The organism is Pseudoalteromonas sp. 31A1, assembly GCF_011378815.1.
Classification (GTDB): Bacteria; Pseudomonadota; Gammaproteobacteria; order Enterobacterales; family Alteromonadaceae; genus Pseudoalteromonas; species Pseudoalteromonas arctica.
Genome location: NZ_WTKY01000014.1, coordinates 1 through 57,671 on the forward strand (window position 1 = coordinate 1; position 57,671 = coordinate 57,671).

Genomic DNA, 57,671 nt, shown 5'->3' on the forward strand with positions numbered 1-57,671 from the left:
GGAGATTCGAGCGGGGGTCAATGTTTTATTTCAGCTTTTTGACAATTAAATGAATTTAGTATGAAAGCTATACAAATAAAGGGCTGCAGAGCTTTTTCTGCCTATTAAACAACCAACATATGAGCAGTTAAACTATCTGCATAGATAAAACTACAATATTAGGTCCTGTTAGGCTAAGCCAACTACATTTTTTAGTTGGCGTTTAATAAAGTATTACGTATGCCGTTAATTAAAAACTATAATTAAAGCCTGCGTAATAGCGTCGTCCTGAATAGCTTGAGTTAAGTAATCGTGCATCTGTATCATCACCTAAACGCGTTACCGATTCCGACTTAGTTAAATTAATAACAGCAGCTGTTAAGCTTAGCCCTTCATACAAATTAACCGATGCATTAACATCAACCTGTTCGTATGGATCTTGATATACATTTAACCCACTATTAATGCCTAATACTGTCTCCCCTCGTTTGTTATATGAAGCGCGCACATTAAAAGCGTCACCTTCATAATAAACAGAGGTGTTGTACTGATACTTTGCACTGCCTATTAATGCCGACTGACCAAACTCTTCACCATTTACTGTTACATCTGCTTTATTGGTTTTGTTATAGGTGTAGTTTGCATAAAAACCAAAGCCATTATCAAACGCATGCTGGATAAATACTTCCGCGCCTTTAGATACTGCATCGGTACCATTGCCTACAGTACTGTACGGAGCTATATTAATGGTTCCTGCATCTACTATATTATTTTTACCGGCAAAGTTTTGCTCTACATCAATTATTAGTGGCACAACAAAGTTATCTACTTTCTTATGAAAAAGTGCCAATCCAACCGCAGAACCCTTTGCATAATAATACTCAATAGATAAATCAGCTTGCACCGATTCAAATGGCTTCAAGTTTTTATTACCACCACTACCGCTAAAACCTGGCTGTTCATTAAATTCAGCTCTATCATTTGCCCATTCATCCGATACAAACGTAATACGCTGCTGCGCACCTAAATCGCTGTAATCAGGACGAGACATTACTTTTGCTATTGCCCCACGAATAACTAAATCGTCAGTTGCATCCCACGCTATATTAAAGCTTGGTAGTATTTGAGTGTCTTCGTTTTGCTGAGTGACTAATTGATAGTCTTCTACAAAGCGTGCATCACCAGTTACTGGCTCGCCTGTTTCATCATTTGTGTGATCTAATTGGTAGGTATATAAGTCGGTAGATGAAGTAAATGTTTTTGTTTGCACAACACGCACGCCAAAATTACCTCTTACTTCACTAAATTCAAAATCGCCTTGTATATAAAAAGCAGATATCTTCTCTTCAATGTCGTAAACAAAGTTATCTTCAATGCGTGTATAAGGTACATAGTTAGCAGTGACCATATCGCGGTATTTGTCCCAGTCGATACTTGGCATTTGGTTTATATCAAAACCCCCTACTATATTACTCTCACTTGTAAATACATTTTGAGCTAATGGCATTCCACCATTCCATTGGTAGCTATCAAAACGAGTAATACCTTGCTCGCTTGCTTCGCCCGCAGCAATATCAAAATTAGGATCTAAAAAGAAGGTATTACCAGTTTCACGATGAAGCGTGGAGTTACGGTATTTAACACCGGTTCTAATTGTTTTTAAAAAGCCCCAATCAACATAAAAATCCACATCAGCTTGGTAATAATCTTCTTCTAACTCACTGCGTACAAAACTTGAGTTTGAAGAGCCCGCATCACGACCGCCTCCAATTCCATTTTGCAAGTTAGCTAGTATATTTGGGTCAATATTAAGTGACACATTATTTTGGTTGAGTGACCAGCCTGCCATTTGAGCAGCATTTTGAATAGCAGTGGCGTTTTCGCCCGCGTTTGAGCTTTTATATGCAGCTTCCCAGCTTTCTTCCGGCCCCCCTTCTGATTTTGTATTACCCACGACAAAGCGCGCTTTAAAATTATCGCCTTCATAAGTTAAATTAAAATCAAAGGTATCGGAGGTGGATTCTTCACGTACATAACTGCCGCGCATCCATGGAAACTGCATATCACTTTCAATACCGCTTGCCATCGCATCGTATTGCATACCTGTAACAATAGCGCCCGACTCATCAAGATTTACATCAGTTAAAAAATCAGAATTTAAAGACCACTCAGGTATATCAATCACAGATTCAGTTCTGTCTTGGCCGAGTGTAAAGCCAAAGTAATTAAATCCAAGCTCTAAACGATTTGTTGGTCGCCACTGTGTACTAACTTGAATTCCTTCGCGCTCACGTTTTTCGTTAAGAACTGAGCCTCGCACAACTTGTGGAAACCAAACACCATCGTAACTGTTGCCGTTTGCATCATTAATAGTATCCCAACCATTATTGTTATTAACTGCGTTACCATTTATATCTGTAGGTTGTCCACCGCCAGTGTAGCGCCATACATTTGCATCAGTTCCTCCCGAAAGTGTCCTGTTTGTTCGTTCCTGATAGGTATAGCCAACTAATACACCAAAGTTTTCGTTGTCGTTTTTCCATGAATATAAACCCGTAAACTGCGGTTCGTACTCTTTTGTAACATCAGCGTAAGTACTCTCTACATTAAATACACCTGAGTTTGCATCCATACTCAAAGGCTTTCGGCTATGCATTAATACAGTACCACCAACCCCTCCTTCATCTAAGCGTGCCTCTGGCGATTTATAAACCTCTACACTTTCAATCATCGAAGACGGTAACAAAGCATAATCAAACGAACGCGAAGGCTCTCCCGGAGAAGACGCAATAAAATTACCATTAAGCTGTGTAAAAGTTAGCGCCGACGACAAACCACGAATACTGACTGATGAACCTTCTCCGCCGTCACGCTCAATTACCACACCAGGAACACGCTGAAGAGAGTCCGCAACGTTTTTATCAGGGAACTTCCCAATGTCTTCCGCTGTAATTGCATCAACCACTGAGCCAGACATGCGTTTTACATCTAAGTTTTCGGCCATACTTGAACGGATGCCACGTACCTCTATTACTTCCATATCTTTTGTGTGCTGCGAGTTTTCGTTTTCTTGCGCTGCAAAAGCACACGTAGAACCCAAAGCAGAAAAAATTGATACATAAAGTGATGACTTACAAAACGTTGAAAAAGGGAAAGGGTATATACTTGCTACTATCATGTGAGAGGCTGTTCCATTTAAATCTGCTCATAAAACTAAAGCGAGAAGTTAGTCCTTTTACGCAAATTATTCACGTAATGGCAAAAATTGTTCCCAATTCTACACAGCCAAACTTAACCGTTTGTTAACCAACAATATAAAATCGAGTGAATCCTCTTTTAACTGTATTTATACCTATTAAATGAAAGCTAAAATCCAGCCCACACATCAAAGCCGCTCTCAATTAATAAACTAAGAGCGGCTTTGTTGTATTTAATAGCTTAATAAAATAATTACGGTGCATAAATCATCATAGAGTGTATAGAAAAAACAAAGGGGGATAATTAGATGTGGTAGTCAGCAGCTTACATTTTAAAAAGCAAAGCTGCCGAATGATATTTGAAAGAAGTAACAATTGCTAAATAGCGCTTGGTTAATCAAGCGTAGCAATAACCTCTGAAAGCTCGAGTAATGTAGGCTTTCCACCATAATAATTGGTATCTATATGATAGCTATTACCCACCCAGAAAGGTGCTTTAGTTGAGTTATGTCCATGTATTGAAAAGTCGACTCCATGACTTTTAACTACCTTATTTTGTTTAACTACTTCGCGATCCCACAATAGAGATTGCACAATCACCGATTTATCATCAGGGTAATTTTCCCAATCCCACGATTGTGCAAATGTATGAGACAACCCAACTTTATAACCGCGATATTCAAGTACTATTGAAAGAGGTTTAGTTAGTAACTCATCGCACATAACATTGAGCTTTTCACTCGATACCGACTTGTGCCAATTGCCACCATTGTCAGTCCATAATTTAAAAGCCGCTTCATCATTACTTAATAATGATTCCAACATTAAATGCTCATGATTACCTAATATCATACATGCCCTAATGGCTTGTAAGTATGTGAATAAGTCATATGTTTTATCCCCGCGATCAACAAAATCGCCTAGGCAAAACAAAGTATCTCTTTCAGGGGTAAAATTTACGTTATTAAGTGCGTTTTTTAAGGCCGGTAAATCACCATCAAGATCGCCAATTACAAACACTCGGCACTCATCATTAATAAATATTGCTTGTTTTGAAGATACAGCCTGAATAGCGTTAATACCTATATGCAAAATAGACTCCTATAGAATGCAATCTAAAACTTAGATTAATACTTGAGTTTATAAAGCCTTAAGGTAACACAATATAATTGATAATTAATGAAGGTAATAAAATTTGATTGAAACTAAAAATGCATGACAGCGGACTTTAACTACAAGCTAAATAAGTAATGTAGATAGTTTTTAGCCAATAGTAAAAAGCGGCTTAGCAAAATACCTGAACAAGTTATAAGTTCGTTAGCAGCACAAACTTATCAGCCAGCTCATCTAAACTTTCACGCTTATTAGGATCGGGCTTTATACAGTCAATAGGGCAAACACTTACACAAGTAGGTTTATCATAATGCCCTACACACTCAGTACATTTACTTGCATCTATTTGGTATATTTTAGCGCCCATATAGATAGCCTCATTAGGGCACTCTGGGTCACACATATCGCAGTTAATGCATTTACTATTTATGAGTAGAGCCACTTTTTAGCCTTTTCAATTAAAGTTCATATAAAACAAAAAATGAAAAAATAGAACATTTACTGCTTTATTTTAAATTATATGATTAACAGCGTTAAATTATGCATTTTATTGACTTTTTCTTTGTTGATCTTTATCAATAAAAACTTCTGGCTTCTCTAATGAAATTCTAAAGCGTCGCTGTTAATATTGCCTACATCCTAAACAATAAAGTAGTTCTGATGGCAGCTAGTTATTCTCTCGATGATTTACGTTACTTTTGCACCATAGTAAAATTAGGTAGCTTTAAAAAAGCATCAACAAGCCTTGATATGTCACTATCAACTTTGAGCCGTAGAATACGTTTATTAGAGCAGACTCTGCAATTAACACTCCTAAATCGAGATGCCCATCGAGTTACACTTACGCATACTGGCGAGTTATATTACGATCGCTATCGTAAACTGTTTGATGAAGTAGAGTGTATAGAGCAAGCACTTTGTGATGAGAAAAACCAACCTAAAGGGAAAATTAGGATCTGTGCACCCATTTACATGGGTAAACATTTTTTAAGTGCTATTTTTTGTGATTTTTTACTGCAGTATCCCGATATTCAACTAGATTTACGCTTTTCAAATAACCTTATTGATATTGAAAAAGAAGGGATTGATATAGCGTTTAGAGTAAGAAATCCTGCCATTGATAATTGGGTTATTAGAGAACTAAAGCTTACTCATAATGTATTGTGTGCTCATCCTGACTATGATTATCAATCCATCACTCATCCTGAGCAATTAGAAGAGCAACCAAAAGTTACGTGCGTTGGGTTGGTACCGTGGCAATTAAAAAATCAGCAAACGAGTGAAGAGTACAGTTTTAATCCAAACACACATGTTCGATTAGAAGTTGATGAAATTCAAATGATGAAACAAGCAGTTGAGTCTGGTGTGGGTATTAGCTACATCCCTGATTATATAGCATTACCACTTATTAAAGCAGGAAAGCTTAAACACATTCTTCATGATTGGCAAAGCAAAGGGCAGCCATTTTCTATGCTTTATCGCGACAGAAAACAAATCCCTTATCGAGTGCGATTACTTATAGAGCATACACTGCAACACTTCACTAAAATGTAGCAGTGTAGGCTTTTCACAGCAAAGTAATTAAGCTAATTCATCTTTTAAAAACTAAGCCTTAGTACAATTACACCTAAAAATGCCGTTGTTAATCCTATAACTTCTTGGCGTGTAAAAGACTCTTTTAGAATTATGCGTGAGTACAGCAAAATAATTAAAATGTTCATTCCTGAAATTGCCGACACAAGCCCTGTATTACCAATTGCAAAAGCCGATATTATTGCAACCATGCCTGCTACATTTGTTAAACCAATAAGTAACCCGCATGAGAATGTTTTACCGGCAGACCAATACGCTTGAGAGCTGCCTTGCTCTGCTAGCATTTTTTTACGCTTTACTAACCAACTAACGGCAAAAAGAAAGCTACCAAACCCAAACATAGACGTTAAAGTTGCAAACGTATCCGCCTCAAGAAGCGTTGATTGCTTACCCATTAAATCATTAAATGCAAAGGACAGTGCCGCCAGTAATCCCCATTGCGCGCCTTGTAAGTTACTTAATGAGATATCGCTGGAGTAGCGAATAATATAAAGGCCGCCAAAAATAATAAAAAAGCCGATTAATTGAATAACAGTTAAGGTTTCTTGCCATAATAAAAAGGCAAATAAAAGCACAAATAAAGGCGTTAACCCCGACAGAATACTAATTAAAGACGCTTTCCCAACCGAAAACCCTTTGTGTAAAAACCCATTAGCCGCAAAAGATCCAAAACCTAAAGCGAGTCCAACAGTAATGTCAGCCCAGCCGTACCATGTGTGCTCAAACACCACAGTACCTAGCGCACTAATTATAAATCCCACAAAAAAAACACCGAATAATAATAGATTACGATTAATCTTTTTTTGTGACGTCCATTGGTACATTATTCCTCGCGCACCAAAAAAAACAGTGGCGAGTAATGCAAAAATTATCCACATATAAGTGAGACCCTTTATAATTTACTTTGATAAACCCGAATAAAAAGTGGTTATTTAACATTGTTGAATGGAGTAACTATTACATAAAGGTTCAGCAGTAAAGCACGTAGCCACTACAAGAGCGTTACCCGATACCTAGCTTCTACTCTATAAAATAAGCAGCTTAGGCTTCACATAATAAAATACTAGCCACACAATTACACTTTAATAAACAACAACACCAGTATATTTAATCTATAAATATTATAAATAGGCATAAGTGGCACTATAGATCCCATAAATAGCACTTAACTATTTAGTCGCTTAGCTTCAATCAAATAGTGAGCAACTAACACACAGAAATAACAACAATTTAGTGAAAAAAACGAATTTATAAGAACATAAAAAAAACAGTTTTAAACTGTCATTTTATCGCCAATATATTTTTAACCTAAAACTCAATTGACTTTATTTTTAAACTCAATATGATTGATTTAAACAAAGAGGATAATATGTTTACTTTAATCACATATCTGCTAAAAACAAATACCACCTTCGGAATTTAAGCCGAGTGTAACCCTTACACTCGGCAGTTACACTGTACCTTTATATATTTAAATTCGATTTAGTTTTTGTGGGGATTAGTCCGTGCTTTCTTTTCTGTTCGAGCGTAAAAAATCTTTCCTGTCTAAAAATGACTTCACAGACGCAGCGGTACTATTACAACCGTTAAAGCTTGCGTATTTACTACAAGAAGTCGAGTATTCACAGCGGCCTTGGTCAAAATTCAATCCGCATGTAAAAATTAATAGCACGGTGGTTATTAAAAATATAACCACCGGTTTTAAGCGCCGTATAACTTTAGTGCCTCCAAACCAACGAAGGCACTTTATTAATGACGTATCATTTCACTCTCCTCTTGGGGTCGCTCTTTTAGGGCATAAAATAAATCATATTATTGAATATAAAGAAGCTGGGGAATCCCACCTTTGGGAAATAATAGCCATTAATATTAAGGAGGAAATATAGAGTAAATTATTTCAATTTTTATTTATTAATTTTATATATTTAATTGGAGTTATTTGTAATGAGTAAAGAAAAACCTAAAAAACATGCAAGCAAAACATTAAAACAAAAACGTAAAGAGCGAAGAGATAAGCTAAAGCAGCTTGAAAAATAATTAATATTATTTTAAATAAAGTCGCAAACTCGGGGTTTTTATAACCCCGAGTTTTTTGAAAAAACTATATTCAGCTGTAGCTAAACAGCTTGTTTAAATGGATTACGAGTATCTTGGTGTTCCTCAAGATTACGCATTAAAATAGCATGCGCTAAGTTAATGTCTTCATCTAGCAGTATTTTTACAATGTGACCGGAGCCTTTAGCATCGCTAATACTTTCGCCCTTTTTGTTTTCCATATATTCAAGCTTAAAAGTAAAGTTACCTTGTGGTGTCATAAGCTCTAAAGAGTGGCCTGTACAAAATTTATTTTTAACGTCTATTTCAACTAATCCATTTTCGCAGCGCTCAAGTACTTCTCCCACAAATTGCTGCTTAGTTGATACCGAATGGCCGTATTCATAATTTTGATAATCTTGATGGGCATGGCGTTTTAAAAAGCCTTCGGTATAACCACGATGTGCTAGATTTTCGAGTGTTTTAAATAAGTTAGTATCAAATGGTTTACCCGAAGCTGCGTCGTCTATTGCTCTGCGATAAACTTGTGCTGTGCGCGCTACATAATAAAATGACTTAGTACGCCCTTCTATTTTTAAACTATGTACACCCATTTTTGTTAACTGCTCTACGTATTGCACAGCGCGTAAATCTTTTGAGTTCATAATATACGTGCCGTGTTCATCCTCAAACGCAGGCATATACTCACCAGGGCGACCTTGTTCCTCTAGCATAAATACATCGTTACTTGGCGCGCCTTCACCCAGTGTAGGAATAACCTGTTTGGGGTCAATTTTATGCACCATTTCGCCAGTTTCGTTCTCAACACCAGGTTTTACATCGTAATCCCAGCGACATGCATTAGTACATGTGCCTTGATTTGGATCGCGCTTATTTATGTAACCAGAGAGCAAACAACGCCCCGAATACGCCATACACAGTGCGCCATGTACAAACACTTCAAGTTGGGTGTCTGGGCAGAGTGTGCGTATTTCAGTTATTTCTTCGAGCGACAGCTCCCGCGATAAAATAACGCGTTCAATTCCCTGCTTTGCCCAAAATTGTACACTCGCGTAATTTACCGCATTCGCCTGTACCGATAAGTGGATCGGCATGGCAGGCCATTTTTCACGAACAAGCATAATTAAACCAGGGTCTGACATAATTAGCGCATCGGGTTTCATCGCAATAACCGGTTCTATATCACGTAAATACGATTTAACTTTAGCGTTGTGCGGTGCAATATTAGACACCACATAAAACTTTTTATTTTGCACATGCGCTTCACTAATTCCTACTTGCAGAGTATCTAGGTCAAACTCATTATTACGTACACGCAAACTATAGCGAGGCTGCCCTGCATAAACCGCATCTGCGCCATAAGCAAACGCGTAGCGCATGTTTTTTAAACTGCCTGCGGGGCATAATAATTCAGGAATAAAAGGCATTGAAGAAATAACGGGTGACATGTGCGCTCCATACATCAAACTGGGTTTAAGCCAGTTGCATAAGTAGTTAACCTAAACTCTGAAAAATAAATCTATCCCAAGCAGAATTCAGATTAGTCATTAACAAATAAGTAAACAGAAGCGCGGCAGTATAAATGCGGTCAATAATTTGCGTTTGATCGAGATCACAAAACGGCAACCAAACTGGTTTTTAATAAAATTAGGATTTTTCACTTAAAACGCGTATAATTCGCGCCCGTTAATATTCACACTTTTACTTAAAATTATTGGAGCATAAAGATGGCTTTAGAACGTACTTTTTCAATCGTAAAACCTGATGCAGTTGCTAAAAACCACATTGGCGCTATCTACAACCGTTTCGAATCTGCTGGCCTTAAAATCGTTGCAGCTAAAATGGTTCACCTTTCACAAGAGAAAGCTGAAGGTTTCTACGCTGAACATAGCGAACGTCCTTTCTTCGGTGCTTTAGTATCTTTCATGACATCTGGTCCAGTAATGGTTACAGTTCTTGAAGGCGAAAACGCTGTTCTTAAAAACCGTGAAATCATGGGTGCTACTAACCCTGCTGAAGCACTAGCTGGTACTTTACGTGCAGACTACGCTGATAGCATCGACGAAAATGCTGTTCACGGTTCTGACGCTGTTGAATCTGCTGCTCGCGAAATCGCGTACTTCTTCGCTGACGAAGAGCTTTGTTCACGTACTCGTTAATTCGAATTCGTTAACATATTGAAAAGGGCTTTCGGGCCCTTTTTTAGTCATTACGTAAAGTATTAATCAGAAACTCATGATGTTTTACTTAATGATTAAAGTGAGTGAATTGTGTACAATTCGTCCTCGTAAATTTTATCTCCACCGTCACCGATTGAGGTTGTTTCATGACCGAGCAAAAAAAGATTAACTTATTAGATTTAAACCGAGAAGCAATGCGCGAGCTATTTGCATCGTTCGGTGAAAAGCCGTTTCGTAGTGACCAGGTGATGAAATGGATTTATCATTTTGGCGTAGATAACTTCGACGATATGAGCAACGTAAACAAAAAGCTTAAAGAAAAACTTAAAGCTGAGTGCGAAATTGTAGCGCCAGAAATCACTGTGCGCCAACAAGCAAGCGACGGTACTATTAAGTATGCACTTATTCTGGAAGGCGGCCAAGAAGTAGAAGCCGTTTGGATCCCTGAAAAAGAGCGCGCTACGTTATGTGTATCATCACAAGTGGGTTGTGCTCTTGAATGTACTTTTTGTTCTACTGCTCAACAAGGCTTTAACCGTAACTTAAAAGTATCTGAAATTATTGGTCAAGTTTGGCGTGTAGCTAAAGATATAGGCCTTGATGGTCATAGCGAAAAGCGCCCAGTAACTAACGTTGTAATGATGGGTATGGGCGAGCCTTTACTTAATCTTAAAAACGTAGTGCCAGCAATGGAACTAATGATGGACGATTGGGGCTTTGGTTTATCTAAGCGCCGCGTAACATTAAGTACTTCAGGCGTTGTACCTGCTCTTGATTTACTAAAAGAGAAAATTGACGTAGCACTGGCTATTTCACTTCACGCACCCGATAACGCACTGCGTGACATTTTAGTGCCAGTTAATAAAAAGTACCCTATTGAAGAATTTTTAGCCTCGTGTCGTCGTTATATCGATGGCTCAAAAGCAAATAAAGATGTAACGGTTGAATACGTTATGCTTAACGGTATTAACGACAGCACCGATCAGGCGCATGCATTAGTGCAAACGTTAAAAGGCACACCTTGTAAGGTAAACCTTATTCCGTTTAACCCGTTTCCGGGTAATGAATACACGCGCTCAAGCAATAGCCGTATTGACCGTTTTTCAAAAGTATTACAAGCAGCAGGCGTTACCTGTATTGTGCGCCGAACTCGCGGTGACGATATTGACGCTGCTTGCGGACAGTTAGTAGGTGATGTAGTTGACCGTACTAAACGTTTAGCTAAAAAGAAAATGCGTGACGATAACGCAATTAGCGTTAATATCCACCAAGCATAATCTGTAACCACCCTATGTTAATTAGTCATGTAGGGTGGTTAAGTTGTTTATTTTTAAATAAATGATGCAACAACAAAGGTTTTAGGTAAGATAGGCGCCATGGACTAAAAATAAAGAGATAAGGTAATGCGATCTATACTTGCTATAACACTATCAACACTTGCCTTAAGTGGCTGTGTTAGCGAAAGTAGTTATAACGGCAGTAATAAGCCCGTCGTCGAAAATAAAATTAATAATACTGGCGCAGCACGAACACGAATTGCTTTAGCCCTACAGTATTTAAAAACGGGTAATAACTCTCAAGCCAAATACAATTTAGAACGTGCAGCTGCATTTGCTCCTGACCTACCTGAAGTACATTACTCTCTTGCTTATTACTATCAACAAGTAGGCGAAAACCCGCTAGCTGATAAAGCCTACCAAAAAGCACTCGAAATAAAGCCTGACGATCCTAATACCCTTAATAACTACGGCGTGTTTTTATGTGGTATTGATGAATACGATCGTGCAACTGATCAATTTTTAAAAGCCATTGAAGTACCAAGTTATATTCGCGTTGCCGAAAGTTACGAAAATTTAGCCTTGTGTGCTATTGAATTTGATGATTTTGAAAATGCAGAAAGTTACTTTCAACAGGCACTTAATCACAGCTCTCAGCGTACATCTACGTTAATTAGTTTAGCAGCGCTGTATTACGCAAAAAGTGACTTATACAAAGCCAGTGAACTTTTAAAACGCTACGAAAGCACAGGTCGAGTATCTTCTCGCGCATTAATGCTTAGCTACCTTGTAAAAAACAGAATGGGCAGAATAGAAGAGGCTGAAAAAATTTCCAGCACTATCTTACAAACTTACTCTAGCAGTAACGAAGCCTATGCATTAAAAGAGAAAAGAACACGTTTTAATGAGTTTGAAATACTGCGAGAAAAATACCGTAAAGCGCAGTTAAAAGAACTAAAAAATGACGAAAGCGGCGCGCACGTTAGTTCAAAACCAAAAATAAAAGTAATCAGAAAGAAACGTTCACCACAAGACGGTTCAACAAGCTTGGTAACAAACGACGAGCAAAAAACAGATAAAAAGATCGCAATAGCAAATAACCAAGATGTAAATCCAGTTATAGTAAGAGAAAAGCAAGCTAAGGCGGTACAAAACACGGCCAGTAAGCAAGCCGATGAAACAGCCGTAATAGCAAAACAAATAACAACTCAAAAAGAAGATGCTCCTAAAGTCGTCGCGCCAAGCAAACCTACCGATACATCGGCTGTTATGCTTGCACTTACTACTGAGCACGACTCTGCAGATTCCGTAGTAGCTGCACCTAAAAAAGCTAAGCCCGTTTACGAACCTCAAAAAGAAGCTATAGCAGCAAAGCAACCAACTAAAGCTGATGACGAAGTTACAATAATTTCGTTTGGCGCACCTAAAACAGGCCAGTTTAATTCGCAGCAAACTAGTAACTATAGTAATTCAGCACCGGCTCCGGCAGTTACTAATCAAAAAAATAGTAGCGACGTGGTATTCTACGAGGCGACTAAAAATACAACCGTATTTGAAAACAGCAACTATAAAAATGATGCTGATATTGAATTTAAAAGTTACGAAGCAGTACAAAAAACAGAGCTCCCAATGCTTAACCCTAAAGTATCGCCTTTACGCGTGCCATTTCACGTAATTGCTGTTGGCGAAAACCTATTTAGCATTTCGGTGCGATACAATGTTAAACTACAAAAGCTCCTGCAATGGAATGGTCTAAAAGAGTCGGATCGGGTAATGAATGGAAGTAAAATATACCTAAACGATCCAAATATTTATTACGAAATTAAAGCTGGTGATTCCCTTTACGATATAGCTACCCAGCGGCATGTATTAATTGATGAATTAATGCGATGGAATAAATTAAGTCCTGATATAGCACTAAAACCAGGGCACAAACTTTTACTAGTGGATCCAGACTCATACAAATTATGAATGACGAAAATACGCAAACACAGAGCGAACAGCCAACTGTAGGCCAAATATTAAAAAATCATAGAGAGCAAGCGAACGTTAGCATAGCGACTATTGCTGCACCGTTAAAGCTGTCTGAACTTCAAATTAAACGCCTTGAAAATGATGAATTTGCATTACTCGGCCCTATCACTTTTGTTAAAGGCTATATAAAAAATTATTGCCGTGAATTAAAAGTAGACAGCGCACCTATATTAGCGATGATGCCCGCACCACCGGAGCCGACTAAGCCCGCTAATATGCAGAGTTTTTCGCGCCGAACAGAAAAAGAAGCAAACGACAGTCGCTTAATGTTTTTTAGCTATTTAATTTTAGCGATTGTTATTGGCTCATCTGCTTTATGGTTTTGGCAAAACGCGACACCTATTGAAGAGCAAACCAGTAACATAAACGTTGCCAACTCAAAAATGAGCGAGCGCCAAGCCGCTCAACCCAGTATTTCAGAGCAACAGCAACAAGCCGAAATTGACGATGAATCATTATTAGAATCACAAAGCACGTCTAGTGAAACATCAACAAGCCCAGAAATAGTTAAAGAAACGGCTCCTATTGCTTCTAACAACGCAAGCCAAGACGATGCTAGCAGTACAATTGTTATGAACTTTAACGGCGAAAGTTGGGTTGAAATTTACGACGGCGAAGGCGAAAAAATAGCATTCGGTGTTAAAAAAGCAGGCTACATTATGACCGTAAGTGGCACGCCTCCTTTTTCAGTTGTGCTTGGTAAGCATGACGCTGTAGACATTACTTTAAACGGCGAACCTGTAGATGTTTCTGCATTTCCTAAAAACCGTTTAGCCAAATTTACATTACCACTAGCAGAGTAGTCGCTATGTTTTCAGAATCTCCAATTAAACGCAGAAAATCCACCCGTATCAATGTAGGTAACGTCCCTATTGGCGACGGCGCCCCTATTGCTGTGCAATCAATGACCAACACCGACACCATGGATGTTGATGCAACTGTTGCACAAATTCAGGCAATACAAGCTGCCGGTGCCGACATAGTTCGCGTATCTGTACCGACTATGGACGCTGCTGAAGCGTTTAAAAGTATTAAAGAACAAGTGACTATTCCGCTAGTAGCCGATATTCACTTTGACTACCGTATAGCCTTAAAAGTGGCAAAATACGGCGTTGATTGCCTGCGTATAAACCCGGGTAATATAGGTAGCGAAGAGCGTATTAGAGCTGTAGTAGACTCTGCTCGCGAGCACAACATTCCTATTCGTATTGGCGTAAACGGCGGCTCACTAGAGCGCGACTTACAAGAAAAATACGGCGAACCAACACCAGAAGCCTTATTAGAATCAGCAATGCGCCATGTAGATATATTACGTCGCCTTGATTTTGACCAGTTTAAAATATCGGTAAAAGCGTCTGACGTATTTTTAGCGGTAGGCGCCTATCGCTTACTCGCTAAAGAAATAGACCAACCACTGCATTTAGGTATTACCGAAGCGGGCGGAATGCGCTCTGGCTCTGTTAAATCTGCAGTAGGTTTAGGTATGCTACTTGCCGAAGGTATTGGCGATACCCTGCGAGTGTCGCTTGCTGCCGATCCTGTTCAAGAAATTAAAGTCGGCTTTGATATTTTAAATTCACTGCGTATTCGTGCTCGCGGTATTAACTTTATTGCCTGCCCTAGTTGTTCACGTCAAGAATTTGATGTGGTAAGCACCATGAACCAACTTGAAGAGCGCTTAGAGGATATTATCGAACCTATGTCTGTTTCGGTAATTGGTTGTGTTGTAAATGGACCAGGTGAAGCACTGGTTAGTGATATAGGGCTTGCCGGTGCAAACCGTCGTTCTGGTTTGTATATAAATGGCGAACGCCAAAAAGCGCGCATTGATAACAACAACATTGTTGAGCAGCTTGAAGGTTATGTACGCGACTTTATAGAGAAAAAGCAGAGCCAAACACCGATTGACATAAAAATAGTCGAATAAATACCGCATAAAGCGCCAAACAGCGGTGTTTGGCGTTTACCTTTATAGCCAAAACGCTATAATGTCAGGTCAATTTTTAGCATTCTTGTTGTGTAAGCATTTTTTATTACACAAAAACAGCATTTAGGATTTAGCAGTGGCAAAACAAATTCAGGCAGTTCGCGGTATGAACGATTGTCTGCCGGGCGATACACAAGTTTGGCAGAAAGTAGAAAACATTTTACGCGAGACAGTAGCATCGTTCGGTTATCAAGAAATTCGTTTTCCTATTGTAGAATCAACCGACTTATTTAAACGCTCTATTGGTGAAGTTACCGATATAGTAGAAAAAGAAATGTACACCTTTGCCGATCGCAATGGCGACTTATTAACACTTCGCCCAGAAGGCACCGCAGTATGCGTACGTGCTGGCAACCAAAATGGCTTACTATACAACCAAGAACAACGCCTTTGGTACATGGGTCCAATGTTTCGTCACGAGCGTCCGCAAAAAGGTCGTTACCGTCAGTTTCACCAATTTGGTTTAGAAACATTTGGTATTGCTACAGCCGACATAGACGCAGAAGTTATTTTATTAACAGCGCAACTATGGGAAGCCTTTGGTATTACTGACCACGTTCGTTTAGAGCTAAATTCTTTAGGGTCTAACGAAGCGCGTGCAGATTACCGCGATGCGCTAGTAGCCTATCTTGAGCAACACCTTGATGTGCTTGATGAAGACTCAAAACGCCGTATGTATTCAAATCCATTACGCGTACTTGATAGCAAAAACCCAGACGTACAAGCAATTTTAACTGATGCGCCTAAATTGTCTGAAAATTTAGATGCTGAATCAAAAGAACATTTTGAAAATTTATGTGAACGTTTAGACGCGGCTGGCGTCTCATATACGGTTAATGAAAAGTTAGTACGTGGTTTGGACTACTACAACCGCACTGTATTTGAATGGGTAACCGACGGTTTAGGCGCACAAGGCACTGTATGTGCTGGCGGACGTTACGATGGCTTAGTTGAACAACTTGGTGGTAAAGCAACGCCAGCAGTTGGTTTTGCAATGGGTCTAGAGCGCTTAGTGTTATTACTACAAGCACTTGAGTGCGTAGGTGACATTCGTCGTAATGCTGATGTATATTTAGCAGCAATGGGCGACAAAGCAAGCATTCAAGCTCCTGCAATTGCAGCGCAACTACGCAAAGACGTACCGGGTTTACGCGTTATGGTACATGCGGGCGGCGGCAACTTTAAAAAACAATTAAAACGTGCTGATAAAAGCGATGCACTTGTTGCAGTGATTATTGGTGAAGATGAATTAGAAAAAGGCGTTGTGACCATCAAGTATTTACGCGAGCGTAAAGAACAAGTCACATTAGAATTAGAACAAGCTAAAGCGCTATTAGCTGAGCTTATTAACGGCTAAGCGAACATTAGAGGTAAGAATGGATATTTATTCAACAGAAGAACAACAAGCAGAAGCCATTAAACGCTTTTTCCGTGAAAACGGCATTTCACTTGCGCTAGGTATACTTGTTGGCCTAGGTGGCTTATATGGCTGGAAAGCATATAACCAAAACCAAATTACTACCGCTGAAAAAGCATCAGATTCATATACAGCGCTTGTTGAAAGCGACGATGTATTATCTTCAGCTGATGCGTTTATTAGCGAAAATAAAGACACAAACTACGCAACACTTGCTGCATTTGTAGCTGCAAAAGACGCAGTAGAAGCGAAAAAACTAGACGTAGCAAGCGAAAAGCTAAGCTGGGTTGTGTCTAATACGCCAAATACAGAATTAAAAGCAATTGCGATTACACGTTTAGCACGTGTTCAAATTGCGCAAACTAAATATGACGATGCATTAACAACATTAAATGCACCATTACCTGAAGCGTTCAATGCAAACGTGGCCGAGCTTAAAGGCGATATTTACACTGAGCAAGGTAATAAAGATCAAGCACGTACTGCATACCAAGCAGCAATAGATGCGGGTGGATTAACAAGTAACCCACTATTACAAATTAAGTTAGATGACCTAGCAGTAACTAGCCCAGCGGCATAAGGTTTTAGGCATGAAAAAATTTACAACAGCAGCCCTTGCCCTATGTATGGCAACATTGATGGGTTGTTCATCAAGTGATGATGAAGATGAACTAGTACTTCCTGAAATTGTAAACCAATTTGAAACTGACGTTGTTTGGCAAGAATCTGTAGGTGATGGCGTAGAGCATTATTTTTCTCGTTTAACACCCGCAGTTTACAAAGATACTGTGTATGTTGCTAGCCGCGAAGGCCAAGTAGAAGCGCTTTCGCTTGATAATGGCGATACAAAATGGGAAACCGATGTACGCCAAGACTTATCATTTTGGCCTTGGGCTAACAACGGAAATGCAAAATTATCAGGTGGTATTTTGCAAGCCTATGGTAAAATTTATATAGGTTCTGAACACGGCTTTATTATTGCTCTTGATCGCGAAACCGGTGAAGAAGTTTGGCGTAAAAACGTACCAGGCGAATCACTGTCTAAACCAACAGCAGGCGATGGCTTAATATTTGTAAATTTAGGCTCTGGTAAATTGTTAGCCCTTCACCCAGATACAGGCGAAGAGCGTTGGAGCTTTGAACAAGAAGTTCCACCACTAACATTACGCGGACAAAGCTCGCCAACCGTTGCTAACGGTGGTGTATTAGTAGGCCTTGAAACAGGCAAGCTAAGCGTATTAATTTCAGACAGTGGTTACTCAGCATGGAGCGCAGAAATTGCGGTTGCTAAAGGCGCATCAGAATTTGAACGCCTAGTTGACGTAGACACTCAACCACTTATTAGCGGTCCATACGCTTACGCTATAGCTTACAACGGCAACTTAGCTGCTGTAGATATTCGCTCTGGCAATGTTGTATGGAAACGCGAGTACAGCAGCTACCGCGAAATTGCGATGGATGCACAAACAATTTATTTAGTAGATAGCGATGGTGTTATTTACGCATTAGATAAAAATTCAGGTATTGAACGTTGGAGCCAACCCGCTCTACGCGGTTGGTACCTAACAGGCCCTGCAGTTGCAGGTAGCCACTTAGCTTTAGGCGACCAAGAAGGTAACCTACATTGGCTAAATAAAGAAACTGGCGAGCTAGTATCTCGTGAAGACTTTGACAGCTCGGGCTTTTTTGTTGAGCCAGTTGTTGCCGACGATAAGCTAATTTTATACACCCGTGATGGTGAAGTTAGTATGGTAAAAATACCAAACTAAGTTACTAATAGTCATATGGTTTTTTTAAGGCTTCGCACTGCGAAGCCTTTTGTTGTTTTTTAAAGAGGTAGTTTATGCTTCCCGTGATCGCTCTAGTTGGGCGACCCAATGTGGGCAAATCCACATTATTTAACCGTTTAACACGTACTCGTGATGCACTCGTAGCCGATTTTCCAGGTTTAACACGAGATAGAAAATATGGCCAAGCTAGTTACGATGGCTATGAATTTATCGTGGTAGACACGGGCGGTATTGATGGCTCAGAAGAAGGCATCGAAATCGAAATGGCAGATCAATCTCTGCTAGCCATTGAAGAAGCCGACATTGTTCTGTTTTTAGTAGATGCTCGTGTAGGTATGACCGTAGCTGACCAAGCAATTGCTAATCACTTGCGCAAGCAAGATAAAAAGTGTTTTGTTGTTGCTAATAAAACCGATGGTATTGATGCAGATTCAAACTGTGCTGAATTTTACCAATTATCATTAGGTGAAATTCATCATATTGCTGCATCGCATGGCCGTGGTATTACGTTATTACTTGAGCAAACACTTCAGCCGCTTATTGCTGAATTAGCTGCACAAGACGAAGACGTAACAGGCGATGACGAAGAGCTTATTAATCTTTACGAAGAAGATGAAGACAGCGATACCGATCACCAGGCATTTGCAGACAAACCTGTAAAGCTTGCAATTATTGGTCGCCCTAACGTTGGTAAGTCAACGCTTACAAACCGTATACTGGGTGAAGATCGTGTAATTGTATACGACATGCCAGGTACAACACGTGACTCTATCTACATTCCGATGACTCGAAATGAAAAAGAGTATGTGTTAATTGACACCGCAGGTGTTCGTAAGCGTAAAAAAGTAAGTGACGTAGTTGAGAAGTTCTCAGTTATAAAAACGCTTCAAGCAATCGAAGATTGTAACGTTGTGTTATTGATTGTTGATGCTCGCGATGGTATTTCAGATCAAGATTTAAGCTTATTAGGCTTTGCGCTTAACTCAGGTCGTTCATTGGTAATTGCAGTGAACAAATGGGATGGCTTAGACGATTACGTTAAAGATCGTATTAAATCAGAGCTCGATCGCCGTTTAGGCTTTATTGACTTTGCACGCCTACACTTTATATCTGCACTACACGGTACAGGTGTTGGTCATTTATTCGAGTCTGTTGACGAAGCGTATGAATCAGCGACTAAACGTATAAGTACTGCAATGTTACGTCGTATTATGGACATGGCTCAAGCCGATCACCAGCCGCCACTTGTTCGTGGTCGTCGTGTTAAGCTCAAATATGCGCATGCCGGTGGTTATAACCCACCACGTATTGTTATTCACGGTAACCAAGTTAAAGATTTACCAGATAGTTATAAACGCTACCTGATGAACTACTACCGTAAAGCGCTTAAAATTATGGGCACACCTATTAAAATCGAATTTAGAGAAGGTGAAAACCCATTTGCTGGTCGTGTTAATAAAGTAACACTGTCGCAAAAGCGTAAAATACGTGCATTTGCTAAAGAAAACCGTAATAAATAAACTTTTCAAGCGTTAGTTTATTACAATAAAAACGGCGTACTTTTTAGTACGCCGTTTTTGTTTTAATATGTTATTAAGAGTTACAAACCAAGTAAAGCTAAGCGCACTAAGTTTTCCACCGTGGCTTCATGTGCACTTTTATTTTTATTAGTTGGCATAAACCTAGAAGTAGGTGATTTAATAGTTATAAAGCCATGATTGGTTGCCATTTCATGAGCTAATAGCTTTCGCTCTTTAGGTGTTAAATGGTTTTCGTGTATTTTTGCCAGTTCACCGCTATCAAGCCATATGCCTGCACAACCTGGGCATTCGTCTATTTCAACCACTTTAAGCGGTGAAAAATACCGGCGCATCATCACAATACTTGGGCATTTAGGACAATTTACTCGCATTGAGACATCGCCCTCACCTTCAATATAGTTACTTAAGTGTTTAAGTAATACCTGACCGTGCTTTAACTCTGGCGAGCTAAACTTAAAAATTTGGCTGTTATCAAAAAATACGCCACCTTGCACTGAAGTGTAAACAGTAATACCGCCAATTAATAACGGCTCAAGAGAGGCATTTGTACGTGGGCATAACATTCTAAAAATCCTTTTTATTTTAATACCTAGCTTACACTACTTTACTCAAGCGCTTTATGAATAAGCCCAACAAGTGGATCTGGTAATGTAATATTACCTGTAAGTACAAACTCATGGGCTTCATCTGACATTTTTTGCCATGTGCGGCGAATAATACCAATCCATTTTTCTTCATTGTAATCTGGTTTTGCATTGGCAAACCCAAGCATGTAGTGTTCAATAAACACCAAACTCGCTACATCTTCTACTAATTGGCTATCTGGATTGCGCTTAATATCTTTTTTAGCAACAGCGTTATAAACACGGTTTTGGTCCGTATCGTTAAACCCAGCTTGTTTCATTAATTCAACGGCTAGTAACGCATGAAAAATATAAAGAGCACTGCGCCACTGATGATAGCCCTGCTTATTCATTTCAAAGTCACTACGCGGCGACTTCCAACGCTGAATATGCTGTGCGCGCACTGCAATTTGCATAAGTTCATTGGCAGCTGGTTTAAAGCGAGTTAGCATTTCGCTCATGCGTAGGGCGTATAAACTTTCTTTTGGGAAATTTTCGCCATTGTGTTGTTCGCTATTAGGATCTTGATTATTCGCTTCATCAATCAGCGCTATTACTTTATTAAACATGACGACCTTTATTGTAATTAGTTTTAATCATTCTAAACGCTGATAAAACAATAAACTAGTGGCCCACTCACTTCAGCGGTGAAATTTGTTCAATCAAAAAGTAAAACCAATTGATACTGGTTATAAAAGTAAGCGCATTAATAAAGTTAACTTGGTACTATATTAAAAACAAAAATGATAAATGTGCGTACACTAATAAAAATTAACGCGCTAAAAATGAGAATAATATGTTCAAAAAAACAATTTTAGCTATTTGCTTAGCTGTAGCATCACTGCCGAGCGCAGCCGATAGCAATGCAGATTTAAAAACCATTATTGATAACCATTGGCAAAATGCAAAAGCCGAAAAAATATTCTTTCGTACCGACCCTGATGGTTGGAAACCCAGTGGTACATTACCAAATTGGACCGAACAAGCCATTGCAAAGCGCCAAGCTTATAATAACAATGTATTAAAAAACTTAAGTAAAATAGATCCTAAAACGCTGAGCAGCTCGCAGTTAATGAACTACCGTTTATTTAAATACGAGCGAGAAACAGAGCAGCAAAGTTACCTTTTTCAAGATAAGTATTTTCAGGTTAACTTTTTAAGTGGCTGGCATACCTACTTTGCCGAAGCACCGGCTAATATGGCATTTTTAACACCTGATGATTACAACGCATTTTTAGTAAGCCTTGCCGACTACCCTCGCTTTAATCAAGAAAACATTAACTTGATGAAGGAAGGAATTGAACTGGGGTATACGCACTACTGCAAAACATTTGAAAATTACAGCCAGAGCATTAACGCTCATATAGTTAAGCAACCTGAAAACAGTGCCTTATACGAGCCTTTTACACGTATACCAAATACGTTTACAGCAGAGCAAAAGGCCACATACCAAAATAAAGCAAAAGCCTTAATTAGCTCAAAAGTAGTACCAGCTTATCAGCACTTTTACGACTTTTTTGAAAACGATTACATGCCTAACTGTAGAGCAGAGCCAGGTATTTCAAGCGTTAAAGGCGGGCTTGAGTATTATAAATATGCGGTAAATTATTACACCACAACCAATGCAACACCCAAGCAAATACACGAGCTTGGCTTAAAAGAAGTGGCGCGTATAAAAACGCAAATGCAAAACATTATTGATAAAGTAAGCTTTGATGGCACTTATGCTGAGTTTTTAGAATTTTTAGCAACCGATGAGCAATTTTACGCAACAGACGCGCAAGACTTGCTTGAAAAAACAGCTTTTATAACGCAAAAAATGTATGGCAAGTTACCCACCTACTTTGGCCATTTACCACGTAACACCTTTACAATAAAAGGCTCAGCGAGTCGTGGCGCGTTTTATATGCCACCGGCTGATAATCGCTCACCGGGTACTTATTTTTTAGCCTCAACACCTAAGCTACAACCTTTATATAATTTAGAAGCACTTAGCCTACACGAAGCAATACCAGGGCATCATTTACAAAACGCCATTGCAATGGAGTTAGACGTGCCCCAGTTTAGACGCACACTTAGCCACTCAGCATTTGGCGAAGGCTGGGCGCTTTACACCGAGCGCTTAGGCAAAGAAGCCGGCTTTTATCAAAACCCTTATAGCGACTTTGGTCGTTTAGGTTACGAAATGTGGCGCGCAGTGAGGCTTGTTGTTGATACAGGTATTCATGCATTTGGCTGGAGCCGCCAAAAGGCAATAGACTACTTGGCAGATCACACTGCATTGCCACAAAGCGCGGTGGAGGATCAAATAGATCGTTATATATCATGGCCAGGCCAAGCGCTTTCGTACAAAATGGGGGAGCTAAAAATACGCGAACTACGCGCAAAAGCTGAACAAGAACTAGGTGCTAAGTTTGATATTCGCAGCTTTCACGACACCGTAATCGGCCAAGGTTCATTGCCTATGTCAGTACTTGAGGATGTAATAAACGATTGGATAGCAGAGCAAAAATCGGCTATTTAACATTAAAGGAGGCGGTATTATTTACCGCCTCTTTCTAAATGGACTTTTTAATGAAACAAATCATTATTTTCATACCACTCATTTTATTTAGCAGCCAAGCTAATGCGTTTTGTTTAGACGCATCAAACTACATAGAGGGCGTAAAATATGGCGTTTGTGGGGAGCAAACAGATTCAATTTCCCTTACGCCTTATTTTATTATATGGATGCTTTTAAACGTGTTATTTGGGCAAATGCTTAATAAACCAAATATACACGTGGGATTTAAATATTTACTTTTTCTTTGTACGTTCCCACTGAGCCCGTTAGTACTATTAATGAATTTAACTGGAATGATGGTATCTCGCATTTATAAAAAACATTCAAACACCGCAAAAAACAAAGCCCAACCTAACCATGATTGCGCGGAACCTGTTATAGAAAAACCGAGCGTTAAGCAGCTAATAATTGGTGAGTACACTTTTGACAGCATGCAACAGGCCTTAATTAAAGAAGATAACCACTTCACATTAGAGCCTAAATGCATGCAGGTACTAAGCTATTTAGTTGAACAACAACCAAGGATAGTTAGCCTAGAAGAGTTACATAATAATGTATGGGAGAATCAAATAGTAACCGACACTGCAGTTAGGCGAGTTATTAGCAAACTACGTGTAGCCCTTAACGATAACGACACAAAAAACCCCAAATATATAAAGTCTGTAATGAAGCGAGGTTATCAGCTCATAGCAGAAGTTAAATCACAACCCACTGAATAGCAATGATTTATTAAAGTTATAACCGAGGTAATATCGTGGTTATAACTTTATAATAACTAGTTAACAGCTTTATTATCGTTATTTTTTACCTAACGTTTTAATTTATTTAGGCGCTGTAGAGCGACCCATAAAATTAAATAATTAAGGAAAAAATATGAAACATTTACTGCCGCTAGCACTATTATTAATTACAACATTAGTTACCATCAGTCTAATAGGTAATGCGCAATGTATTGAAATAGGTAACGCATCTATTGCCAGTATTTCATTCGGCACGTGTGATTTATCAAGCGCTAAAACAACGCTATCACCACTCGTTACTATTTTTTGGTTAGCAATGAATATGCTTTTTGCAATCATATTGCCTAAACCATCTATTGCTAAAAAGTACAAAATTGCTTTATTTATTTGTAGTTTACCGCTTAGCGTATTTGTGTATTTAATTGCTTATGTATCTATTAACCTCACTAACACGACCAAACCAGTTAAATAAAACCTAAGCAGGTGAGTAAGTAATACTTGCTCACCGCTTCATTACTAAAACTTGCAGCTGACTAATCCCTACCGGCTTTTACTTCGTAAAGTTAATGATTTACAAAAACCAGAGCATAAGTATGAGCAAACGCATTTTATATTGGCTACAAAACGATTTACGAATAGACGACAACCCTATTTTAAGTGAACTTGCTACTGGGCAATGTACACTCGATATTATATTTGTAATAAATCCGCATTGGTTTAAAAATAATAACTACCAACAAAAACCATATGGCGTGCATAAACAACAGTTTTTAATGCAAAGCCTGTTTGAACTACAACAAGCACTTATTGAACGCGGGCAAACACTACACGTGCTTAAAGGCGAGCCAATAACACATTTAAAAGCGCGTATAACTGCGCACAATATTGATGAAGTGGTTTATAGCGAGCAAGTAGGTTTGTACGAGCAACGCCAAATAAGTTTACTTAAAGCGCATTGCCCAAATACAAAATTTACAGGCGAGCTGCAAGACACCCTATTTAAACAAAGCGACCTACCTTTTGATTTAAACGAGCTGCCTAAAAGCTTTACCCCGTTTCGTAAAAAGGTAGAGGCAGCCAATATACCTATAACCCTCTCAATGTTACCTGAAGGTTTACTCCCTCAACCTATAACATTATGTGCGGCCAAACCAATTGAGCTTACTGATGACAACAACGCGATAATGCACGGCGGATTTAAAAGTGCGCAAGCTCATTTAGCGCAGTACTTTTCGGGCTTACTGCCAAGTACCTATAAAACAACTCGAAACGAGCTTGATGGCTTTAATAACACCACAAAATTTAGTACTTGGCTTGCCTTTGGTTGTGTAAGTGCACGGCAAGTTTATAAAGCGGTTGAAGAGTACGAACATAAACATACCGCAAACGAATCAACTTATTGGATTAAGTTTGAATTGCTATGGCGAGAGTATTTTAAATGGCATGCACTCAATGCGGGCAACAGGCTGTTTAGCTTTAAAGGTCAAAAGCAAACCAAACCCCTAACAACGTTTATACCAAACCGATTTGCTGCATGGTGTAACGGCTCAACGCCCTTCCCATTGGTCAATGCCATTATGAATGAGCTCAATGCTACTGGCTATATATCAAACCGAGCAAGGCAAGTTGCAGCGAGCTGCTTAGTTAACGAACTTGGTCTTGATTGGCGCTATGGCGCGGCTTATTTTGAACAGCAATTGATTGATTACGACGTAGCCGCAAATTGGGGCAACTGGCAATACATAGCGGCCGTAGGTGTAGATCCGCGTGGCGGTAGGCACTTTAATATACAAAAGCAAACCGCGCAGTTTGATCCACACGGTATTTACACTAATAAATGGCAAGGTAATAAAAATACCAGCGCGCAGCTGGATGACTTAAACGAAGTTGATTGGCCAATTTAAGCCAATCAACTTTTGCAAAGCAACGTTTAAAACAGCTCAGCAATACCCACATTAATTGCAAAGCCGCCTAACGTTAAAAACAAAAATAAACACAGCGCCAGTAACAGCGGTTTAATACCCGCTTGGCGAATTGCCCCAACATGTGTGCGTAAACCCAAAGCCACCATCGCAATGGTGAGTAATATATTATCAAACCAAACAACTGCGTTTGTAGTCACTTGAGGAATAATAGAGAGTGAATGCACACCACTTGCCACTATAAATAACACCGCAAACCAAGGGATTGTAATACCCGCTTTTTGCTCGCCGCCATGTGCGTTTATTTTTGTATGCTTTTTACTTTGCCAAAATGATAAACCTACTAAAAATGGCGCAAGCATCATCACTCTTAGCATTTTCTCAATTACAGCGGTGTCGGCCGCGTTAGCGCTTACCGCAGTGCCCGCCGCAACCACTTGCGCTACTTCATGAATGGTTGAGCCTACAAAAATACCGTACGCGTGCTCGCTCAATCCCATGTACTCAAACATTATTGGGTAGGCAAACATGCTTAGCGTACCAAACACCACCACCGTTGCTACCGCTACTGATACTTTATGCGCCTGTGCTTTTATAACAGGCTCGGTTGCCATCACCGCTGCAGCGCCACAAATAGAGCTACCCGCGCCAATTAATATAGTTGTTTGCTCATCTAGCTTAAATACACGTTTGCCAAGTTGAATTGCTAATATAAATGTACCAACAAGCATAACAATGTCGGTTAGTAAGCCACTCCAACCAACGCCCGCTACTTGCGTAAAGGTTATTCTAAAACCAAACAACACAACGCCCGCTTTGAGCAAAATACTTTTAGCGTAATCAACGCCCACATCGGTATGAGTCGCTATACGCGAAAAAATACTGTTACCCACAATAATACCAACCACAATACCAATAGTGAGTGAGCTAAATTGCGCAGTTTGCATTATTGATAATTTACTAAGCGCAACAGCAACGCCCGCAAGTACAATAACCAGTAACATGCCAATCCACCAGCGAGAGTCACCATACTGTTTAGTGTTAACACCTAAAGGCTGTAACCCATTTTTAATAGTGCTAAGCATGATATTCCCTCAATCAAACAACTCTAATTAGTTGACTTCATTTTAATAAAGGCCAAAATATAACTCCAATATATTAAAATCATGATTCGATAACTTAAGGTTATGTAATTTGAGAGGCACAATGAATTTACATGCACTTAGGGTGTTTTATACGGTAGCAAAGCTTGGTAGTTTTTCAGGCGCAGCCGAGGCGCTTTTTATAAGCCAGCCGGCGGTATCTAAAACGCTAAAAGAGCTTGAGTATCAACTAAACATACAACTTATTGAACGTGCATCTAAAGGCAAAAAACTCACTTTAAGTGAAGGCGGGCAAGCGCTTTTTGAACATGCGCGTAGTATTTTTGCTATCGAAAAAGCCGCCATTGAAGATATTAAATCGCGCACAGGGCTTAAGCGCGGCACACTTGTTATTGGCACCAGCACAACGATTGCCAGCTATTGGCTGCCTCCTTACTTAGCTAAATTTTGCGCGCAGTTCCCACATATAAAAGTGGAAGTACAAGTGGCCAATACTGCGCAAATTGAACACGCATTACTTGAATGCACTATAGATTTAGCACTGGTTGAAGGCACGCCGACTGAGTCGCATATAATAAGTAAGCACTGGCAAAACGATTTAATGAGTGTGGTTATACCCAGTAACTTTAAGCCCACGAAAGACTTAAAAGCATGGTTAAACAAACAATTTTGGCTACTGCGCGAGCCGGGCTCGGGCACTTTAGAAATGTCGGTTAAGTTACTAGCCCAACATGGCGTAATAGCAGAGTGCAGTATGCAATTGGGCAGCAACGAGGCAATAGCAAGGGCAGTAGCACAAGGAATGGGCGTGGCTTTATTGCCTAATGTAGTCACTGAGGATTTAGTGCAGCTTGGTAAATTAACACGCCTGAGTCAAAAAAATAACGAGCAACTCTCTCGGCCACTGTATCAACTACATTATAAAGACAGGCCCTCTTCGCATGCTGCACAAGCATTCGGAAAAAGCCTGTTTAATGAATAATGTTTAATCTGAGCTGTAAGCCGAGTAAGAAAACGGTTGTGTAACATTAATCGCTTGTTGTGGTGTTACCTTAATTTATTATATATAAGCCAACTAGTTAAACCCATTGAAAGTACTAATAAATGAAGAACCAATGTTACACGATCAAACTCACTAAAAAGACTAAGTAAAAAAACTGGAAGTATACTTAAGATTAAAACTACAGGTAATTTAAATAAATTTAACTTTTGGAGTAATAAGCTAATAGGTAATCCGTAAATGAACATTAAAGGATAGAAATAAAATAAACTTCCCATCCCTATTGATACACCAAAACCAACATCTAAAATTAACGAACTCACAGAAGTATAGTTTTCTATGCCCGCATAAAAATAACAAAAACCAAGGATTGGTAACGCAATTAAAGGACTAAGAATCGCAGCAATCAAATTTTTACGTAGATCCTTAGACATATTAAGAAACACCATAACGAGCTTGTAGATTAATTCGTTTTTTATTTGTTTTAATTGATATGCAAACCATAGCTGAATTCCTATTTTGGCCTTACACATTAAAGTATCAGGAGACTACTCATAGCAGCCCAACAGCTAACTTATAAACCTATTTGCTAAATCGTTAACCCCAAATACGAACAAGCTCTATTTACAAACCCTGTGTTAAATCTTGTGCCAATGTACCCATTGGCTTTTCAATTACGCGTACTAACTCTTTACCATCGTCTTTTACTATAAACGTAGGGGTGTATTGCAAGTCATTAGCCTGTGCAATGCCTGCATCGTCTTGCTTGTTGTAACCTACGGCCACATATTCAATGCTTGCAAGTTCAACTTTCGACGCATCAAGTAACTTAATCAGCTTTGGTACTTCGCGCTCACTGTCGTGGCACCACGTACCAAATAATACAATAAGCTCTTTGCCTTCTAGCTTTTGCATTAGGGCTATATCTTGTGCTGTTGGTGTATACGCTTTGTATTGCTCGTTAAACTTGTTGTAGTCGCTTAGCAGTTCTTGCGTACTTATCTCGCCCGAAAATGGCGCCGTAGCAGCGCAGCTTACAAGCGGCATGCTTAAAGCACACAATAAAATTAATTGTTTAAACATAAGGTACTCTTTAATTAGGTATTTAATTAAGTATTAAATTAAGTATTAAATTAGGTATTAAATTAGGTATTAAATTAGGTATTAAATTAGGTATTAAACGACTATACCCAATATTGAGCGCGGAGTGAACAGCTCAAGACCGTTACTTTTTATCCATAAAAAAGTTAACTTGCGATAAGTTAGTTAAATATTCTCGCCTTATGTCTTTATTTTCAGCCAGCTTGTCTAAATCACCAATTAAGGTAACTAACTTATTATGAGAATGACTGCTGGTTGTTTTAAAGTCGTCTTGCTTTTCGTCGCTGTCAACACGCTCTTTTTTATTCATGTTGTAGCTGTTTTCGTTTTCTTCAAGCCAAATATCGTCAATTAAGCGAATGTCACTTTTACTAATGGTTTGCTCTTGCATCGCCATTTGCAGCTCGTATTGATTTGTTTCCGGGCTAAACGCATACATTTTTGTATCAATATCAACTTCGTGAGACTGATCAAGCCCCGCAAGTTCTTTATTTTTTACTGCGGTACCTACGTTATAACTCTCTTCTTTGTCGTAGTAGTCAGGGCGACTGTATTGATAATCAAAGTGGCTACTTACATTTTTACTTTGTGTTAAACCGCTAAGCTCGCCTAATTGGGTTTGCTCAGTCGCTTGGCTTAGCTCAATAGTGCTTTTAGGCTGATAGTCGCCACTATCCAGTGCATAAGAAAACGTAGCATCAAAATCAGCGAGCTTAGAAATCCCTGCTCCCAATGTATTTGGCGCTTTATTACCAAGCCCTTGGTAACGGGGATCGTTTGTGACCATGTTATCAACTAAATCGGCAACCATAGCGCGCCCGTCATTAAATTGCTTATCTGCAAGTGACTCTATATTGCTATAACGTTCAGCCGCTGACGACATACTTGTAAAAGCGCCTTTAAATAATGCAAAACCTTGCTGCATTGTCTCATCCCCTTTACGACCAAATGCCGAGTCTTTACTATCCTCGGTACTGTTTACTCGGCTATCTTCTAAGCTTTGATCGAGGGACGCTAAATACTGCTGCATTTGCTGTGTGTCTTCAGCGCCAATGGTCGACATATCGAGTGCAAAGTCGATTTCGTTTTTCCCATTCTCAGCCTTAAACACAAGTGCTTGTTGATTTGTCGCTTCATCTATTGAGTAACTTAAATCAAGCGTGTTTTCGCCTGTATCAAGCGCATCATTTTGCGTTGTTGAAAACGACACATTAAAACCCGCTAGCTGCTCACTATTAAAGCCTGCTAAAAAGTCTAAACTCATGTCTGTTTGGTTTGGGACTATAAGAGGATTGAATGAATTTTCACTCACTTTAAAAAACTCATCGGCCATTTCACCAACACCCGCCATAACCTGCGTTAAAGCCGCATGTTCAGCCTCAGATAAATCGCCATTTACTTCGTAACTTATGCCAAAGCCATCAACGGCTTCGCCCGTTTTTTCATCAAAGCCTTGTGACGAATTAAAAGTGATATTTATTACATCACCCTCTTTGGTTTTTACCGAGAGCTCAAATAAATAATTATCGTCATCCTCGTACTTGCTACGGTTAGCACTTTCCATATAAGGATTAAGCGTGCGCTCAACACGTTGCTGGCTTGAGGCTAAAAACGTTTTTTGCTCATGCCCAAGTTGCCCCAAGCTTGATAAAATATCGCTGGTATTAGCATAAGCACCCTGAATATTTTTAACAGATGTATTTAATCGCTCAATTAATTGGGTGCTGTTTTCATTTTTTAATAACCCCTCATTCTGAGAGCTTATTACGGTGCGCAGGGCGAGTTCTTCATCGGAGAGTTTATAGTTAAGCGTGCTAGGTGTGCTTGAAATAGTAAATAGCGAGGTAAGTTGCTGTTGTAAAATATCCCCTACTTTTTGATTGCTAGTTATTGTTTCGTAAAGTGTTTCATCATTTAGCTGGCTTAATAACTCGTCGGTTATTTTAGGCGCATTAATTTGTAAATCATTAATAGCTTGAAGGTCGCCACTGCTGTGTAGTGAAGGTGTCGCAGATGTTTGGTTCGCGTTATTAACTGATTGGGCAAGCACAGTGCTTAGATTAGCCTGACTGCCAAATATATTATTAACCATGATTATCCTTAATCGCTAAACCCTATTAAGTAACTTATCGGGCGCTTAGTTAAAAGCTTTAGCCTAAAGGCGCATTTTTTACCTATTATTTATACAAATAATTTATTAATAAGTTAAACAAACATAATATACATCTGGTAAAAATAAACCGGATAAGCGTAGGTCGGATAAGCGAAGCGCCATCCGACACTCTATTAATCTACCCACCTTACTCTTAAGGGTTATTTTATTTGCTTACTATCTTCACCTGTTTCTTTTATTCTTTGTACTAAAAAATCGACCGCCGCTTTTACCTTTGGTACCAAATAACGTTGTTTTTGATACAACAAATAAACAGCCATATTAGAATTTTGAGTTATTGCCACCTCATGCTCAAACTTAAGCTCTTGTAACTCGCCCAACTCAAGGTATGAAGCCAGTGCCCATCGAGTTGACATTAAAATACCTTCCCCGTTACATGCTTTTTTGGCAAGCCACGACCCGTTATTTGAAATAGCGACCGCAGGCCCAGAAACGTCATGCCATTGCTCATCTACTTTACATAACCACGGCGTTGGCCCTGAAGGCGTTTTAAAATAAAGCCCATTATGGTGCTTTAATTCCATGGCGTTACTTGGCACTCCGTGTTTTTGTAAATAGCAGGGGGACGCCACAGGTATAAAGCCATTATCCATAAGTTTTATTGCTATCACGCGCTCATTGGGTGCATAACCACCACGAATAGCAATATCAACATCGTCACGGCCAAGTGTCGACAGCTCATCGCTTAAGCTTACATCGAGTATTATTTCGGGGTATAACGCGCTAAGCTCATCAAGCAGCGGCATGAGCATTTTGTCGCCAAAACCTACCATGCAACTTATAGATAAACGCCCCTTTGGGGTTGTTTGGTAACTTCGAACCGTTTCGTGGCTTTGCTCAAGCTGGTTCACTATTTTTTGTACATCGCTGTAGTAAATTTGCCCTACTTCGGTCAGCTTAACTATGCGGGTTGAGCGTTTTAAAAGCGTAGCCCCTAGGCTTTTTTCTAAATCGGCCACTCGCCTCGACAACGACGAAGGCGGCACACCAAATGCTTTTGCGGCTTTGGTAAAACTGCCCGTTTCAACCACTTTAATAAAATACCGTATGGCTTTTAGTTGATCCAAGTCGCCTCTCCATTAAATAAAATTCTTTATTGTCTTAAAGACAAAAGTGATTCGCATTTTCCCTTATATATAAGCAAATTAAAACAAGTAATAATAGGTTCAACTTAAACACGGGGACCAAAATTGCATTATTTGGCAATGAGTATCCTCACGTTAATAATGGAAAGCTGACTTATGATTACTTTGCACGGTTTTGCTGCTAGCAATTATTACAACCTAGTTAAACATGTACTTTTACACAAACAACTGCCATTTAAAGAACACCTTGTTTACGGTGGAAGTGAAGAGTTATTAGCAATCAGTCCTGCAGGTAAAGTGCCGGCAATAACCACAGCCAATGGCCTTAATATTTCAGAGTCGAGTGTTATTTGCGACTTTATAGAAGAGTCGTACCCGCAAACTCCGCTATACCCTGAAGATGCAGGTGAGCGCGCAGTTGTTCGTCAAATTATGAAAATAGCAGAGCTTTATTTTGAACTGCCAAGCAGACGGTTCATCCCTTATGTATTTTCGGGTAATGAAGTTCCTGAGGCTCTTAAAACAGAAGTACGCCAAGTATTAACTCGCGGCGTTACTGCATTAAACAAACTAGGTAAGTTTTCACCTTGGATTGCAGGCGAGCAATTCACAATGGCAGACATTTACGTTTATTACGTAAACACTATTGTTAGCGCTTTTGGCTCTACTCAGCTTGATTGGGATGTACTAGCACAAGTTCCCGACATGAAAGAGTGGAACGAATCAATGAGTCAATTAACCATTGCACAAAGCATAGAGGCCGACCGCCAAGCAAATATGGCTGACTTTATGCAAAAAGTGAAAGCTCAAATTCAAGCAGCAAGCGCTAAATAGCCCTTAGCTATAACAGTAATCAATACTCATTTTTGTAGGAGCAAACATAATGACAGATAAAAATATCCAACTTACTTCAACTATCAGCGAAAACAACACACTAACACTTGCCTTAAAAAACATCGAGATGCCAAAGCCGAATGCCGATGAAGTGGTTATTCGCATTGAAGCTGCACCATTAAACCCATCAGACTTAGGCGTTTTATTCAGCGCAGCTGATATGTCTACTGCAAAGCAATCGGGTACTGATGAAAACCCAGTAATTACTGCCGATGTTCCAGCTCAATTTATGCCATCACTTAAAACACGCGTAGGTAAAGCCACACAAGTAGGTAATGAAGGCGCAGGCACCGTTGTAGCAGCAGGTTCATCACCAGCCGCACAAGCATTAATGGGTAAAACCGTTGCTGTAATTGGCGGTGGTACGTATCGTCAATTTATTTGTGCCAATGTACAAAGTTGCCTAGAGCTAAAAGAAGGGACTACCGCTAAAGAAGGTGCATCATCTTTTGTTAACCCACTTACCGCACTAGCAATGGTAGAAACCATGCGCGCTGAAGGTCATAAAGCTATTATTCACGCGGCTGCAGCTTCTAATCTTGGCCAAATGCTAAACCGTATTTGTATTGCTGATGGCGTTGATTTAATTAATATTGTTCGTAAACCAGAGCAAGAAAAATTACTGCGCGATATGGGTGCAAAATATATTGTTAACTCAAGCAGCGACACTTTTTTTGCTGACCTAACCGCTGCAATAATCGAAACCGGTGCAACTATAGCGTTTGACCCAATCGGTGGCGGCCAACTAACAAGTGACATTCTTAACTGTATGGAAGTTGCAGCTGCACGCGATATGAAAGAGCACAGTGTTTATGGCTCAGACACTTACAAACAAGTGTATATTTATGGTGCATTAAACCGAGGCCCTATCACAATAAACCGTAACTTTGGTTTTGCATGGGGTGTAAACGGATTCTTGTTATTTAATGCCTTAGGTAAATTAGGCACAGATACAGTAATAAAAATGCGCAAACGTATTGCAGACGAAATCACCACTACATTTGCGAGCAACTACACGCACGAAGTGTCATTAGCTGAGGTATTACATTTACAATCAATCGCGGCTTATTCTAAACAAGCAACAGGCGAAAAGTACTTAATTAAACCTCAAGCTTAATTAAATATTCTTCGTTAAAAATTAAAAACCACAGCGCTTAGCACTGTGGTTTTTAAATATAAAAGCAGATGCTAATTAGGTATCTGCTTTTTATTTGGTCGTTGTAAAAACTAGCTCGGAGTATTTACTTTGGCTAATAAATTACACTCGTGGATTTCAAGCATTCCTCTAGACAGCTTTCAACTAAGATTGTACTTTCCGCTCGCTACAAATAGTCAAGTGTGTGAGCTAATCAACTGTATCCGCTCAATCTTCAAAACTATGAGAGGAAAAATATTAATGAGCCTATGTACTTTGTTTTGGTGAGAGATCTTTGGGCATAGATGGAGTTATGACTTTTTCTCATTTTTTAGACTCAGTTTTCCCTTTTATGTGCCAAATAAATTTTTTAATACTTTCATATAACTGGGTTCAAAAGTAAATTATTAACCTTTTCTATTTCATCCAACCATATTTTTGTTTCTTTACATCGCATTGCCACAGTAGTTTCAATTAAAGGATAAATATCAAGTAACTTATTGTGATTGAAAATAGGCTCATGATGAGCGATTCGATTTCTTATTTTTCTTATTACAAAGCAAGCTTCTTTTAATAGCGTTCTAATTTGCGCCCCAGTTAGGTTATCAGCATTTGGAAATGCAGTCTGAATATGAACGTTCCAAATACGCCCATCATGCCTTCGCGTTAGCATTTCTTCCCACCAAGATAACTTTAACTCTGGTAACACCTTGCCTAACCCTTGGTAATTATTGCTAACAATGCTTAATAGCTCTTTTTTATTTTTATAAGCCAGTGAGTTTTGAAATACCGTATTAATAGGCCAATCAGTACCATATCTTTTTGCAATAGCTTCACTAATAGCATTACGTAATACCACTTCATATATATGTAAAGGAAATAAAAAATCAGATGATAAATTTGCATTCCATTCATATAGCGAGAGAGCTTTTATACCGCAATCAACACCAGTACTCGCAATGACAGCATTTCTGTATGTTGTAAATCGACTAATTGATATGGTCTTTTCAATTGCTTTGTATCGCATTAACTTTCCATCTTATAAGTTTTTCTTTATCTTTGGTTGATCATAATACATTTTCTGGTAATATGTTTATTGAGAGCTTTGGATATCCCTGTTTATGCAGCCCACCAAAGACAAAAGATAAAGAATAAACCCATGCTTAGGCGTGGGTTTTTTCGTTCTGATGCCAGTTGCTTGAGCTTAATTTATTTTTTACTGTGGGATAAAGTGTTTACACTAAAATATAATTTACATTATATTTTTTATTTACTCATTTTACATAGCATTACTGGTTAGCGGCTTTATCTAGTCAATACTCACTCGCCTGACTTTGCTGTATATGACTATCTACTCTAAATGTATCACAAACTGTTTTCATATTAGAAGTGCAAAGATCCTCTTTGATCAAACCACTCAATAATTGTACTAATTAGTGCAATTAGTCATAAATCTGTAACCTTGATCCGCGATAATCTCTATCCGATAAATGAATAAACTCAAGAAGACTAAGTAAGATGAGTACACCCTTAGTGCAACTAACATTTGCACAGCAATCATTTGATGATTCTATGTCTGCGGCGATGAGCCACGCTATGGAATATGAAAAGCTATCGCTAAAAGCCAATGCTGCGCATAACATTACGCTGCAGTGTGTGTTGCCTGATGGCGCAAATGAGAGCGATGTTATTTCACTAAGTGCTACGCAGCCCAGTGCGCGTGGGGCGCAGTATTTTACTGAAAAAATGCTAAGCAATGACGACCTTGAATCTGGTACTGTAAACCTTACTTTAAGTAACATTACACAAAGCCAATGTTTTGTAGTGCAAATGATGCTGCACGGAAAAAACACGACCTTAAAAGAAAGCCAACAACTCGATGTGTACATTAAAGCATTTGAGCAAGGCTATATTCCTGAACACATAACAACTGAACATGCTAAGCCTCAGGGCGTTCGTAGCTACTTTGCGAGTATGGGTTCTACGTTTTTATCGCTGTTTTAGTGCTGGCTGCACTTAAATTACGCGACGCTACTTATAAGTTATTAGGGCGTGTTGATCTTTGGTGGGTGAATTTGCAGCAGTATGTTTGGTTTTTAGGCAAGGCAGAGCCTATGTAGTGTGGTTATTCCCCATAAATTGGCGATAACGCAGCATAAATACCAAACATGCGCTGCCCTTTGGGTTCTTTCTAGGGACGATTAACTCTTTGTTGCTCGGTTTTTACTTAGCCCACTAGGTTACAAACCTCGCGCCGCGATTTAATCGCCCCTAGATTGAACAAATTTCAATCCACAAAGATCAACACGCCCTAGTCTGCAAAACTTACTTTACCCATAGTAACTCCCGCAATACCTTGTGCAGTATTACTTAGGTGTTGCTGCTCTCCTGCTAAGCATTCGTTTGCTAAAATAGCAAATAACACGGCCTCTTTTGCATCAGGGTTAATACCTAAATCGTCGGTGTTTTTAAAAGCCTTAATAAGTGGGCAAAGCGTTGTAAGTTGCGCCATTAGTAACGGGTTATGAATACCGCCACCACTTGCATACACCACACAATTTTGTGCGTGCTCTGCACACTCGTTTAATGTATTTGCTATAACGGTTGCAGTAAAGGTATTTAAAGTGGCCATTACATCTTCATGGCTTAAATGGTGAGTATTTGTAACCTGCTGTGCAGCATTTAAATACGCTAAGTTAAATACCTCAGGCCCTGTGGTTTTAGGCATTGGGAGTTTAAAAAATGCGTTATTACACAATGCATTCAATAATGGTGTATTTATCTTGCCTGCTTTTGCTATTTTTGCGCCATCGTCATAATGCATATCTTTAAAATGTTGCTGTACGTAGGCATCCATAATGGTATTACCGGGGCCAATGTCGGAGCTAAACACACCGTTTGCATCACCATTTTTGGGTAAAAACGTTAAGTTAGCAATGCCGCCCATATTTAGCAAAATCCGACTCTCAGCAGCGCTCGAAAAATACAAATAATCGCCATACACAGCCAGTGGTGCGCCCTCGCCTCCTGCGGCTATGTGTTTTTGTCTAAAATCACCAATGGTTGTAATACCCGTAGTAACGGCTATTTGGTCACTATCGCCAATTTGTAAGGTGCCATTAGTAAAGCTTTTGTGGTTATGCTGCGACTGCGGGCAGTGATAAATGGTTTGCCCGTGGCTTGCTATTACATCAATACTTGCAGGGTTTATATTCCACTTAGCTAAGCACTGGTTAACCATATTGCCATGGAGTTTACCTACCCACGGGTGCAGTAAAGTAACAATCTCTAAATCGCATTCTCGCTTAGCAAATACCTGCTTTATTTTAGTTTTATAATCGTCGTTGTAATCAACAGTAGTAAAATTTAAAACCTCAATGTGTGTATTTAAGCCCGCGCCCGTTACTTTACACAGTGCAACATCAAGCCCGTCCAACGAGGTACCGCTCATTAAACCAATAATTAAACGGCTTGGTTTTTGGGCGCTGTTATAAAGCGCTTTAATGTGAGGGTGCATAATGGCATCTAAAATAGGTGTAATATTTTGCTTATATTAGAGGACTTTAAAACAAAGTAATAGCCGTAAACCGTTTAATTTAGGTTCTGATTGTTTAACTCTTAAATGATTGTTAAGTTAGTGTGCATACTAAAAATTTATGAAAAAATATGATCACCCTCAGAGAGTTTAAAGCCCAAGACGCGCCTTTTATTATTAGCACCTTAAATGATGAACAGGTAACGCGTTATTTATCGTCAAAAATTCCGTTTCCTTATACGCAAGCCGATGCTGATTGGTGGATAAACCAAGGCTCAAAAAACGGCGTAATTGATGCAACAGTTAAAGCCATTGAGGTAAATGGGCAATTTGCGGGCTGTATTGGTGTAACTCCCGGCGAATTTGAATACAGCCACAGTGGCGAAATTGGTTATTGGCTAAATAAAGCCTATTGGGGGCAAGGCATTATTACTCGCGCTATTGAACTTATATGCAATGAAGCGTTTGCAAGCTCACACATAAACAGAATTTTTGGCGCTGTGTTTGCTGGTAATACCGGCTCTATGAAAGCACTTATTAAAAGTGGCTTTGAGCAAGAGGCTGTGCTTAAACAGGCCATTTATAAAAACGGGGTGTTTTACAATAGCCATATTTTTAGCAAGCTAAAATAAACCATTTAGAATAAATACTCTGCAAAGGTTGAATTATCAACCACCCGCCCAAAACTCCTTTATTAAGGTACGCATTGTACATATTCATACTGCTTAGCCGCGCATTATTGTTTAGCTGATCACGATTTTTAAAGCGTAAACATTCGGTAAGTAGTTTATTTATATTAATAGGAGATCTTATATGTCTACGACTAGTCGCCAACTTACTCTTGAATCACGCCCTAATGGCGCTCCAACAGATGAAAACTTTAAATTAAAAACGGTAGAGCTTCCTGCATTAAAAGACGGCGAAGTTTTACTACGTACCATTTACCTATCGCTAGACCCATACATGCGTGGTCGTATGAGTGATGCTAAGTCGTACGCTGACCCAGTTAATATTGGTGATGTAATGGTTGGCGCAACAGTGTGCCAAGTAGAAGAGTCTAAAAACGATAAGTTTAGGATCGGTGAATGGGTACTTGCCTACACAGGTTGGCAAGACTACGCCATTACCGACGGCGAAGGCTTAATGCAGTTAGGTAAAGAGCCTGCAAACCCTTCATACGCATTAGGTATTATGGGTATGCCTGGCTTTACTGCTTACATGGGTTTACTTGATATTGGCCAGCCTAAAGAAGGCGAAACCGTAGTTGTTGCAGCAGCAACAGGCCCTGTAGGCGCAACGGTTGGTCAAATAGCTAAAATTAAAGGCTGTAAAGTAGTGGGTGTTGCTGGTGGTAGCGAAAAATGTGCACACGCCGTTGAAAAACTAGGGTTTGATGCCTGTATTGATCACAAAGCTGATGACTTTGCAGAGCAGTTAGAAAAAGCCTGTGATAAAGGCATTGATGTTTACTACGAAAATGTGGGCGGTAAAGTATTCGACGCCGTACTACCATTACTAAATACCGCAGCGCGCGTACCATTGTGTGGTTTAGTATCGCAATATAACGCTACTAGCTTGCCAGAAGGCCCAGATCGTTTAGGTATGCTAATGGGTCAATTGCTTACTAAGCGTATTAAAATGCAAGGCTTTATCATTTTTGATGATTACGGCGACCGTTACGACGAGTTTGCACAAGACATGCAAAAATGGCTACAAGACGGAAAAATTCAATACCGTGAGCACATGGTAGAAGGCATCGAAAATACAGTAGGCGCGTTCAACGATATGATATGCGGTAAAAACTTTGGTAAAACTGTGGTTAAAATTAATAACCCACTTTAATTTTAAACGGTTTGTAAGGCCAAGTCCTTACAAGCCACAAAAGGACTGACATGATCAAACTACACCATTTAAATAAATCACGTTCTAAACGCGTAATTTGGCTTTTAGAAGAGCTAAATGTTGACTACGAAATTGTGGCTTATCAGCGTAATAAAGACACATTTTTAGCCCCTGACGAATTAAAGCATATTCATCAACTTGGTAAGTCACCGGTAATTGAAGATGGCGGTTTAATTATTGCTGAATCAGGCGCTATTACCGATTACCTTATTACTAAATACGGCAATGGTAAATTTGCTCCAAAAGTAGATACCGCTGAATATGTTGACTACCAGCAATGGCTGCACTTTGCAGAAAGCTCAGCAATTTTACCGCTTTTACTTAAAATGTTTGTACTAAAAGACGGCGCTAAAACGCAGTTTTTAGAAGGCTATGCTGACGCTGAAACAGCTAAAGTAATTAGCTACTTTAACGACCGCCTTGAAGGTAAACGTTATTTAGTGGGCGATACCCTAACGGGAGCTGATTTTATGATGTCGTTTATTGTTGAAATAGTTAAAAACTCAGGTCAATTAGCGCACTTTAAAAACCTCGTTAAATACGACGAGCAATTACAAAGTCATGAGAAGTTTCATACAGCTAATGAGCTAGAAGCAAAGTACGACTAACTACTTTTATATAATCTTTTTGTATAATCTTTTTATACAACATCAAGGGGCATTTAGCCCCTTTTTTAATGCCTGAAAAACACTCCTCATTAAAGTTACGCTTGTAAACTAAATTAACAAACAATCCCTTATTGCTAATAAAACTTTAATTAATAAGGCATAATGCTGCTATTGTTTTAGAATAATCACTAATAATACAAGCTGCTCTTGCGCGTATTGACTCACACTTGGGATCAACCATGACCATAAACATGCGTTTAACGACCGGCTTTGGCGTAATTTTATCAATGATGCTTATTTTAACCATTATTGGCATTTCGCGCGTTAGCCTCATTAATAATAACATTACCCACATGACCGACGTAAATTCGGTAAAGCAACGTTACGCAATTAACTTTAGAGGCAGCGTACACGACAGAGCAATAGCCGTGCGCGATGTAGTGCTAATTACCGATCAAAGCAGTTTAAGCTCCGTGTTAAAGAGCATAAAAGAGCTAAACGCATTTTACCAAACGTCAAGCCGGTCTATGGCCGAGCTAATGGGTAATATGAATAATGAAGAGCGCGCTCTAATTAATAAAATAAATCAAATAGAGCAGCGCACTCAACCTTTCATTCAAGGTGTTATAAACGCTAAAAATGCAGGAAACCTAAACGAAGCTGAGCGCATTTTATTGACCGATGCACGCCCTGCGTTTACCCAGTGGCTAAATGTTATAAACCAATTTATAAACCTACAAGAACAAGCAAATCAAACCACCACTATCGATACTCTCGATATTGCCAGCTCGTTTAAAATTTGGATGATTTCGCTCACCGCACTTGCCTTTTTAATAGGCATAAGCGTTGCGTATGTTATTAGCCAACTGATCAGAAATTCAGTAGGTGGCGAACCACAAGAGGCTGCTGAAGTAATTGCCCTTATTGCGCAAGGCGATTTAAGAGGCGATGTACAGTCGTGTTGCCCAAATAGCATGATGGCTTCTGTAGGGGTGATGCAATCTAAATTAAAAACCATTGTAGATAGCATTATTAACTCATCTGAAGAGCTTTCTACTCACTCTGCAAGCGTAGCGTCTGGCTCGCAGCAAGCACTTAGTGCCGCTGACGCACAAGTAACTTATACAAACTCGGCAGTAAGCAGCCTAGAAGAAATGAGCCGCAGTATTCATGCTGTAGCCGACTCAGTTAGGCAAACAGAAGATAACTCAAAAATAACCGCGCAATTATCGCAGCAAGGTAGTATTGCAGTGCAAAAAGTAGCGGCCGAAATTGAGCAAATCTCAGTAACCGTAAAAGCCACAGTTACCCAAGTAAACGTGCTGCAAGAACATGTAAAACACATTGGCGATATTTTAAGTGTGATCCGCAGTATTTCTGATCAAACAAACTTGCTTGCACTAAATGCAGCAATAGAAGCTGCAAGAGCAGGCGAAACAGGCCGAGGGTTTGCTGTTGTTGCTGACGAGGTAAGACAACTTGCCCAGCGTACTGGTGATGCAACAGGCGATATTGAAAAGATGATTTTGCAAGTACAAGAAAACACGCAAGCGTCGGTAACAGCTATGGAAACCACAGTACCACAAGTAGAAAATGGCCTAACGCTTACTCACGAAGCAAACGAGTTACTGCATCAAATACAGCAACAAGCTAATGACTCATTAAGTAACGTGCTTGAAATTGTTGAATCAACATCAAACCAAGTAGCCACCGTGGCGCAAATTAGTACTGGCGTAGAAGAAATTGCCAGTATGTCCAAAGAAACCAGCATGTCGCTTAACAGTAACGCACAAGAAGCCGTTGCATTAGCTGACCTTTCAAACACGCTTAAAAAGTATATTAGCTACTTTAAAGTTTAATTTTTATAGTAAGCAATAAACAAAGGGGCTTTTAAGCCCCTTTGTTGTTTATGTACATTAATAATAGCGGACTATATACCCGCTAAATCGCGCTCGGTAATACACTCACCCGAGGCCATTTCAAACTCGCGACATACTAATGGGCGGTTTTCGTAAATAGAGCACATAAGCGTATTGCGGTCGAGTGCTTGGCACCAACCGTCGTCAGCGCGTTTCATTACTTCACTGCCCCATTTATCGTATTCTATATAGTTAAAAGGCACGCCAGTGTCGGTTACTATGCGCACTTCTAATTGGCAACAACAGGCTTGGCAGTTAGCACACGTAACGGGCTCTGGGGTAGTAGAAATATTTTCAACGGGGATAACAATATGAGGCATAGTGGCTTACTTTTTTGAATAAGCCACTAGGATACAGTAACTAATTTAACGCGCTAGTAGTTTTGCTTTAATATCGCTGTAACGCATTTGCTCACACAGTGCAAAACCACTCAGCTGGCGTACTTTATTACGCGCAAATAACGGCACACTCATCCCCGCTAAAAAGCGGCATTGGGTTTCAATCCCCACATTATTATTACCCTTGCCCGCCATATGCGCTAAAAACTCATCAACTTTTTGATAAATAAGCTGATCGTCAATATATGCAGGCTCTATAGAGTACTCAAGCTTAACCGCATGCCCTCTACACACACTACAATGCCCACATTGCTCAGGTGCATTTTGATCGTCAAAATAGCGCGCTAAGTTATAGCTTAAGCAACTTTGTAGCTCAAAAAAGCGCACAAGTGCAGCAATACGTTTAATTTCGGCTTGTTCTTTGTCGGTAAAGTAGTCGTGAAGTTGCTGGGCAAGTTCTGGGTTATTTATAACCTCGCTATGCACTTTGTATACTTGGGTAATACGTTTGGTTTCGAGCGTTATTAGGTTTTTTTCAGCTAGGTAATCAAGAGCAGCCACTACGCGTTTGCGATCAACCTGCGCGGCTTGCGTAAGGGAGTCAAAATTTAGCGTGCCCCATATTTTTTTAAAATCGGTATGGCTAAATATTTGTGTTAAAAATGCTTGGCGTTGCTCATCAAAATGACCAAGTAGCTCGTTTTTATCAACCAAAAATTTGTATTTAAAATCGGCGTAGTAGGCATATTGCGGCGTTATAGCGCCTTGCATTTCAAGCTGTACAAGTAAGGTTTTAAGTGCCAGTTGCCTAATATTACTTTCGCTCGATAAGCTGTATTCTTGCATTTCCCATTGCTGGTGGCTTTGGCGAATATCGTTAATTACGTATTCAATACCGCTAAGCTCAGGGGTGTCGCCATATACAAAGTTTTCTACCGTATTTAGGCCGTCTAGGTTAGCAAGCGTGTAACAATTTGATGGATCGCCATCGCGCCCTGCTCGGCCAATTTCTTGGCTGTAGTTTTCTATCGATTTAGGTAAGTCGTAATGTATAACAAAGCGAATATCAGATTTATCAACGCCCATACCAAAGGCTATGGTTGCCACTACAACGTTAATTTTACCGCCCATAAAGTCATCTTGAATTTGCCAGCGTAGCGTATCTTCAAGCCCTGCATGGTAAGCAACGGCATGCACACCTTGCGCACTTAGCACATTAGCAACTTGCTCAGCGCTTTGCTGTAGCGTTACATACACAATACCAGGGCCACTTTGCGCGCGTACAATGTTGGCAAGCTCGGTGTTTTTATCGGCGGTTTTAACGCTCAGCACGCTTAAATCTAAATTAGCGCGGTAAAAGCCCGTTTGCACAATGCACTCAGGCGCAATAGCAAAGCGCTCTGCCATATCGCGTTTTACTTTTTTAGTGGCCGTTGCAGTAAGTAACAACACTAAAGGAATATTAAGCTCTTCGCGGTAACGCGGCAGTTTAAGGTAGTCGGGTCTAAAGTTATGGCCCCATTCTGATATACAGTGCGCTTCGTCTACCACTAACATCGAAAGCGCCACTTGGCTTATAAACTCTCTAAAACGCTCGTTTTTAAAGCGCTCAACCGACACCATTAATACTTTAATTTTACCGTTTCGCACATCATTCATTACGGTGCTGCTTTGCATTTGATCTTGGCTCGAATCAAGGCTGGCAGCATAAATACCTTTGCTATTTAAAAAGCTAATTTGATCTTTCATCAATGCAAGTAAAGGCGAAACCACTAAGGTTAAATTTGGTAAATGCAACGCAGTTAATTGATAGCACAACGATTTACCCGAGCCGGTCGGAAATATAGCCAACGACGATTGACCATTTAAAAGCTGCTCTATAGTTTGTTGTTGCCCTGTTCTAAACTGGCTAAAACCAAAGTGCTGCTCAAGTGATTGAATTAGTGGCGTGGTCATAAATGTCCTTTTGATGGCTAAACAATAGTCATGCTTATAAAAATGCGGTGTAGATAAAATATTTGCAACTCGGTGTGTATGAAATATTTGCAACTCAGTATACAACAAATAACATTATTTATTGCTGACATCGGTTTTATTTAGGCGCAAACTAGGCACCCATAAAATGAGTAGTAACTACTTGTTGCCAAAATAATTTATTGATACCCAAGTCACCTTAAAAAACTAATAAAAATACAGATCACTTGGGTATATTATTTTTAAGGGCAACGTTATGAGTATTACAATACCTAAAATCGTCGTTATTGGCGGTGGTGCTGGCGGATTAGAACTTGCAACCCAACTGGGGCATAAGCTAGGGAAAAAAAAACAAGCTGATATACTGTTAATAGACAAAAACCGTACCCACATATGGAAGCCGTTACTGCACGAAGTAGCGACAGGCTCTATTGACCCTGATTTAGATGGCGTTGTGTATTCAGCCCATGCCGCAAAACATCATTATCGTTTTCAACTTGGTACTTTTTGCAATATAGATCAAAGCAATAAAACAATTACCCTCTCCCCATTAAACGACGAGTTAGGCCACACTATTTTACCTGGCCGTACAGTTCGTTACGATCACCTTGTTATTGCCATCGGCAGCGTAAGTAACGACTTTAATACCCCTGGTATAAAAGAGCACTGCTACTTTTTAGATTCAAGCCAACAAGCAGAGCGCTTTCAGCACTCATTACTAGATAGCTTTACGCGCCTTCACCAAGACGACAACCAACAGCAATCACTTAATATTGCCATTGTAGGCGGCGGTGCTACGGGTGTTGAACTCTCAGCTGAGCTTTACCATGTGTCTGAGCTATTAAAGCTTTATGGCTTAACAAATATGTCGTCTAAGCGTTTGCATATTCATTTAATTGAAGCCGGACCGCGTATTTTACCTGCATTACCTGAGCGTATTGCCGTAAGTGCCAAGCGTGAGCTATTAAAACTTGGCGTAAACGTGCGCGAACAAACGCAAGTGAAAGAAGGCACCGCACAAGGCTTTATCACCAAAGACGAAGAACACATTGATGCCGATATAATGGTGTGGGCGGCAGGCGTAAAAGCACCTGATTTTATTAAAGACTTAGGTGTTTTTGAGCTTACTCGTAGCAATCAAATTCAAGTAAACGAGTTTTTACAAAGCACCGTTGACGAAAGCATTTTTGTATTAGGCGATTGCTGCGCATTTACCCAAGCCGACGGCAAGCAAGTACCACCACGCGCACAATCGGCGCACCAAATGGCGTTATGCGTCGAAAAAAATCTCATCGCAACGCTAAAGCAGCAACCACTACGCGGCTTTAAATACAGCGACCATGGCTCGCTAGTTAACTTATCGAGCTACAGCACGGTAGGTAACTTAATGGGCAACCTAACCAGCAATACCTTTTTTATTGAAGGTAAAATTGCCCGCTTTATGTATATATCTTTATACCGTATGCACCAACGCGCCATACACGGCAGCGCAAAAACCTTTGCATTATGGATAAGCGAAAAAGTGTTGCGTGTAGTGCGTCCTAAAATGAAATTGCATTAAAAGCAAACTGAATTAGCAGCCTATAAAATGGCTTTAATAAATTAATACTTTATTAAAGCCTCTTACACTATTAGTATCTAAAATAGTACCATGTGGATAATTGAAATAGTGAACCTAAAGGATTAACGTTTATGAAAAAAGGACCCCTGGCGCTTATTGCCATTGCTACGGTTGTATTGGCAACTTATATATTTATAGCTCAATCCAGCTCACCAGTAGTAAAGCAAAATTTAAAACCTGCCTCAAATATAGTTCAGCCCAAAATAAAACAACAAAAGCAGATCGTTCAAGCATCCCCACAACAGAAAGTAGTAAAACTAAAACACGAAATTAGCCTTTGTAAAAATAAATCGGCTGATAAAGCATACAAAATAAATGAAATAAACCAATCGCTTACTTTATTTTTTAAAAATGAACTCAACAAAGGTACTTCTGTCGCCGACCTATTAATGTATTCAGGTTTGTATGAGGCATCTTATCAGTCATATACAACGCTACTTAAAGAAGCGATTAAAGATAAACAAAAAAAAGACTATAAAATAATTGAAAGCATAGCTATTTTAGCTGACTGGCAAGGCATTGAAGCTATTCAAAATTTCACCACTGATAAAGTAAAAGAGATGGTGCAGCAGTTAGGTTCGGCTACCCAAAGCCCTGCTGGTTTAACATTTAACGTTCCACTTGATGAAAATGTAAAAAAAGAAACCCTCTATGCACTATTAAACAATTCCGACACGTTTACCACTTATTTGCAGTCGTTTATTCGTATTGAAGGTAGTAATGTTATCTCTCCCGCCACGCTACTTATGCTCAATGCAAATAAACTTTCAATTGACGAATTTGAGCATGTAATCACAGTAAATCAATTTACGGTAAATGAACTCGCAGTAGCTATAAATAACGGTCTACCTAATGAGTATATTTTTGCGCTAATGAAGCAAGTACCTTCACTTAATGATATGCCTATTTATGACAATTTTACCGTTTTATATAACTTAGCCGATTTAGCTATTAGCCAATTTAATTTACCCTTAGTAAAAGCATTAAAACAAGCAGGAGTCTCGCCAACCAATAAGGCAGGCCTATTTACAGCGTTAGATATTGCCATAATTAATTTACCTAAAAACGGAAACTTAACTTTAGAAGATTTAGATAAAAGTAAGACTGATATGCTGGATTACTTAATCGCCGAAGGATATAAAGCCCATGGTGAGTTTAATTATAAAAATTCATCAGATAAGACTCTACTTTTTGAAAACAAATTTAAATATCAACAAGGTACTTTTATTAGTGAGCAAACAAACCCTTTAAGTTACCTCTACTTTAGCCAAATCTCTATAATTGAAAACTCTATGCTGCCTAGAGTAACTGAGCCAGATAACTCTGAAATATCTCAATTTTTACTAGAGCTACAACATAAAAAAGAAGATCTAGATTCAGCCTCAAGCAATTGTAATCAATTAACAGAAAAGCTGTTTGCAGCCCAAAAGCTCATACGAGATAGTGATGCTTACGACAAAGTGCGCAAAATTGAAAAAGAGTATGGCAGTAACTTTGAAGACGTATTACAAAATATAGACCCTGTTTTAGTTAATTATTGGTGGAACACTCTTGCCCGCCGTACCTCTTCAGATAGAAGCGATAGTGTATTTCGTGAGTATTTAGCTAAAAAAGAATTTCAAAAAGCACATGAATACAGCCAGACAACTCCACTAAATCAAACAGAGACAAACGTGCTATTTATTAGGTTACTTAAGAATCCATATGACTTAGTGCCTATTTGGAATAGTCGAACGCTACCTATCCCTCCAACAGAGTTGGTTAGACTAAGCTGGATTCCGCTTAGTCAATGGCAAGAACTTGCACAACTTGGTTTTGATTTTTCGATTACCGATATACATGGACGCGACGTTTATACACAAGCTGCGTCGTCTTCTGTCGAAGCAGTCCAATTTCTAATTGATAACAAAATACCGACTGTTCCCAGTAAACTTGGCGTAGATATACTCGACTTAGCGCTAGAACAAAGCTACACCAAAGGTGAGTTAAGCCCAATGGTTCCTTTAGCTTTGCAGCTTGTTGAAAAATTTGAACCAAACCACTTTTCTCGCGTTGCCCGATTAAAAATATTTTACCCTGAAGTTTATCAGCAGTTGGTACAACTTAACTCTGCGCTTAAACCATTAGAGGAAACAACGTTAAATAGCTATACTTTTTATAATCACTGATCTTCATAGCAGGCGAGCCATAAATTAGCTCGTCATTACCTGATGAATATTGTCTTTAATTTTTAACATAGTCTGTGTAGAGTATTTAAAACAACTAAGGGAATTGGGTTATGACGGGTAAAACGCTAATTTTTAACTTTGACGGCACAGGAAACGAGCCCCGTGACGCAGAACAGTTTAGCTCAGATCATTTTAAAGAAGACTCTAATATTACCAACATTTTAAAACTGCATTTACTGCTTGGCGGTAAATTAGAAGACTCCCCCATTACTCCTTTTGCTAACCAACTCAGTTTTTATTATCAAGGTATTGGCACTAAAGGCAGCCGCCTTAAACGCATTTTAAACCAAACCCTTGCACCTCGTGGTGACGACGTAGCCAGTATTTTAAATCAAGCATTAAGCGACTTTAAAGCTCACTACCTAATAGGCGATACCATACTGCTAACGGGCTTTAGCCGAGGCGCTGCGCTTGCCAGACGTTTTGCTAAATGTTTAGAGCCCTTAATAAGCAACAACGTGTATGTATGTGTGTTTGATACAGTCGCCTCTATTGGCTTGTCAAAAGTAAGTAAAGCTACACGCGGCGCAGAACACGTTATTTTTGAAAACCACACCATTGCCAACAACATTACTCACGCGCTGCACTGCGTAGCCCTTGACGAAAAACGCCGCGCCTTTGAACCCACACTCATGAACCATCAAAACAATATTACCGAGCTATGGTTTGCAGGTGCGCATTCAGACATTGGCGGTGGTTACTACCGCGATGGCCTAGCCGATATTAGCTTGCGCTATGCACTTGAGTGGTTAATAGAACAACCGCTTAATATATCGTTACTCACTAGCCACGACATAGATTACGAAACCCTACTCCCCGACAGCAACTTAGTAGCACAAGATGACGTAACCGTAACGCCCGATCCGCTCGCATTAAGTCATCAACAAAATTACTTTTGGTTTAACCCATTTTTTAAACTAGTAGATAGAGAGTGCTATGTATTAATTGATGACGAAGCCAGCAACCTTGAGCCTTTAGTGCACTACAGCGTAGCCGAACGCATTAATAAACTAACCAGTTATCGCCCAGAATCACTTAAAAAACTGCATTACAAAATTAGCTACAACGACAACACCACACTTAGCTTTATTGGTTTAAGCCAACATATAGAACTGGCTAATCAAAACATGAGTGTGCTGAGCATTAACCAAAGCCAAGATATAGTGGTATTTGCCTCTGAGCAATACAACGCAACCGGCCTCATGCTAGAGCAAGGCGCTACGTATCGCTTTACCCCATACCCAAATCAATACTGGTTTGACGATGGCATAAAGTGCACGCCATTAGGCTGGAACCGCGACAACGTACAACTTGGCGTAAAAGAAATCCCAATGGCCGTGCTTGAACCATTTAGACGATTTCCTCGCGCGCAATGGTTTTCACTCATTGGTGCTATTAATAAAAACGACGACCACCTTTTTGAAATAGCCAACGGCGCCGATATTAAAATAGATAAATCTGGCGAGTTTTGCCCATTCGCAAACGACCTAAGCCGCTTTTATGGCGCTAATGCCGGAAAAATAAAAGTAAAAGTAACGCGGCTGGGATAAGAGGTTGCACAATATTTAAAATAGTAGGCGTGAGTTTATCTCGCGCTTTGGCTTTATAAAAACACCATGCGAGGTATAAAACCTCACCTACAACAACTCAAACACGACACTCAACAAACCCGTAGGTGCGATTTTACATCGCGCTTTGCTCTTATAAAAACACCCGCGAGGTATAAAACCTCACCTACAACAATTAAACCACTGCACTGAACAAACCCGTAGGTGCGATTTTACATCGCGCTTTCGCTTTATAAAAACACCATGCGAGGTATAAAACCTCACCTGTAACAATTTAAAACACCTATTCGCCTCACGTAATGAGGTGAATAATGTGAGTAATTGCCTCATTAGGCAATTTTGTAACGTGTACTACGCCCACCTGCGGCGGTTTTTGTTAAAAATCCAAGCGTTTGCAAGTCCGATAAATGGCGTGTTGCGGTTGCACGGCTAACCTTAGCCACCTTTTGATACTGACTCGCACTAATACCCTGTTCAAATTGGCCATCAAGTAACTTATTAAGCACTTTTACTTGCTGCTCACTTAACTTTGTTTGATCTTTACTTGCCCAGTAATTGGTTTTAAAAATTGTTTGCTCAATATTATTAAGCGTATGGTGTATCGCATTATTAAGCGTACGTAAAAACCACTTAATCCACTTTGTAATACAAAGATCTCCACGTTGAGTGGCTTCAAGCACCTCGTAGTAGCTTTTTCTGTCTTCTAAAATAGCCACCGACATAGCGTAAAACCGAATCGACTCAGCATGTTCTTGCGCTAATGCCAGGTCGGTTATAAGCCGTGTAATACGCCCATTACCATCCTCAAGTGGATGTATTGTTACAAACCATAAATGTGCGATAGCTGCCCGAATAAAGGGGTCTATTTGAGGATCGTTTTGCGTTTTGTTAAACCAGTTAAAAAATAGCGAAAGCTCTTTATTTACTCGCTCTTTAGGAGGCGCCGTAAAATGTAATACCGGTTTATCTAAGCGCCCCGATACCACTTGCATTGGCTCGTCAGCACGCAATTGCCCGCCCTCAATTTTAGTAAATAAGCTTTGCTCACCTGCAAACAATAAGCGATGCCAATTAAGCACTCGCTCTAAATTAAGCGGTGAGTCTGTGTTATTTATTGCATCAAGCATAATCTCTGCAAGATTATCGCTTTGCACTGTTGTTGGGTAAGGTTGCTCATTAATATTGAGCTTTTTAGCAAGAGAAGAGCGAACCGAAAATGCATTAAGCTTTTCACCCTCAATCGCACTGGAGTGAATAATATTTGCTAGTAAAGTATCTAGAGCTTGCTGCTTTTGTTGAGCACTTTGCGCGCCCATACGCCCTACTAATAAACCTTGATTATATGAAAGATCCCTTAGTAAAGGAGCAAGCGCTGCAGCATCCCACGTAAAGTTTGGCCAATTTTGCTGTTGCCATATCCACATAGTCTTTAGTCCTAAAGGTAATTAGCTTCAGTCTATGTTATTTATTTGCCTCATGCAATGAGGCGAATAGCAGGGTTAATTGCCTCATTACTTTTAAGCGCTACATAGAGCAATAATGCATTTTTCAATGGTGAAAACAATCCATTTATAAGCGAGGTATAAAACCTCACCTACATCAATGCGAACACCACTCTCATCAAAACCGTAGGTGCAATTTTATATCGCGCTTTGGCTTTTAAATAAGCCCACCTAAACACCTGTAGGCGCCCAGCTTGCTCGCGCGAAAAGCGAAGCTTTTAAATTGCTTTACTATCGTTTAAGGCTCGCTGCACGACTTGATAGCAAATAGCACGCTGCTGCTCTTGATTTAAGCTAACTTGTCGCATTGAAAGGATAGTTTTAACTATTTGTTTATGAGAAACGATTGGGAAAATTGATCTCTGCTTTAGTTCTACAAACCAACCAGGAAAGCATAAAACAGGTAAAATCGGAGTATTAAAACCGGTAGATTCATAGAGCCATTTATTCACCCAACTGGCTTGATTTTGGGCTTGCTCTAACGGTTTACTTTCAAACCAAGAAGGAAATGCTAAATGGTTATTTTCAAATTTAACTTTGTAATTTGTATCGTCTTTTATTCGTTTATGTCTGCCTTTGGTTTCAATAGCAAATACCCCATTTGGCCCAACAACTAAATGATCAATATTAAAACCATCTGCTTGTATATCATGAAATACTTGGTATCCGTGTGACTGTAATTCAATAAGTTCTGAAGCGACTGCTAACTCTGCATCACGCCCTAGTTTTAGCTTTATTAAGTCGTTAGATTTAACCCAAAGCTTTCGTGCCACATAGATTAAACCCAATGCGATCACGATAATTAAAAAGTAATTGAACTTGCCACTGGCAAACATTTCAGCAATTCCTTTAATAGCAAAAGGCATTGTAACTATTAAAGCAGAGAGAAAAATCAGACCAATTACCTCAACAATCTTGTCATTTACTTGTTCGTTTAATGTTTGCGCTGCAACACGTTTAAGCTTTTTACGATCTACAGGTAATTTTGCATTCTTTTGATGAAGCCATATTTTGAAAAACAAAACACCTAATAGCGAATAAACACTACCGATAACAAATAAAAGGCTTAAACCTTGGTTTAATAAATCATCCATGATGAGTTCCTATAATCATAATGTTTACTTTATACCTTAAAAAAAGGTACATGTCGCATTATTCAAACTCACGCTACAAAGCTCACCCAAACACCTGTAGGCGCTCAGCTTGCTCGCGCGAAAAGCCGTAGGCGGGAGTTTACCTCGCGCTTTTGGTTTGTAATTTAATTTACAAATATCGCATTGGCGATGGCAACCAAGGGGCGGATACCGCCGACCGCCCCTTGGAACCCCACGGCGCCCCGAGGATCACACTATTTCCTCAATTTAAATTAATGATATGAACGTAACCAGCGTAGATAGGCCATCCATGGCCAAGCTACGCTTTTAACAGCATCCATGCTGTTAATTACTCATCATTAATTAAATTTCGGATGTGATCACGGGGGAGTGGCCTAAGCAACAGCCTTTAATTCAGTAATGAGTTAATGCTTGTTTACATTGAATTTTTTAGTAAACTAACTACTCGCAAACAGGAATTTTTTTAATGCCTTTTCTAGAAATACTACTATACAGCAGCATCTTCTTTTTTATCTATCTAATGATAATGGCTGTTTTATTTCCGCGTATTTCAATTAAATACATTGATAGAAAAATGCTACAAGATGGAATTAGCTCCCCAAGTTGGGATAGAGGTATAGGTGCAAGTGCGCCATTTTATGCTATGGCTATTTTTTGTAAAAGGGCACGTAAACCAACACCACTATTTGATGGAAGTCATGTTGCAAAACATGCAAGACCAATAGACAAGGTTTTAGCTTTTTTACACCTTATTTCTACTACTGGCTTTATATTAAGTGTTTTTTCTATGATGATTTTAGAGGCTTTTTTTTACTAGTCCATAATAAATACATAAATCATATGGCTATATGTAAAAGCTTCGCTTTTAACGCCTACAAGTTGCGCGTCTACAAACTTTCATCAAGCTCTGCTTTTAACACTCAATGTATGCGTAAAGCTTGCTAGGCCTCTTCTTTATGTCGCATTGGCGATGGCAACCAAGGGGCGGCCTTCTTCAAATAAGCTCTGCTGCTAATAATTCATCCCTGAAACCGGGTTCCTGTCAGCATCCATGCTTCCACTTCCTCAAGCTGCAAAGCTACGCTTTGGTCATTCGTCACCCACTGCGCCCCGAGGATCACACTATTTCCTCAATTTAAATTAATGATATGAACGTAACCAGCGTAGATAGGCCATCCATGGCCAAGCTACGCTTTAACAGCATTGCCTAAAGGGATTTAGGTACTTGGAATTTGTCGGGAACAAAATTCCGCCATGCTATTAATTACTCATCATTAATCTAATTTCGGATGTGAACACGGGAGAACTTTCTTAGCAGCGGCCATAAAATTTGCTGTAGGCGCAAAGCTTGCTTGCGCGAAAAGCGTAGCTTTTAAAATAATTTACAAATATCGCGTTGGCGATGGCAACCAAAGGGCGGATACCGCCGACCGCCCCTTGGAACCCCACGGCGCCCCGAGGATCGCACTATTTCCTCAATTTAAATTAATGATATGAACGTAAACGCGATGAAACACGTCCGTGTGTAAGCATCGCTTAACGCGCATCCATACGCTGCTATTACTCATCATTAATTCAATTTCGGGTGTGATCACGGGGGGAATTTTCTTGGCAGCGGCCTTTAATTCAATAATGAGTTAATGCTTGTTTACATTGCATATTTTAGTAAACTGAATGCTCGCAAACAGGGAGCGATTTAATGCAGCAAATTGGTATTTACGAGCAGTTAATTACACGAGTAATTGAGCAGAACTTAAATCGTGACCAGTTTTATGTGGGCGAACGCCAGCTAGAATCGGCTGAGGCAGCTACGTGGCTTTCGCGCTTTTTAGGTAAACTTGTTGAACATGCGATAAATGCTATTCCTAATTCGAATGAGCGTTTACAAGAGCAAATAAACCTCGCAAACAGCCTTGTGCTGTGGCTTAAAGATCATATTCGCGATGACGAGCTGATCAACGAAAACCTTATCGACAGCCAAGGCCGTATTCTTACTGCACTGTTTAATACTCAAAACCCTATTGCTGCAAATCTTAAAGACTACTCTCACGATATTTTTCCGCTAACAGGGCTTACCCAAAGCGAGTTATTTAGCGGCGCTAATGCAGGTATATCGCTCGAAACCGAGCTAAAGCGCGAGATTAAATCATCAGACACTATTTACTGGCTTGTCTCATTTATAAAATGGACGGGGCTGCGCATATTTAAAAATGAGCTTGAAGCCTTTACCAAAAGCGGCAATAAGCTCAAAGTTATTACCACCTCGTATATGGGGGCAACGGATGCGAAAGCGGTTGAGTTTTTAACAAACTTACCAAATACCGAGGTAAAACTTAGTTACAACAACCAGCAAGAACGCTTACATGCAAAGTCATATTTGTTTATGCGTAATACGGGGTTTCATACCGGTTACATTGGCTCGTCTAATTTATCGCATTCGGCGCTTACCAGCGGCCTTGAGTGGAACTTAAAAATTACCGCGCAAGAAATTCCGCACATCATAGCTAAAACCAAAAGTACCTTTGAAACTTATTGGCAGTCGCCAGATTTTGAATTATTTACTGGCAAAGCTGAATGCAAAGAAAAGCTCATTAATTCACTTAAAGAACAACGTAGTGTTGGCCAAGCAAGCAGCCAGTTCTATTTTGATATAACACCTAAAACCCACCAACTCGCTATTTTAGAAAAACTAAGCGTTGAACGTAGCGTGCATAATCGCTTTAAAAATTTAGTGGTCGCCGCAACGGGCACGGGTAAAACCATTATATCGGCGTTTGACTTTAAAACCGTTTACGATAAAAACCCAAACGCCCACTTTTTGTTTGTAGCCCACCGCGAAGAAATACTAAAACAAGCACAAAGCGCTTACCGCGGCGTACTCAAAAACAATGACTTTGGGGAGCTGTGGGTCGGTAACTACAAACCACAGCGCTATAACCAATTATTTGCGTCAATCCAAACGCTAAACAGCCAAATTGAATCGCTCAATTTAACCAATGATTACTACGACTACATAGTGATAGACGAAGTACACCACATAAGCGCTGCAAGTTATCGCGCTATTTTAAACCACTTTACGCCCACAATATTACTTGGCCTCACCGCTACACCAGAGCGACAGGATGGCGCAAATATATTGGATGACTTTTGTGGCGTAATAGCCGCTGAAATTCGCTTACCAGAGGCAATAAATCAACGCCATTTATGCCCTTTTCAATACTTTGGATTGGATGACGACACCGACCTAAGCCAAATAAAATGGCGAGGTGGCCGTTACGATATAACCGAGCTAAGTAACCTTTATACAGGGGAAAACAGCCGCGCTAACAAAATTATATCCAGCCTTGCTGATATAGTTACCAATGTTCACGCAATTAAAGCGCTGGCATTTTGTGTGAGCCAAAAACACGCTGAATTTATGGCGTCTAAATTTAACTTAGCGGGCATAAATGCTGATGTACTGACCAGCAAAAACACCAATGAGCGCGCGGCCAAACAACAAGGACTGCGCCAAGGCGAAATACAAATACTTTGTGTGGTTGATATTTTTAACGAAGGGGTCGATATTCCAGAAGTCGATACCCTGCTTTTTTTACGCCCAACCGAAAGCCTAACGCTGTTTTTACAGCAACTAGGTCGTGGTTTGCGTTTACCCGACAACAGTCAAAAGCAATGCTGTACCGTGCTCGACTTTGTAGGAAATGCGCGCCCAGAATACGACTTTGCGAGTAAGTTCCGCGCACTGATTGGTAAAAGTAATCAGCCAATAAAAACTGAGATTGAAAACAACTTCCCGCATTTACCGCTGGGTTGCCGTATAGAGCTACAAAAACGCACACAACAAACAATATTAAAAAATATTCAGCAAGCTATAAACTCTAAACGCCGTTTACAACAGCTGATAAATAGCTATTCGCAACACACTAATGACGCGCTAACGCTCAGTAATTTTTTACGCATAAACCCACAAGTCACGCTGGAAGATATTTACAAACCTAAAGCCGGTAGACTCGGCGGCTGGCACTGGCTTAAAGGCGATGAAATACCCGCAAAACAAGCCGATATTTACGCCGCGTATTACCGCGCTATCAACACCCAGTTACTTGGCTGCAACTCGCTCAGTTACTTATGCTTTATACGTGATTTATGTAACAACGACTTTAGCTTTACGCCAACGCCAAAAAATCAACAGTACGCGCTTATGGCGCATTACAATTTTTGGGATAACACCGGCACAAGCTTAGGTTTTAAAACCCTTGAGCAAAGCTTACAAGCACTTAAACACAAAGAGCTACAGCAGGAACTCGCACAAGTAATTACGCTATTAATAAACCGTATTCACCAGCAAGAAAGCGATTTAGTGTGTTTACCTAATCATGCAATAAAATTACACAGCCGCTATACTCGCCAGCAAATACTCGCTGCGTTTGGGGCGCACTCGTTTGATAAAAAATCGACCGCCCGCGAAGGCGTTTTAGAATTTAAAAAACAAAACCTAGAGCTGTTATTTGTAACACTTAATAAGTGCGAAAAAAACTACTCGCCTACCACGCTGTATCACGACTACGCAATCAGCCCTACCTTGTTTCATTGGCAAACGCAAAACAGCGCCCGCCCTGAACACGGCCGCGGCCTAAGCTATATTCAGCACCAGCAAACAGGCAAAACCATCCTGCTATTTGTACGCGAACAAGGTAAAGACGAAAACGGCCGCACCATGGGGTTTGTAAACTACGGCGAGGTTAAATATCAAAGCCACAATGGCAGCCAGCCAATGAATATAACGTGGAAATTAACAAGCCCCATGCCAAGTGAAATGTGGCATGAGGCTGGGAAGTTAGCTGTTGGGTGATACTAAT

General features: G+C 39.7%; 47 protein-coding genes (1 of these 47 running past the window's edge). 28 read left to right on the plus strand and 19 right to left on the minus strand.

Features of this window, described 5'->3' with window-relative positions; genetic code table 11:
* Positions 1 to 229 precede the first annotated feature (229 nt).
* From GQR52_RS13230 to GQR52_RS13240, 3 genes are all read right to left on the minus strand, one after another.
* The gene (locus GQR52_RS13230) at positions 230 to 3,157 is read right to left on the minus strand and encodes a TonB-dependent receptor (RefSeq protein WP_165728745.1); all 2,928 of its coding nucleotides are present in this window, start codon (positions 3,155 to 3,157) and stop codon (positions 230 to 232) included.
* Between the two features lie 412 nt (positions 3,158 to 3,569).
* Entirely contained in the window at positions 3,570 to 4,268 is a 699-nt protein-coding gene (locus tag GQR52_RS13235; protein ID WP_165728746.1) for a metallophosphoesterase, read from the minus strand.
* A 214-nt stretch (positions 4,269 to 4,482) separates the two neighbouring features.
* Positions 4,483 to 4,731 (minus strand): YfhL family 4Fe-4S dicluster ferredoxin, encoded by a 249-nt coding sequence (locus GQR52_RS13240; protein WP_165728747.1) that lies wholly within the window; start codon positions 4,729 to 4,731, stop codon positions 4,483 to 4,485.
* A 218-nt stretch (positions 4,732 to 4,949) separates the two neighbouring features.
* On the opposite strand from GQR52_RS13240, the gene GQR52_RS13245 reads away from it, so the two are divergent.
* Positions 4,950 to 5,843, plus strand: a complete 894-nt coding sequence (locus GQR52_RS13245; protein WP_165728748.1) for a LysR family transcriptional regulator — start codon at positions 4,950 to 4,952, stop codon at positions 5,841 to 5,843.
* A gap of 44 nt (positions 5,844 to 5,887) precedes the next feature.
* Here GQR52_RS13245 and GQR52_RS13250 read toward each other — a convergent pair whose 3' ends face one another.
* Positions 5,888 to 6,760: a DMT family transporter gene (locus tag GQR52_RS13250; RefSeq protein ID WP_024591184.1), complete on the minus strand. Its 873-nt coding sequence runs from the start codon at positions 6,758 to 6,760 to the stop codon at positions 5,888 to 5,890.
* A 627-nt stretch (positions 6,761 to 7,387) separates the two neighbouring features.
* Here GQR52_RS13250 and GQR52_RS13255 point away from each other — a divergent pair.
* Positions 7,388 to 7,768 carry a GreA/GreB family elongation factor gene (locus tag GQR52_RS13255; protein WP_165728749.1) on the plus strand — a complete coding sequence of 127 codons (381 nt, stop codon included), beginning with the start codon at positions 7,388 to 7,390 and terminating at the stop codon, positions 7,766 to 7,768.
* Between the two features lie 231 nt (positions 7,769 to 7,999).
* Here GQR52_RS13255 and yegQ read toward each other — a convergent pair whose 3' ends face one another.
* The gene (gene yegQ, locus GQR52_RS13260; RefSeq protein WP_165728750.1) at positions 8,000 to 9,385 is read right to left on the minus strand and encodes a tRNA 5-hydroxyuridine modification protein YegQ; all 1,386 of its coding nucleotides are present in this window, start codon (positions 9,383 to 9,385) and stop codon (positions 8,000 to 8,002) included.
* A gap of 279 nt (positions 9,386 to 9,664) precedes the next feature.
* On the opposite strand from yegQ, the gene ndk reads away from it, so the two are divergent.
* The 9 genes from ndk to der all read left to right on the plus strand — a co-directional run bounded on the left by ndk (position 9,665) and on the right by der (position 20,142).
* Positions 9,665 to 10,096, plus strand: a complete 432-nt coding sequence (gene ndk / locus GQR52_RS13265; RefSeq protein WP_007377442.1) for a nucleoside-diphosphate kinase — start codon at positions 9,665 to 9,667, stop codon at positions 10,094 to 10,096.
* A 167-nt stretch (positions 10,097 to 10,263) separates the two neighbouring features.
* A complete protein-coding gene (locus GQR52_RS13270; protein WP_007583420.1) occupies positions 10,264 to 11,394 on the plus strand; it encodes a bifunctional tRNA (adenosine(37)-C2)-methyltransferase TrmG/ribosomal RNA large subunit methyltransferase RlmN in 1,131 nt (376 codons plus the stop codon).
* Positions 11,395 to 11,520: 126 nt separating this feature from the next.
* Complete coding sequence (gene pilW / locus GQR52_RS13275; RefSeq protein ID WP_165728751.1) at positions 11,521 to 13,365, plus strand: type IV pilus biogenesis/stability protein PilW; 1,845 nt, start codon at positions 11,521 to 11,523, stop codon at positions 13,363 to 13,365.
* Complete coding sequence (locus GQR52_RS13280; protein WP_165728752.1) at positions 13,362 to 14,231, plus strand: RodZ domain-containing protein; 870 nt, start codon at positions 13,362 to 13,364, stop codon at positions 14,229 to 14,231. Before pilW ends, GQR52_RS13280 begins: the two co-directional genes overlap by 4 nt.
* A 5-nt stretch (positions 14,232 to 14,236) precedes the next feature.
* A complete protein-coding gene (ispG, locus tag GQR52_RS13285) occupies positions 14,237 to 15,355 on the plus strand; it encodes a flavodoxin-dependent (E)-4-hydroxy-3-methylbut-2-enyl-diphosphate synthase (RefSeq protein ID WP_165728753.1) in 1,119 nt (372 codons plus the stop codon).
* A 136-nt stretch (positions 15,356 to 15,491) separates the two neighbouring features.
* Positions 15,492 to 16,772, plus strand: a complete 1,281-nt coding sequence (gene hisS, locus GQR52_RS13290) for a histidine--tRNA ligase (protein ID WP_165728754.1) — start codon at positions 15,492 to 15,494, stop codon at positions 16,770 to 16,772.
* Positions 16,773 to 16,791: 19 nt separating this feature from the next.
* Entirely contained in the window at positions 16,792 to 17,412 is a 621-nt protein-coding gene (locus GQR52_RS13295; RefSeq protein WP_007583431.1) for a tetratricopeptide repeat protein, read from the plus strand.
* A gap of 10 nt (positions 17,413 to 17,422) precedes the next feature.
* Positions 17,423 to 18,601: an outer membrane protein assembly factor BamB gene (gene bamB, locus GQR52_RS13300; RefSeq protein WP_165728755.1), complete on the plus strand. Its 1,179-nt coding sequence runs from the start codon at positions 17,423 to 17,425 to the stop codon at positions 18,599 to 18,601.
* Positions 18,602 to 18,675: 74 nt separating this feature from the next.
* Complete coding sequence (gene der / locus GQR52_RS13305; protein ID WP_024592997.1) at positions 18,676 to 20,142, plus strand: ribosome biogenesis GTPase Der; 1,467 nt, start codon at positions 18,676 to 18,678, stop codon at positions 20,140 to 20,142.
* A gap of 80 nt (positions 20,143 to 20,222) precedes the next feature.
* Here der and GQR52_RS13310 read toward each other — a convergent pair whose 3' ends face one another.
* Both GQR52_RS13310 and GQR52_RS13315 read right to left on the minus strand, forming a co-directional pair.
* Positions 20,223 to 20,726: a zf-TFIIB domain-containing protein gene (locus GQR52_RS13310; protein ID WP_165728756.1), complete on the minus strand. Its 504-nt coding sequence runs from the start codon at positions 20,724 to 20,726 to the stop codon at positions 20,223 to 20,225.
* Positions 20,727 to 20,767: 41 nt separating this feature from the next.
* Positions 20,768 to 21,355 carry a DUF4202 domain-containing protein gene (locus tag GQR52_RS13315; protein ID WP_165728757.1) on the minus strand — a complete coding sequence of 196 codons (588 nt, stop codon included), beginning with the start codon at positions 21,353 to 21,355 and terminating at the stop codon, positions 20,768 to 20,770.
* Positions 21,356 to 21,582: 227 nt separating this feature from the next.
* Between GQR52_RS13315 and GQR52_RS13320 the strand changes: the two genes are divergently transcribed.
* The 4 genes from GQR52_RS13320 to GQR52_RS13335 all read left to right on the plus strand — a co-directional run bounded on the left by GQR52_RS13320 (position 21,583) and on the right by GQR52_RS13335 (position 25,993).
* Positions 21,583 to 23,310 (plus strand): DUF885 domain-containing protein, encoded by a 1,728-nt coding sequence (locus GQR52_RS13320; protein WP_165728758.1) that lies wholly within the window; start codon positions 21,583 to 21,585, stop codon positions 23,308 to 23,310.
* Between the two features lie 50 nt (positions 23,311 to 23,360).
* Positions 23,361 to 24,068, plus strand: a complete 708-nt coding sequence (locus GQR52_RS13325) for a winged helix-turn-helix domain-containing protein (RefSeq protein ID WP_165728759.1) — start codon at positions 23,361 to 23,363, stop codon at positions 24,066 to 24,068.
* A 154-nt stretch (positions 24,069 to 24,222) separates the two neighbouring features.
* A complete protein-coding gene (locus GQR52_RS13330) occupies positions 24,223 to 24,561 on the plus strand; it encodes a transcriptional regulator (protein ID WP_165728760.1) in 339 nt (112 codons plus the stop codon).
* A 121-nt stretch (positions 24,562 to 24,682) separates the two neighbouring features.
* Positions 24,683 to 25,993, plus strand: coding sequence for a DASH family cryptochrome (locus GQR52_RS13335; RefSeq protein ID WP_165728761.1), 1,311 nt, complete (start codon positions 24,683 to 24,685; stop codon positions 25,991 to 25,993).
* A 26-nt stretch (positions 25,994 to 26,019) separates the two neighbouring features.
* Here the strand turns inward: GQR52_RS13335 and GQR52_RS13340 are convergent, their stop codons facing one another.
* Positions 26,020 to 27,096, minus strand: coding sequence for a YeiH family protein (locus GQR52_RS13340; protein ID WP_165728762.1), 1,077 nt, complete (start codon positions 27,094 to 27,096; stop codon positions 26,020 to 26,022).
* A 121-nt stretch (positions 27,097 to 27,217) separates the two neighbouring features.
* Between GQR52_RS13340 and GQR52_RS13345 the strand changes: the two genes are divergently transcribed.
* Complete coding sequence (locus tag GQR52_RS13345; RefSeq protein WP_165728763.1) at positions 27,218 to 28,096, plus strand: LysR substrate-binding domain-containing protein; 879 nt, start codon at positions 27,218 to 27,220, stop codon at positions 28,094 to 28,096.
* Between the two features lie 65 nt (positions 28,097 to 28,161).
* Here GQR52_RS13345 and GQR52_RS13350 read toward each other — a convergent pair whose 3' ends face one another.
* The 4 genes from GQR52_RS13350 to GQR52_RS13365 form a co-directional block, all read right to left on the minus strand.
* Positions 28,162 to 28,548 carry a hypothetical protein gene (locus tag GQR52_RS13350; RefSeq protein WP_165728764.1) on the minus strand — a complete coding sequence of 129 codons (387 nt, stop codon included), beginning with the start codon at positions 28,546 to 28,548 and terminating at the stop codon, positions 28,162 to 28,164.
* A gap of 190 nt (positions 28,549 to 28,738) precedes the next feature.
* Positions 28,739 to 29,197: a thioredoxin gene (locus GQR52_RS13355; protein WP_165728765.1), complete on the minus strand. Its 459-nt coding sequence runs from the start codon at positions 29,195 to 29,197 to the stop codon at positions 28,739 to 28,741.
* A 142-nt stretch (positions 29,198 to 29,339) separates the two neighbouring features.
* Complete coding sequence (locus GQR52_RS13360; protein WP_165728766.1) at positions 29,340 to 31,307, minus strand: hypothetical protein; 1,968 nt, start codon at positions 31,305 to 31,307, stop codon at positions 29,340 to 29,342.
* A gap of 221 nt (positions 31,308 to 31,528) precedes the next feature.
* Positions 31,529 to 32,455 (minus strand): LysR family transcriptional regulator, encoded by a 927-nt coding sequence (locus GQR52_RS13365; RefSeq protein ID WP_165728767.1) that lies wholly within the window; start codon positions 32,453 to 32,455, stop codon positions 31,529 to 31,531.
* 174 nt (positions 32,456 to 32,629) lie between these two features.
* On the opposite strand from GQR52_RS13365, the gene GQR52_RS13370 reads away from it, so the two are divergent.
* Both GQR52_RS13370 and GQR52_RS13375 read left to right on the plus strand, forming a co-directional pair.
* Positions 32,630 to 33,307, plus strand: a complete 678-nt coding sequence (locus tag GQR52_RS13370; protein ID WP_165728768.1) for a glutathione S-transferase family protein — start codon at positions 32,630 to 32,632, stop codon at positions 33,305 to 33,307.
* A 49-nt stretch (positions 33,308 to 33,356) separates the two neighbouring features.
* Positions 33,357 to 34,484 carry a zinc-binding dehydrogenase gene (locus tag GQR52_RS13375; RefSeq protein ID WP_165728769.1) on the plus strand — a complete coding sequence of 376 codons (1,128 nt, stop codon included), beginning with the start codon at positions 33,357 to 33,359 and terminating at the stop codon, positions 34,482 to 34,484.
* Between the two features lie 397 nt (positions 34,485 to 34,881).
* Here GQR52_RS13375 and GQR52_RS13380 read toward each other — a convergent pair whose 3' ends face one another.
* Positions 34,882 to 35,529, minus strand: a complete 648-nt coding sequence (locus GQR52_RS13380) for an Abi family protein (RefSeq protein ID WP_165728770.1) — start codon at positions 35,527 to 35,529, stop codon at positions 34,882 to 34,884.
* Positions 35,530 to 36,020: 491 nt separating this feature from the next.
* Between GQR52_RS13380 and GQR52_RS13385 the strand changes: the two genes are divergently transcribed.
* On the plus strand, positions 36,021 to 36,506 hold the full coding sequence (locus tag GQR52_RS13385; RefSeq protein WP_165728771.1) for a hypothetical protein: 486 nt from the start codon (positions 36,021 to 36,023) through the stop codon (positions 36,504 to 36,506).
* Positions 36,507 to 36,813: 307 nt separating this feature from the next.
* On the opposite strand, the gene GQR52_RS13390 is transcribed toward GQR52_RS13385, so the two are convergent.
* Complete coding sequence (locus GQR52_RS13390) at positions 36,814 to 38,019, minus strand: anhydro-N-acetylmuramic acid kinase (RefSeq protein WP_165728772.1); 1,206 nt, start codon at positions 38,017 to 38,019, stop codon at positions 36,814 to 36,816.
* Between the two features lie 149 nt (positions 38,020 to 38,168).
* Between GQR52_RS13390 and GQR52_RS13395 the strand changes: the two genes are divergently transcribed.
* The 4 genes from GQR52_RS13395 to GQR52_RS13410 all read left to right on the plus strand — a co-directional run bounded on the left by GQR52_RS13395 (position 38,169) and on the right by GQR52_RS13410 (position 42,406).
* Positions 38,169 to 38,669, plus strand: a complete 501-nt coding sequence (locus GQR52_RS13395) for a GNAT family protein (RefSeq protein WP_165728773.1) — start codon at positions 38,169 to 38,171, stop codon at positions 38,667 to 38,669.
* Positions 38,670 to 38,850: 181 nt separating this feature from the next.
* Positions 38,851 to 39,879 carry an NADP-dependent oxidoreductase gene (locus GQR52_RS13400; RefSeq protein WP_007377416.1) on the plus strand — a complete coding sequence of 343 codons (1,029 nt, stop codon included), beginning with the start codon at positions 38,851 to 38,853 and terminating at the stop codon, positions 39,877 to 39,879.
* 50 nt (positions 39,880 to 39,929) lie between these two features.
* Positions 39,930 to 40,547, plus strand: a complete 618-nt coding sequence (locus GQR52_RS13405) for a glutathione S-transferase (RefSeq protein WP_010554991.1) — start codon at positions 39,930 to 39,932, stop codon at positions 40,545 to 40,547.
* A gap of 239 nt (positions 40,548 to 40,786) precedes the next feature.
* Complete coding sequence (locus tag GQR52_RS13410; RefSeq protein ID WP_024607430.1) at positions 40,787 to 42,406, plus strand: methyl-accepting chemotaxis protein; 1,620 nt, start codon at positions 40,787 to 40,789, stop codon at positions 42,404 to 42,406.
* A gap of 71 nt (positions 42,407 to 42,477) precedes the next feature.
* Here the strand turns inward: GQR52_RS13410 and GQR52_RS13415 are convergent, their stop codons facing one another.
* Positions 42,478 to 42,786, minus strand: a complete 309-nt coding sequence (locus GQR52_RS13415; RefSeq protein ID WP_010554993.1) for a YkgJ family cysteine cluster protein — start codon at positions 42,784 to 42,786, stop codon at positions 42,478 to 42,480.
* A gap of 45 nt (positions 42,787 to 42,831) precedes the next feature.
* Positions 42,832 to 44,760, minus strand: a complete 1,929-nt coding sequence (locus GQR52_RS13420; RefSeq protein ID WP_165728774.1) for a RecQ family ATP-dependent DNA helicase — start codon at positions 44,758 to 44,760, stop codon at positions 42,832 to 42,834.
* A 274-nt stretch (positions 44,761 to 45,034) separates the two neighbouring features.
* Between GQR52_RS13420 and GQR52_RS13425 the strand changes: the two genes are divergently transcribed.
* From GQR52_RS13425 to GQR52_RS13435, 3 genes are all read left to right on the plus strand, one after another.
* The gene (locus GQR52_RS13425) at positions 45,035 to 46,339 is read left to right on the plus strand and encodes an NAD(P)/FAD-dependent oxidoreductase (RefSeq protein ID WP_007583476.1); all 1,305 of its coding nucleotides are present in this window, start codon (positions 45,035 to 45,037) and stop codon (positions 46,337 to 46,339) included.
* A 131-nt stretch (positions 46,340 to 46,470) separates the two neighbouring features.
* Positions 46,471 to 48,567: a cupric reductase gene (locus tag GQR52_RS13430; protein WP_165728775.1), complete on the plus strand. Its 2,097-nt coding sequence runs from the start codon at positions 46,471 to 46,473 to the stop codon at positions 48,565 to 48,567.
* 110 nt (positions 48,568 to 48,677) lie between these two features.
* Entirely contained in the window at positions 48,678 to 50,177 is a 1,500-nt protein-coding gene (locus tag GQR52_RS13435; protein ID WP_165728776.1) for a DUF2235 domain-containing protein, read from the plus strand.
* Between the two features lie 347 nt (positions 50,178 to 50,524).
* On the opposite strand, the gene GQR52_RS13440 is transcribed toward GQR52_RS13435, so the two are convergent.
* Entirely contained in the window at positions 50,525 to 51,619 is a 1,095-nt protein-coding gene (locus GQR52_RS13440) for a Fic family protein (RefSeq protein WP_165728777.1), read from the minus strand.
* Positions 51,620 to 51,915: 296 nt separating this feature from the next.
* Positions 51,916 to 52,791 (minus strand): nuclease-related domain-containing protein, encoded by an 876-nt coding sequence (locus tag GQR52_RS13445; protein ID WP_165728778.1) that lies wholly within the window; start codon positions 52,789 to 52,791, stop codon positions 51,916 to 51,918.
* 487 nt (positions 52,792 to 53,278) lie between these two features.
* Between GQR52_RS13445 and GQR52_RS13450 the strand changes: the two genes are divergently transcribed.
* Entirely contained in the window at positions 53,279 to 53,629 is a 351-nt protein-coding gene (locus GQR52_RS13450) for a hypothetical protein (RefSeq protein ID WP_165728779.1), read from the plus strand.
* An 882-nt stretch (positions 53,630 to 54,511) separates the two neighbouring features.
* On the plus strand, positions 54,512 to 57,664 hold the full coding sequence (locus GQR52_RS13455; protein ID WP_165728780.1) for a DEAD/DEAH box helicase: 3,153 nt from the start codon (positions 54,512 to 54,514) through the stop codon (positions 57,662 to 57,664).
* A 2-nt stretch (positions 57,665 to 57,666) separates the two neighbouring features.
* Here GQR52_RS13455 and GQR52_RS13460 read toward each other — a convergent pair whose 3' ends face one another.
* Positions 57,667 to 57,671, minus strand: partial view of an AAA family ATPase gene (locus GQR52_RS13460; protein WP_165728781.1) — the 3' end only. Its footprint extends 2,398 nt past the window's final position; only the last 5 of its 2,403 coding nucleotides appear in the window; its start codon lies off the right edge, out of view — the gene reads right to left on this strand; it ends in the stop codon at positions 57,667 to 57,669.

What these genes read in the sequence shown, in the direction of transcription:
- GQR52_RS13455 (WP_165728780.1), top strand. Translation starts at nt 54,512, where the DNA reads ATGCAGCAAATTGGTATTTACGAGCAGTTAATTACACGAGTAATTGAG.
- GQR52_RS13420 (WP_165728774.1), bottom strand. Translation starts at nt 44,760, where the DNA reads ATGACCACGCCACTAATTCAATCACTTGAGCAGCACTTTGGTTTTAGC.
- GQR52_RS13360 (WP_165728766.1), bottom strand. Translation starts at nt 31,307, where the DNA reads ATGGTTAATAATATATTTGGCAGTCAGGCTAATCTAAGCACTGTGCTT.
- GQR52_RS13405 (WP_010554991.1), top strand. Translation starts at nt 39,930, where the DNA reads ATGATCAAACTACACCATTTAAATAAATCACGTTCTAAACGCGTAATT.
- GQR52_RS13340 (WP_165728762.1), bottom strand. Translation starts at nt 27,096, where the DNA reads ATGCTTAGCACTATTAAAAATGGGTTACAGCCTTTAGGTGTTAACACT.
- GQR52_RS13385 (WP_165728771.1), top strand. Translation starts at nt 36,021, where the DNA reads ATGAGTACACCCTTAGTGCAACTAACATTTGCACAGCAATCATTTGAT.
- GQR52_RS13345 (WP_165728763.1), top strand. Translation starts at nt 27,218, where the DNA reads ATGAATTTACATGCACTTAGGGTGTTTTATACGGTAGCAAAGCTTGGT.
- GQR52_RS13445 (WP_165728778.1), bottom strand. Translation starts at nt 52,791, where the DNA reads ATGGATGATTTATTAAACCAAGGTTTAAGCCTTTTATTTGTTATCGGT.
- GQR52_RS13245 (WP_165728748.1), top strand. Translation starts at nt 4,950, where the DNA reads ATGGCAGCTAGTTATTCTCTCGATGATTTACGTTACTTTTGCACCATA.
- GQR52_RS13355 (WP_165728765.1), bottom strand. Translation starts at nt 29,197, where the DNA reads ATGTTTAAACAATTAATTTTATTGTGTGCTTTAAGCATGCCGCTTGTA.
- GQR52_RS13415 (WP_010554993.1), bottom strand. Translation starts at nt 42,786, where the DNA reads ATGCCTCATATTGTTATCCCCGTTGAAAATATTTCTACTACCCCAGAG.
- GQR52_RS13370 (WP_165728768.1), top strand. Translation starts at nt 32,630, where the DNA reads ATGATTACTTTGCACGGTTTTGCTGCTAGCAATTATTACAACCTAGTT.
- GQR52_RS13330 (WP_165728760.1), top strand. Translation starts at nt 24,223, where the DNA reads ATGAAACATTTACTGCCGCTAGCACTATTATTAATTACAACATTAGTT.
- GQR52_RS13375 (WP_165728769.1), top strand. Translation starts at nt 33,357, where the DNA reads ATGACAGATAAAAATATCCAACTTACTTCAACTATCAGCGAAAACAAC.
- GQR52_RS13350 (WP_165728764.1), bottom strand. Translation starts at nt 28,548, where the DNA reads ATGTCTAAGGATCTACGTAAAAATTTGATTGCTGCGATTCTTAGTCCT.
- GQR52_RS13435 (WP_165728776.1), top strand. Translation starts at nt 48,678, where the DNA reads ATGACGGGTAAAACGCTAATTTTTAACTTTGACGGCACAGGAAACGAG.
- GQR52_RS13380 (WP_165728770.1), bottom strand. Translation starts at nt 35,529, where the DNA reads ATGCGATACAAAGCAATTGAAAAGACCATATCAATTAGTCGATTTACA.
- yegQ (WP_165728750.1), bottom strand. Translation starts at nt 9,385, where the DNA reads ATGTCACCCGTTATTTCTTCAATGCCTTTTATTCCTGAATTATTATGC.
- GQR52_RS13450 (WP_165728779.1), top strand. Translation starts at nt 53,279, where the DNA reads ATGCCTTTTCTAGAAATACTACTATACAGCAGCATCTTCTTTTTTATC.
- GQR52_RS13320 (WP_165728758.1), top strand. Translation starts at nt 21,583, where the DNA reads ATGTTCAAAAAAACAATTTTAGCTATTTGCTTAGCTGTAGCATCACTG.
- GQR52_RS13315 (WP_165728757.1), bottom strand. Translation starts at nt 21,355, where the DNA reads ATGTTTAATAAAGTAATAGCGCTGATTGATGAAGCGAATAATCAAGAT.
- GQR52_RS13390 (WP_165728772.1), bottom strand. Translation starts at nt 38,019, where the DNA reads ATGCACCCTCACATTAAAGCGCTTTATAACAGCGCCCAAAAACCAAGC.
- GQR52_RS13295 (WP_007583431.1), top strand. Translation starts at nt 16,792, where the DNA reads ATGGATATTTATTCAACAGAAGAACAACAAGCAGAAGCCATTAAACGC.
- der (WP_024592997.1), top strand. Translation starts at nt 18,676, where the DNA reads ATGCTTCCCGTGATCGCTCTAGTTGGGCGACCCAATGTGGGCAAATCC.
- GQR52_RS13325 (WP_165728759.1), top strand. Translation starts at nt 23,361, where the DNA reads ATGAAACAAATCATTATTTTCATACCACTCATTTTATTTAGCAGCCAA.
- GQR52_RS13440 (WP_165728777.1), bottom strand. Translation starts at nt 51,619, where the DNA reads ATGTGGATATGGCAACAGCAAAATTGGCCAAACTTTACGTGGGATGCT.
- ndk (WP_007377442.1), top strand. Translation starts at nt 9,665, where the DNA reads ATGGCTTTAGAACGTACTTTTTCAATCGTAAAACCTGATGCAGTTGCT.
- GQR52_RS13395 (WP_165728773.1), top strand. Translation starts at nt 38,169, where the DNA reads ATGATCACCCTCAGAGAGTTTAAAGCCCAAGACGCGCCTTTTATTATT.
- bamB (WP_165728755.1), top strand. Translation starts at nt 17,423, where the DNA reads ATGAAAAAATTTACAACAGCAGCCCTTGCCCTATGTATGGCAACATTG.
- GQR52_RS13250 (WP_024591184.1), bottom strand. Translation starts at nt 6,760, where the DNA reads ATGTGGATAATTTTTGCATTACTCGCCACTGTTTTTTTTGGTGCGCGA.
- GQR52_RS13310 (WP_165728756.1), bottom strand. Translation starts at nt 20,726, where the DNA reads ATGTTATGCCCACGTACAAATGCCTCTCTTGAGCCGTTATTAATTGGC.
- GQR52_RS13430 (WP_165728775.1), top strand. Translation starts at nt 46,471, where the DNA reads ATGAAAAAAGGACCCCTGGCGCTTATTGCCATTGCTACGGTTGTATTG.
- GQR52_RS13280 (WP_165728752.1), top strand. Translation starts at nt 13,362, where the DNA reads ATGAATGACGAAAATACGCAAACACAGAGCGAACAGCCAACTGTAGGC.
- GQR52_RS13335 (WP_165728761.1), top strand. Translation starts at nt 24,683, where the DNA reads ATGAGCAAACGCATTTTATATTGGCTACAAAACGATTTACGAATAGAC.
- GQR52_RS13400 (WP_007377416.1), top strand. Translation starts at nt 38,851, where the DNA reads ATGTCTACGACTAGTCGCCAACTTACTCTTGAATCACGCCCTAATGGC.
- ispG (WP_165728753.1), top strand. Translation starts at nt 14,237, where the DNA reads ATGTTTTCAGAATCTCCAATTAAACGCAGAAAATCCACCCGTATCAAT.
- GQR52_RS13410 (WP_024607430.1), top strand. Translation starts at nt 40,787, where the DNA reads ATGACCATAAACATGCGTTTAACGACCGGCTTTGGCGTAATTTTATCA.
- GQR52_RS13270 (WP_007583420.1), top strand. Translation starts at nt 10,264, where the DNA reads ATGACCGAGCAAAAAAAGATTAACTTATTAGATTTAAACCGAGAAGCA.
- pilW (WP_165728751.1), top strand. Translation starts at nt 11,521, where the DNA reads ATGCGATCTATACTTGCTATAACACTATCAACACTTGCCTTAAGTGGC.
- GQR52_RS13230 (WP_165728745.1), bottom strand. Translation starts at nt 3,157, where the DNA reads ATGATAGTAGCAAGTATATACCCTTTCCCTTTTTCAACGTTTTGTAAG.
- GQR52_RS13425 (WP_007583476.1), top strand. Translation starts at nt 45,035, where the DNA reads ATGAGTATTACAATACCTAAAATCGTCGTTATTGGCGGTGGTGCTGGC.